General features: G+C 68.5%; 59 protein-coding genes and 5 pseudogenes (1 of these 64 running past the window's edge). 27 read left to right on the plus strand and 37 right to left on the minus strand.

Annotated features, from left to right (window positions below; genetic code table 11):
• From MCHUDSM44219_RS14480 to MCHUDSM44219_RS14495, 4 genes are all read left to right on the plus strand, one after another.
• On the plus strand, positions 1-469 hold a 469-nt coding region (locus MCHUDSM44219_RS14480; protein ID WP_048418961.1), incomplete at its 5' end, for a DAK2 domain-containing protein.
• A gap of 6 nt (positions 470-475) precedes the next feature.
• Positions 476-946 (plus strand): ribose-5-phosphate isomerase, encoded by a 471-nt coding sequence (locus tag MCHUDSM44219_RS14485; protein WP_048418962.1) that lies wholly within the window; start codon positions 476-478, stop codon positions 944-946.
• Between the two features lie 33 nt (positions 947-979).
• Positions 980-1,792: an enoyl-CoA hydratase/isomerase family protein gene (locus tag MCHUDSM44219_RS14490; protein WP_048418963.1), complete on the plus strand. Its 813-nt coding sequence runs from the start codon at positions 980-982 to the stop codon at positions 1,790-1,792.
• 202 nt (positions 1,793-1,994) lie between these two features.
• Complete coding sequence (locus tag MCHUDSM44219_RS14495) at positions 1,995-2,495, plus strand: FBP domain-containing protein (RefSeq protein WP_048418964.1); 501 nt, start codon at positions 1,995-1,997, stop codon at positions 2,493-2,495.
• On the opposite strand, the gene MCHUDSM44219_RS14500 is transcribed toward MCHUDSM44219_RS14495, so the two are convergent.
• Positions 2,488-3,327 carry a mycofactocin-coupled SDR family oxidoreductase gene (locus tag MCHUDSM44219_RS14500; protein WP_048418965.1) on the minus strand — a complete coding sequence of 280 codons (840 nt, stop codon included), beginning with the start codon at positions 3,325-3,327 and terminating at the stop codon, positions 2,488-2,490. The two genes, MCHUDSM44219_RS14495 and MCHUDSM44219_RS14500, sit on opposite strands and share 8 nt — an antisense overlap.
• A gap of 84 nt (positions 3,328-3,411) precedes the next feature.
• Positions 3,412-4,035 carry a TetR/AcrR family transcriptional regulator gene (locus tag MCHUDSM44219_RS14505; protein ID WP_048418966.1) on the minus strand — a complete coding sequence of 208 codons (624 nt, stop codon included), beginning with the start codon at positions 4,033-4,035 and terminating at the stop codon, positions 3,412-3,414.
• A 58-nt stretch (positions 4,036-4,093) separates the two neighbouring features.
• On the opposite strand from MCHUDSM44219_RS14505, the pseudogene MCHUDSM44219_RS14510 reads away from it, so the two are divergent.
• Both MCHUDSM44219_RS14510 and MCHUDSM44219_RS31025 read left to right on the plus strand, forming a co-directional pair.
• Positions 4,094-5,057, plus strand: a pseudogene (locus MCHUDSM44219_RS14510) (cytochrome P450); the annotation flags it as partial.
• 1 nt (position 5,058) lies between these two features.
• Positions 5,059-5,478 (plus strand): annotated as a pseudogene (locus MCHUDSM44219_RS31025) (cytochrome P450); the annotation flags it as partial.
• A gap of 1 nt (position 5,479) precedes the next feature.
• On the opposite strand, the gene MCHUDSM44219_RS14515 reads toward MCHUDSM44219_RS31025, so the two are convergent.
• The gene (locus tag MCHUDSM44219_RS14515; RefSeq protein WP_048418967.1) at positions 5,480-6,100 is read right to left on the minus strand and encodes a TetR/AcrR family transcriptional regulator; all 621 of its coding nucleotides are present in this window, start codon (positions 6,098-6,100) and stop codon (positions 5,480-5,482) included.
• A gap of 103 nt (positions 6,101-6,203) precedes the next feature.
• On the opposite strand from MCHUDSM44219_RS14515, the gene MCHUDSM44219_RS14520 reads away from it, so the two are divergent.
• From MCHUDSM44219_RS14520 to MCHUDSM44219_RS31040, 6 genes and pseudogenes are all read left to right on the plus strand, one after another.
• Positions 6,204-7,034 (plus strand): mycofactocin-coupled SDR family oxidoreductase, encoded by an 831-nt coding sequence (locus MCHUDSM44219_RS14520; RefSeq protein ID WP_048418968.1) that lies wholly within the window; start codon positions 6,204-6,206, stop codon positions 7,032-7,034.
• On the plus strand, positions 7,031-7,834 hold the full coding sequence (locus MCHUDSM44219_RS14525; protein WP_048418969.1) for a mycofactocin-coupled SDR family oxidoreductase: 804 nt from the start codon (positions 7,031-7,033) through the stop codon (positions 7,832-7,834). The genes MCHUDSM44219_RS14520 and MCHUDSM44219_RS14525 overlap by 4 nt, the downstream gene beginning before the upstream one ends.
• A 25-nt stretch (positions 7,835-7,859) precedes the next feature.
• The gene (locus tag MCHUDSM44219_RS14530) at positions 7,860-8,675 is read left to right on the plus strand and encodes a carboxymuconolactone decarboxylase family protein (RefSeq protein WP_048419097.1); all 816 of its coding nucleotides are present in this window, start codon (positions 7,860-7,862) and stop codon (positions 8,673-8,675) included.
• Complete coding sequence (locus tag MCHUDSM44219_RS14535) at positions 8,672-10,144, plus strand: aldehyde dehydrogenase family protein (RefSeq protein ID WP_236695460.1); 1,473 nt, start codon at positions 8,672-8,674, stop codon at positions 10,142-10,144. The genes MCHUDSM44219_RS14530 and MCHUDSM44219_RS14535 overlap by 4 nt, the downstream gene beginning before the upstream one ends.
• A gap of 181 nt (positions 10,145-10,325) precedes the next feature.
• A pseudogene (locus MCHUDSM44219_RS31830) lies at positions 10,326-10,604 on the plus strand (cytochrome P450); the annotation flags it as partial.
• Position 10,605: 1 nt separating this feature from the next.
• A pseudogene (locus MCHUDSM44219_RS31040) lies at positions 10,606-10,774 on the plus strand (cytochrome P450); the annotation flags it as partial.
• Between the two features lie 108 nt (positions 10,775-10,882).
• Here the strand turns inward: MCHUDSM44219_RS31040 and MCHUDSM44219_RS14545 are convergent.
• Both MCHUDSM44219_RS14545 and MCHUDSM44219_RS14550 read right to left on the minus strand, forming a co-directional pair.
• On the minus strand, positions 10,883-11,695 hold the full coding sequence (locus MCHUDSM44219_RS14545; protein WP_413783608.1) for a slipin family protein: 813 nt from the start codon (positions 11,693-11,695) through the stop codon (positions 10,883-10,885).
• A gap of 32 nt (positions 11,696-11,727) precedes the next feature.
• Positions 11,728-11,991, minus strand: coding sequence for a DUF1918 domain-containing protein (locus MCHUDSM44219_RS14550; protein ID WP_048418971.1), 264 nt, complete (start codon positions 11,989-11,991; stop codon positions 11,728-11,730).
• Positions 11,992-12,150: 159 nt separating this feature from the next.
• Here MCHUDSM44219_RS14550 and MCHUDSM44219_RS14555 point away from each other — a divergent pair, with 159 nt between their 5' ends.
• Positions 12,151-13,017 (plus strand): EamA family transporter, encoded by an 867-nt coding sequence (locus tag MCHUDSM44219_RS14555; protein WP_082162209.1) that lies wholly within the window; start codon positions 12,151-12,153, stop codon positions 13,015-13,017.
• Positions 13,018-13,045: 28 nt separating this feature from the next.
• A complete protein-coding gene (locus tag MCHUDSM44219_RS14560) occupies positions 13,046-13,414 on the plus strand; it encodes a hypothetical protein (protein WP_048418973.1) in 369 nt (122 codons plus the stop codon).
• A 3-nt stretch (positions 13,415-13,417) separates the two neighbouring features.
• On the opposite strand, the gene MCHUDSM44219_RS14565 is transcribed toward MCHUDSM44219_RS14560, so the two are convergent.
• From MCHUDSM44219_RS14565 to MCHUDSM44219_RS14585, 5 genes and pseudogenes are all read right to left on the minus strand, one after another.
• Positions 13,418-14,034: ABC transporter permease (locus tag MCHUDSM44219_RS14565; RefSeq protein ID WP_048419099.1), on the minus strand; the 617-nt coding region annotated here is incomplete at its 5' end.
• Position 14,035: 1 nt separating this feature from the next.
• Positions 14,036-14,400, minus strand: a pseudogene (locus tag MCHUDSM44219_RS14570) (ABC transporter permease); the annotation flags it as partial.
• On the minus strand, positions 14,397-15,272 hold the full coding sequence (locus MCHUDSM44219_RS14575; protein WP_048418974.1) for an ABC transporter permease: 876 nt from the start codon (positions 15,270-15,272) through the stop codon (positions 14,397-14,399). The gene MCHUDSM44219_RS14575 and the pseudogene MCHUDSM44219_RS14570, both read right to left, overlap by 4 nt.
• Before the next feature lie 3 nt (positions 15,273-15,275).
• Positions 15,276-16,460, minus strand: coding sequence for a polyamine ABC transporter substrate-binding protein (locus tag MCHUDSM44219_RS14580; protein ID WP_048418975.1), 1,185 nt, complete (start codon positions 16,458-16,460; stop codon positions 15,276-15,278).
• Positions 16,461-16,536: 76 nt separating this feature from the next.
• Positions 16,537-17,655: an ABC transporter ATP-binding protein gene (locus MCHUDSM44219_RS14585; protein ID WP_048419101.1), complete on the minus strand. Its 1,119-nt coding sequence runs from the start codon at positions 17,653-17,655 to the stop codon at positions 16,537-16,539.
• 373 nt (positions 17,656-18,028) lie between these two features.
• On the opposite strand from MCHUDSM44219_RS14585, the gene MCHUDSM44219_RS14590 reads away from it, so the two are divergent.
• Positions 18,029-18,463 (plus strand): type II toxin-antitoxin system Rv0910 family toxin, encoded by a 435-nt coding sequence (locus MCHUDSM44219_RS14590; RefSeq protein WP_048418976.1) that lies wholly within the window; start codon positions 18,029-18,031, stop codon positions 18,461-18,463.
• Between the two features lie 15 nt (positions 18,464-18,478).
• On the opposite strand, the gene MCHUDSM44219_RS14595 is transcribed toward MCHUDSM44219_RS14590, so the two are convergent.
• Positions 18,479-19,921: an MFS transporter gene (locus tag MCHUDSM44219_RS14595; RefSeq protein WP_082162210.1), complete on the minus strand. Its 1,443-nt coding sequence runs from the start codon at positions 19,919-19,921 to the stop codon at positions 18,479-18,481.
• Between the two features lie 41 nt (positions 19,922-19,962).
• Positions 19,963-21,132 (minus strand): DmpA family aminopeptidase, encoded by a 1,170-nt coding sequence (locus MCHUDSM44219_RS14600; protein ID WP_048418977.1) that lies wholly within the window; start codon positions 21,130-21,132, stop codon positions 19,963-19,965.
• A 128-nt stretch (positions 21,133-21,260) separates the two neighbouring features.
• Here MCHUDSM44219_RS14600 and MCHUDSM44219_RS14605 point away from each other — a divergent pair, with 128 nt between their 5' ends.
• The 3 genes from MCHUDSM44219_RS14605 to MCHUDSM44219_RS14615 are packed head-to-tail and all read left to right on the plus strand — an operon-like array spanning position 21,261 to position 23,112.
• Positions 21,261-21,743 (plus strand): TspO/MBR family protein, encoded by a 483-nt coding sequence (locus MCHUDSM44219_RS14605; RefSeq protein ID WP_048418978.1) that lies wholly within the window; start codon positions 21,261-21,263, stop codon positions 21,741-21,743.
• A gap of 11 nt (positions 21,744-21,754) precedes the next feature.
• Positions 21,755-22,276, plus strand: a complete 522-nt coding sequence (locus MCHUDSM44219_RS14610; protein ID WP_048418979.1) for a phosphate-starvation-inducible PsiE family protein — start codon at positions 21,755-21,757, stop codon at positions 22,274-22,276.
• A gap of 20 nt (positions 22,277-22,296) precedes the next feature.
• Positions 22,297-23,112, plus strand: coding sequence for an acyl-CoA thioesterase domain-containing protein (locus MCHUDSM44219_RS14615; protein WP_048418980.1), 816 nt, complete (start codon positions 22,297-22,299; stop codon positions 23,110-23,112).
• Here MCHUDSM44219_RS14615 and MCHUDSM44219_RS14620 read toward each other — a convergent pair.
• Positions 23,099-23,335: an MbtH family protein gene (locus tag MCHUDSM44219_RS14620; RefSeq protein ID WP_048418981.1), complete on the minus strand. Its 237-nt coding sequence runs from the start codon at positions 23,333-23,335 to the stop codon at positions 23,099-23,101. The two genes, MCHUDSM44219_RS14615 and MCHUDSM44219_RS14620, sit on opposite strands and share 14 nt — an antisense overlap.
• Before the next feature lie 137 nt (positions 23,336-23,472).
• A complete protein-coding gene (locus MCHUDSM44219_RS14625) occupies positions 23,473-24,285 on the minus strand; it encodes a siderophore-interacting protein (protein ID WP_048418982.1) in 813 nt (270 codons plus the stop codon).
• Positions 24,286-24,475: 190 nt separating this feature from the next.
• Between MCHUDSM44219_RS14625 and MCHUDSM44219_RS14630 the strand changes: the two genes are divergently transcribed.
• Positions 24,476-25,687, plus strand: coding sequence for an ankyrin repeat domain-containing protein (locus MCHUDSM44219_RS14630; protein WP_048418983.1), 1,212 nt, complete (start codon positions 24,476-24,478; stop codon positions 25,685-25,687).
• Here the strand turns inward: MCHUDSM44219_RS14630 and MCHUDSM44219_RS14635 are convergent.
• The 3 genes from MCHUDSM44219_RS14635 to MCHUDSM44219_RS14645 are packed head-to-tail and all read right to left on the minus strand — an operon-like array spanning position 25,665 to position 29,153.
• Complete coding sequence (locus MCHUDSM44219_RS14635; RefSeq protein WP_048418984.1) at positions 25,665-26,645, minus strand: SIS domain-containing protein; 981 nt, start codon at positions 26,643-26,645, stop codon at positions 25,665-25,667. The genes MCHUDSM44219_RS14630 and MCHUDSM44219_RS14635 overlap by 23 nt on opposite strands.
• On the minus strand, positions 26,642-27,841 hold the full coding sequence (locus tag MCHUDSM44219_RS14640) for a glucosamine kinase (RefSeq protein WP_172506267.1): 1,200 nt from the start codon (positions 27,839-27,841) through the stop codon (positions 26,642-26,644). The genes MCHUDSM44219_RS14635 and MCHUDSM44219_RS14640 overlap by 4 nt, the downstream gene beginning before the upstream one ends.
• Entirely contained in the window at positions 27,834-29,153 is a 1,320-nt protein-coding gene (locus tag MCHUDSM44219_RS14645; protein WP_236695461.1) for a glycosyltransferase, read from the minus strand. Before MCHUDSM44219_RS14645 ends, MCHUDSM44219_RS14640 begins: the two co-directional genes overlap by 8 nt.
• A gap of 61 nt (positions 29,154-29,214) precedes the next feature.
• Here MCHUDSM44219_RS14645 and MCHUDSM44219_RS14650 point away from each other — a divergent pair, with 61 nt between their 5' ends.
• Positions 29,215-30,039: an alpha/beta fold hydrolase gene (locus MCHUDSM44219_RS14650; protein WP_048418985.1), complete on the plus strand. Its 825-nt coding sequence runs from the start codon at positions 29,215-29,217 to the stop codon at positions 30,037-30,039.
• A gap of 1 nt (position 30,040) precedes the next feature.
• On the opposite strand, the gene MCHUDSM44219_RS14655 is transcribed toward MCHUDSM44219_RS14650, so the two are convergent.
• Complete coding sequence (locus tag MCHUDSM44219_RS14655) at positions 30,041-30,865, minus strand: PHP domain-containing protein (RefSeq protein ID WP_048418986.1); 825 nt, start codon at positions 30,863-30,865, stop codon at positions 30,041-30,043.
• 3 nt (positions 30,866-30,868) lie between these two features.
• Positions 30,869-31,276 (minus strand): nuclear transport factor 2 family protein, encoded by a 408-nt coding sequence (locus tag MCHUDSM44219_RS14660; protein WP_048418987.1) that lies wholly within the window; start codon positions 31,274-31,276, stop codon positions 30,869-30,871.
• A gap of 102 nt (positions 31,277-31,378) precedes the next feature.
• Between MCHUDSM44219_RS14660 and MCHUDSM44219_RS14665 the strand changes: the two genes are divergently transcribed.
• Complete coding sequence (locus MCHUDSM44219_RS14665) at positions 31,379-31,768, plus strand: hypothetical protein (RefSeq protein ID WP_048418988.1); 390 nt, start codon at positions 31,379-31,381, stop codon at positions 31,766-31,768.
• Positions 31,769-32,665: 897 nt separating this feature from the next.
• Here the strand turns inward: MCHUDSM44219_RS14665 and MCHUDSM44219_RS14675 are convergent.
• Entirely contained in the window at positions 32,666-34,273 is a 1,608-nt protein-coding gene (locus MCHUDSM44219_RS14675) for a phytoene desaturase family protein (RefSeq protein WP_236695463.1), read from the minus strand.
• Entirely contained in the window at positions 34,263-34,742 is a 480-nt protein-coding gene (locus MCHUDSM44219_RS14680; protein WP_048418990.1) for an SRPBCC family protein, read from the minus strand. Before MCHUDSM44219_RS14680 ends, MCHUDSM44219_RS14675 begins: the two co-directional genes overlap by 11 nt.
• 92 nt (positions 34,743-34,834) lie before the next feature.
• Between MCHUDSM44219_RS14680 and MCHUDSM44219_RS14685 the strand changes: the two genes are divergently transcribed.
• A complete protein-coding gene (locus MCHUDSM44219_RS14685) occupies positions 34,835-35,665 on the plus strand; it encodes a peptidoglycan recognition protein family protein (RefSeq protein WP_048418991.1) in 831 nt (276 codons plus the stop codon).
• Here the strand turns inward: MCHUDSM44219_RS14685 and MCHUDSM44219_RS14690 are convergent.
• Positions 35,649-37,895 carry a molybdopterin-dependent oxidoreductase gene (locus MCHUDSM44219_RS14690; protein ID WP_048418992.1) on the minus strand — a complete coding sequence of 749 codons (2,247 nt, stop codon included), beginning with the start codon at positions 37,893-37,895 and terminating at the stop codon, positions 35,649-35,651. The two genes, MCHUDSM44219_RS14685 and MCHUDSM44219_RS14690, sit on opposite strands and share 17 nt — an antisense overlap.
• A gap of 71 nt (positions 37,896-37,966) precedes the next feature.
• Here MCHUDSM44219_RS14690 and MCHUDSM44219_RS14695 point away from each other — a divergent pair, with 71 nt between their 5' ends.
• Positions 37,967-38,554: a TetR/AcrR family transcriptional regulator gene (locus tag MCHUDSM44219_RS14695; protein ID WP_048418993.1), complete on the plus strand. Its 588-nt coding sequence runs from the start codon at positions 37,967-37,969 to the stop codon at positions 38,552-38,554.
• Here the strand turns inward: MCHUDSM44219_RS14695 and MCHUDSM44219_RS14700 are convergent.
• Genes MCHUDSM44219_RS14700 through MCHUDSM44219_RS14715 form a run of 4 tightly spaced genes read right to left on the minus strand, consistent with a single transcriptional unit; the run spans position 38,551 to position 41,223 of the window.
• Complete coding sequence (locus tag MCHUDSM44219_RS14700; RefSeq protein ID WP_048418994.1) at positions 38,551-39,540, minus strand: SDR family NAD(P)-dependent oxidoreductase; 990 nt, start codon at positions 39,538-39,540, stop codon at positions 38,551-38,553. The two genes, MCHUDSM44219_RS14695 and MCHUDSM44219_RS14700, sit on opposite strands and share 4 nt — an antisense overlap.
• Positions 39,541-39,589: 49 nt before the next feature.
• Positions 39,590-39,979, minus strand: a complete 390-nt coding sequence (locus tag MCHUDSM44219_RS14705; protein ID WP_048418995.1) for a VOC family protein — start codon at positions 39,977-39,979, stop codon at positions 39,590-39,592.
• Complete coding sequence (locus MCHUDSM44219_RS14710) at positions 39,976-40,260, minus strand: ArsR/SmtB family transcription factor (RefSeq protein WP_048418996.1); 285 nt, start codon at positions 40,258-40,260, stop codon at positions 39,976-39,978. The genes MCHUDSM44219_RS14705 and MCHUDSM44219_RS14710 overlap by 4 nt, the downstream gene beginning before the upstream one ends.
• Before the next feature lie 48 nt (positions 40,261-40,308).
• Positions 40,309-41,223 carry a DUF5996 family protein gene (locus MCHUDSM44219_RS14715; protein WP_048418997.1) on the minus strand — a complete coding sequence of 305 codons (915 nt, stop codon included), beginning with the start codon at positions 41,221-41,223 and terminating at the stop codon, positions 40,309-40,311.
• A gap of 146 nt (positions 41,224-41,369) precedes the next feature.
• Here MCHUDSM44219_RS14715 and MCHUDSM44219_RS14720 point away from each other — a divergent pair, with 146 nt between their 5' ends.
• Entirely contained in the window at positions 41,370-43,355 is a 1,986-nt protein-coding gene (locus MCHUDSM44219_RS14720; RefSeq protein ID WP_048418998.1) for a DUF7064 domain-containing protein, read from the plus strand.
• A 4-nt stretch (positions 43,356-43,359) separates the two neighbouring features.
• Here MCHUDSM44219_RS14720 and MCHUDSM44219_RS14725 read toward each other — a convergent pair whose 3' ends face one another.
• Together MCHUDSM44219_RS14725 and MCHUDSM44219_RS14730 are read right to left on the minus strand one after the other, a co-directional pair.
• Positions 43,360-44,733: a wax ester/triacylglycerol synthase family O-acyltransferase gene (locus MCHUDSM44219_RS14725; RefSeq protein WP_048418999.1), complete on the minus strand. Its 1,374-nt coding sequence runs from the start codon at positions 44,731-44,733 to the stop codon at positions 43,360-43,362.
• Between the two features lie 102 nt (positions 44,734-44,835).
• The gene (locus MCHUDSM44219_RS14730) at positions 44,836-45,459 is read right to left on the minus strand and encodes a flavin reductase family protein (protein WP_048419000.1); all 624 of its coding nucleotides are present in this window, start codon (positions 45,457-45,459) and stop codon (positions 44,836-44,838) included.
• Between the two features lie 77 nt (positions 45,460-45,536).
• Here MCHUDSM44219_RS14730 and MCHUDSM44219_RS14735 point away from each other — a divergent pair, with 77 nt between their 5' ends.
• On the plus strand, positions 45,537-46,907 hold the full coding sequence (locus MCHUDSM44219_RS14735) for an aminotransferase class III-fold pyridoxal phosphate-dependent enzyme (RefSeq protein WP_048419001.1): 1,371 nt from the start codon (positions 45,537-45,539) through the stop codon (positions 46,905-46,907).
• 319 nt (positions 46,908-47,226) lie between these two features.
• Entirely contained in the window at positions 47,227-47,529 is a 303-nt protein-coding gene (locus MCHUDSM44219_RS14740; RefSeq protein WP_048419106.1) for a WhiB family transcriptional regulator, read from the plus strand.
• Positions 47,530-47,581: 52 nt separating this feature from the next.
• Here MCHUDSM44219_RS14740 and MCHUDSM44219_RS14745 read toward each other — a convergent pair whose 3' ends face one another.
• The 6 genes from MCHUDSM44219_RS14745 to MCHUDSM44219_RS14770 are packed head-to-tail and all read right to left on the minus strand — an operon-like array spanning position 47,582 to position 51,346.
• The gene (locus MCHUDSM44219_RS14745) at positions 47,582-48,283 is read right to left on the minus strand and encodes an Ntn hydrolase family protein (RefSeq protein ID WP_048419002.1); all 702 of its coding nucleotides are present in this window, start codon (positions 48,281-48,283) and stop codon (positions 47,582-47,584) included.
• Positions 48,280-48,726 (minus strand): arsenate-mycothiol transferase ArsC, encoded by a 447-nt coding sequence (locus MCHUDSM44219_RS14750; protein ID WP_048419003.1) that lies wholly within the window; start codon positions 48,724-48,726, stop codon positions 48,280-48,282. Before MCHUDSM44219_RS14750 ends, MCHUDSM44219_RS14745 begins: the two co-directional genes overlap by 4 nt.
• 11 nt (positions 48,727-48,737) lie before the next feature.
• Positions 48,738-49,415 carry an arsenate reductase ArsC gene (locus MCHUDSM44219_RS14755; RefSeq protein ID WP_048419004.1) on the minus strand — a complete coding sequence of 226 codons (678 nt, stop codon included), beginning with the start codon at positions 49,413-49,415 and terminating at the stop codon, positions 48,738-48,740.
• Between the two features lie 3 nt (positions 49,416-49,418).
• Positions 49,419-50,498, minus strand: a complete 1,080-nt coding sequence (arsB, locus tag MCHUDSM44219_RS14760; protein WP_048419005.1) for an ACR3 family arsenite efflux transporter — start codon at positions 50,496-50,498, stop codon at positions 49,419-49,421.
• A complete protein-coding gene (locus tag MCHUDSM44219_RS14765; protein WP_048419006.1) occupies positions 50,495-50,851 on the minus strand; it encodes an ArsR/SmtB family transcription factor in 357 nt (118 codons plus the stop codon). Before MCHUDSM44219_RS14765 ends, arsB begins: the two co-directional genes overlap by 4 nt.
• Before the next feature lie 57 nt (positions 50,852-50,908).
• A complete protein-coding gene (locus MCHUDSM44219_RS14770) occupies positions 50,909-51,346 on the minus strand; it encodes an ArsI/CadI family heavy metal resistance metalloenzyme (RefSeq protein WP_048419007.1) in 438 nt (145 codons plus the stop codon).
• A 105-nt stretch (positions 51,347-51,451) separates the two neighbouring features.
• Between MCHUDSM44219_RS14770 and MCHUDSM44219_RS14775 the strand changes: the two genes are divergently transcribed.
• Entirely contained in the window at positions 51,452-51,811 is a 360-nt protein-coding gene (locus MCHUDSM44219_RS14775; protein WP_048419008.1) for an Rv2640c family ArsR-like transcriptional regulator, read from the plus strand.
• Between the two features lie 3 nt (positions 51,812-51,814).
• On the opposite strand, the gene MCHUDSM44219_RS14780 is transcribed toward MCHUDSM44219_RS14775, so the two are convergent.
• The 3 genes in view from MCHUDSM44219_RS14780 to MCHUDSM44219_RS14790 are tightly spaced (at most 30 nt apart) and all read right to left on the minus strand, a layout consistent with a single transcriptional unit that may run on beyond the window.
• The gene (locus MCHUDSM44219_RS14780) at positions 51,815-52,612 is read right to left on the minus strand and encodes an SDR family NAD(P)-dependent oxidoreductase (protein ID WP_048419009.1); all 798 of its coding nucleotides are present in this window, start codon (positions 52,610-52,612) and stop codon (positions 51,815-51,817) included.
• Between the two features lie 30 nt (positions 52,613-52,642).
• Positions 52,643-53,668, minus strand: a complete 1,026-nt coding sequence (locus tag MCHUDSM44219_RS14785) for a cation diffusion facilitator family transporter (protein ID WP_048419010.1) — start codon at positions 53,666-53,668, stop codon at positions 52,643-52,645.
• A protein-coding gene (locus MCHUDSM44219_RS14790) for an ArsR/SmtB family transcription factor (RefSeq protein WP_048419011.1) crosses the window boundary here: on the minus strand, positions 53,665-53,705 show its final stretch. It continues 373 nt past the right edge of the window; 41 of the gene's 414 nt are visible here — the last part of the coding sequence; its start codon lies beyond the right edge, outside the window — the gene reads right to left on this strand; it ends in the stop codon at positions 53,665-53,667. The genes MCHUDSM44219_RS14785 and MCHUDSM44219_RS14790 overlap by 4 nt, the downstream gene beginning before the upstream one ends.

Genomic DNA, 53,705 nt, shown 5'->3' on the forward strand with positions numbered 1-53,705 from the left:
GGTGCTCGCCGAGGCGGGCAAGGACTGGGCGGCCAAGGCGGGCGGCACCTCCGGCGTGCTGTGGGGCGCGCTGCTGGCGGCGCTCGGTGCGCGCGTCGGTGACACCGGCCGCCCCGACGACCGGACCGTGGCGGCCGGAATGCGGGACGGCTACGACGCGTTGGTGTCTCTCGGCGGTGCAGCCCCGGGTGACAAGACCATGCTCGACGCGCTGTTGCCCTTCGTCGACGATCTCGAGCGCCGAGTGGCCGACGGCGCGTCGTGGCAGGACGCGTGGCGGGCGGCGGCCGATGTCGCCGCCGAGGCCGCGGCGGCCACTGCCGAGATGCGGCCCAAGGTGGGCCGGGCGCGTCCGCTCGCCGAGCGCAGCGTCGGGACCCCCGACGCCGGGGCCACCTCGCTGGCGATGTGCCTGCGCACGGTCGCCGACACGTTCACGTCCACCCCGACAACCACGAAAGGGGAGTGATCCGCCATGGCAGGTCTGCGCATCGTCGTCGGCTCCGACGACGCCGGGTTCGAGTACAAGGAAGCGCTCAAGAGTGATCTCCTCGGCGACGATCGGGTGGCCGAGGTCACGGACGTCGGCGTGACCGCCGACGAGAACACCGCCTATCCGCACGTCGCCGTCGCGGCGGCACGCATGATCGCCGAAGGCAAGGCCGACCGCGCACTGCTGGTCTGCGGCACCGGGCTCGGAGTGGCCATCAGCGCCAACAAGGTTCCCGGTATCCGCGCGGTCACCGCGCACGACAGCTTCTCCGTGGAGCGGTCGGTGCTGTCGAACAACGCTCAGGTGCTGTGCTTCGGACAGCGCGTCGTCGGGCTCGAATTGGCCCGCCGGCTCGCCCGCGAGTGGCTCGGCTACGATTTCGACCCGCAGAGCGCGTCCGCAGGCAAGGTCGACGCCATCTGCTCCTACGAGTCCACGCCGGCGAACGGCTGAGCTTCGAGGAACGCCGGCGGTAGATTCGCCGGCATGACCGACGTCGTCGTCTCCGTCAACGACGGGGTCGCACTGGTGACGCTGAACCGGCCGCACCGGCGCAACGCCTACACCCCGCCGATGGGTGCGCTGCTCAACGAGGCCTACCGGCGTTGCGACGACGACGACGCGGTGCGCGCGATCGTGCTGACCGGCGCGCGCGATGCGTTCTGTGCCGGTGCCGACGTCTCCGACGGTGAGCCGTTCGGCGCGCCCGGCGACACGTTCACCGCGTCCCCGATCGACCCGGCGGCCTTCGAGTTGCGCACCCCGGTGATCGCCGCCGTCAACGGCCACGCGATCGGGATCGGGTTGACGATCGCGTTGCAGACCGACATCCGGATCGTCGCCGCCGACGCGAAATACGCGGTGGCACAGGTCCGTCGCGGCGTGCTGCCGGACTGCATGGCGCACTGGACCCTGCCCCGGCTGGTGGGTGCCGCGGTCGCCGCCGACCTCCTGCTGACCGGCCGGACGTTCGACGGCCGGGAGGCGGTGACGATGGGCGTCGCGACGCGTGCGCTGCCCGCGGAAGAGGTGCTCGACGCCGCGATGGCGATCGCGCGAGACATCGCCGTCAACGTCGCCCCGATGTCGGCGGCGTTGACCAAGCGCCTGCTGTGGGACACGATGACCGAGGGCTACAGCGCGCGTCAGGTCGCGATGCTGGAGACGGAGTTGCACAAGCGGGTGATGGGCGGCGCCGACGCCCGCGAAGGTGTGGCCGCATTCCTCGAGCGGCGTGTACCGCACTGGAGCGCGTCGGTGTCGCGAGAATGGAAACCGTTGCCGGACAACGCTTTCTGAGGAGATAGGAAATGGCCTCGCCGAGCGCGGCCACGCTCGCTATGGTGGACGCTGTGAACATCCGAGTCGAGGAGGTCGTCGGCGCCCGCGCCGACATCAGATGACCGCGCCCCGTCGCCGACCCCCTGGGCCGGCGGCGCCGTCATACCCTCACTCACCCGGACGCACCGCGGTGCGTCCCTGTTCAGGATGGCTTCACCCCATGGACTCCCACACCCGTACGCAGATTCTCGGCGCCTTCCACGGCGCCACCCGCAGTGAGGTCAAGAAGGTCACCTTCGCCGCGGACTTCGACGACGTCGACTTCAGCAGATTGGAGTACTACGGCTGGGCCGATCCCAAGATCCCGCGCCGGGCCTACCTCGTGGTCGACCGGCCTGACGGACCGGTGGCGCTGCTGCTGAACCGCGCCGCGCGCACGCCGCGGGGACGAGCCATGTGCACGTGGTGCAACGATGTGAACCTCGCTGACGAGGCGGTGCTCTACGCGGTGCGCCGCGGCGGTGCGGCAGGCCGGAAGGGAGACACCGTCGGCACGTTGATCTGCGCGAATTTCGGATGCTCCCGCAATGTCCGGCAGCTGCCGCCCGCCTATCACCGCGGCACCGACCTGGAAGCGATACGGGCACAGCGGGTCGAGGAGTTGCAGCGCACGGTGCACGCCTTCGTGGACAAGGTGCTCGGCACGGAGAGCCCTATTTGAGCATGCTGCCGGCATCCACCGTCACCGGCAGGCCGGTGATGTAGCGGGCTTCGTCGGAGGCCAGGAACAGCACCGCGTTGCTGATGTCGACCGGTTCCACCCAGCCGACGGGCAGCACGTGCATGAATTGCGCGGCGACCTTCAGGTCGTCGGGGCCGGGGTTCTCCAGGTCGGGCCGGAACAGCTTCATCGTCCCGTCGTTCATGAACATCGGAGTGTTGACGTTGGTCGGGCACACCGCGTTCACCCGGATGAAGTGCTGGCCGAGTTCGACGGCGAAGGTGCGCATCAGACCGATGACCCCGTGCTTGGCGGCGATGTAGTGCCCGGTGTGCGGATAGGCCTTGAGCCCGCCGACCGAGCTGGTGAGAACGATCGAACCGCCTGTACCGCCGGAGATGAGATGGGGGACAGCGGCTTTCACCGACTTCCAGACCCCTGCCAGATTGACGTCGATCATGTCCGTCCAGTCTGCCTCGCTGGTCTTGTCCAGCGTCTGGCCGCCGTTGCCGATTCCGGCGTTGGCGACCACGATGTCGAGCCGGCCCAGCTGCTCCACGCCGTTGTCGACGGCCTCCGCCAACGCCTGGTAGTCGCGCACGTCGACCTCGGCCGTCACGATGCGCCGGTTGCGACCCTTGACCAGATCCGCGGTCTGGGCGAGGTCGTCCGGGGTAGCCGGTTCGATCTGACTGTTGTCGCTGACCGGGCCGCACACGTCGACGGCGATGATGTCGGCACCCTCCTCTGCGAGCCGGACCGCATGGCTGCGTCCCTGACCCCGGGCCGCGCCGGTGATGAATGCGACCTTGCCCTCGACCCGACCAGCCACGTGACACCCCGATCTCCCGACGCCGGCGCGCCGATGTAGAAATTTGTCGATCGATCAGCAGAGTGGCAGGAGGGGGTGTCCTTGTCAAGGGTTGGACGGTGCCGACGCGGCGGCCAATCGGTCGAGGTGGCGCTCGACCAGCGCCCGCATCTGTTCATGACCCGCGCTGACCCCGACCGCCTCTTCGTTGCAGATGCTGCGCGCGGTCTGGGCGATCAGCATCGAAATCGCCACGGGCGGATACTCATCGAGATCGATGCCGCGCGTGCGCAGTGCCACGGTCACCGCGGCCGCCTCGATGTCCCGCACCCGCTCGGCGTAGGTCTTGAGTTCCGTGCGAATGGCCTTGCGGTGGTTGGCCAGCGCCATGAACTCGGTGCTCAATGCGCTGAGCCGGGTGTCGCTGTTGATGATCCATAGCGTGCGCAGCGGATCGTCGTCGGTGAGCGCGGCGCGCATGCGCTCGAGTGAGACTTCGGCACCGGTGCGCAGTACTTCGACGAAAAGGTCGTCCATGGTGGGGAAGTAGTAATACACCAGAGCCTGCTTGACGCCGGCCTCGGCGGCGACCCGCCGCGATGTCGCCGCGGCGTACCCCTCGTCCCGCATGACCTTCGCGGTCGCCTCGATCAACCGGACGCGGGCGCCGCCGTCGGAGGAGGTCCGCGTCTGAGTGCTTGACCGGCGTGATGGCCGCGTGGTAGGCATGGCGCATCCTAACAGTTTGATCGATCGATCAGAACAATGGGAAAGGTCTGACCACCCCATGAGCGATCTCGCCGAGCGGGACTACTTCTCCGACGCCGCCGTGGCGCAGGACCCCTACGACTACTGGGATCAGGTGCGCAGCCGCGGGCCGGTGTTCCACGAGCCCCACTACGGTGTCGTCGCGGTCACCGGCTACGCCGAAGTCCAGGCGGCCTTCAAAGATGTCGAGAGCTTCTCGGCGGTCAATGCGATCGGCGGCCCCTTCCCGCCATTGCCGTTCACGCCGTCCGGGGACGACATCGGTGAGCAGATCGACGCACACCGCCACGAATTCCCGATCTTCGAGCACATGGTGGTGATGGATCCGCCGGAGCACGGCAGGGCACGCTCACTGCTCGGCCGGCTGCTGACCCCGCGCCGGCTGAAGGAGAACGAGGACTACATCTGGCGGCTTGCCGACCGGCAGCTCGACGAATTCATCGTCAACGGCCGCTGCGAGTTCCTCGCCGAGTACGCCAAACCGTTCGCCACGTTGGCCATCGCCGATCTCCTCGGCGTGCCCGAGCAGGATCGTCCGCAGATCCGCCGCAACCTCGGGGCGGGCAATGCGCCGGGGTCCCGGGTGGGCGCGTTGGATCACGAGCCGGTGGGCAGCAATCCGCTGCAGTACCTCGACGAACTGTTCAGCGGCTACATCGCCGACCGGCGGAGAACCCCCCGCGAGGACGTCCTGAGCGGCCTGGCCGAGGCCACCTATCCCGACGGATCGACACCCACGCTGCTCGAGGTCGTGCGGCCGGCCACCTTCCTGTTCGCCGCCGGCCAGGAGACGGTGACCAAGCTGCTGAGTGCGGCCGTCCGGATCCTGGGCGACCGGCCGGACCTGCAGGCGCTGCTGCGGTCCGACCGCGATCTGATCGCACCGTTCCTGGAGGAGACCCTGCGGATGGAGAGCCCCACCAAGGTCGACTTCCGGCTGGCTCGGCGGACCACCTCGCTGGGCGGGGTGCCGATCCGGGCCGNCCGTTCCTGGAGGAGACCCTGCGGATGGAGAGCCCCACCAAGGTCGACTTCCGGCTGGCTCGGCGGACCACCTCGCTGGGCGGGGTGCCGATCCGGGCCGGCACCGTGGTGATGCTGTGCCTCGGCGCGGCGAATCGGGACCCGCGCAAGTTCGAGCAGCCCCACGAGTTCCGCCTCGACCGCAGGAACGTGCGCGAGCACATAGCGTTCGGCCGCGGAATCCACACCTGCGCCGGTGCACCATTGGCGCGCGTCGAGGGGCGTGTCACCGTTGCACGCCTGCTCGACCGCACCACCGAGCTCGGCATCGATGCGACCGAGCACGGTGGGCCGGGGCATCGCCACTATGCCTACGAGTCCACGTTCCTGCTGCGCGGCCTCAAGGCGCTCCACATCGAATTCAACACGGGGCCATCCTGATTCAGGGTGTCGAGCCGCCATGCCTGCCGTTGTCGCGGGTGGCCTCAAAACCCTGGGTGAGCCAGTACACGGTGCGATCGAGAATGGGGAGGATGTCGGTGCTGGCGATCTCGCCAGCGACAAAGCGGCCCAACAGCCCGTAGACCACGCTGGAGATGATCGCGTCGAAATCGGCGATGAAGGTCTCGGACACCCCGGCCATCGACTCCAACCCGGCCGGCGCGACGATATCGAGGCCGCGGCGCAGCAACTGCTGCCCGCGGGGCGAGGATCGCGCCCTGAAGTAGGCGGTCAACATGCCAGGGTGTTGCTCCCATGGTTCGAAGATGATCCGGAAGAGATCCATCAGCGCCTCGTGCAGCGACTGTCCCTGTGCGCGGGCGCGAGGCTTGACGCCCGCATAACGGTTCTTGTCCAGCCACGACTGCAAGGCAGCGAGGATCAGGTCCTCGCGCGTCGGGTATCGCTTGTAGATCGTCGCCAGGGAGGTCCGCGCGCGGCGGGCCACCTCTCGCAGCGCAACAGCGTCGTAGCCCTCGTTCTCGAGGATGCCCACGACTACGCCGAGCACCCGGTCATCGACATCGCCGTGTTCGCTGCCATGTCCGGGAGTCTTGATCATTCTGCGCACCTTGCCCTTTGTGAGTAACGAGGTTACCGTACCCCTGTAACGCGGTTACTCGGTTCAGGCCCTGCTGTGGCTGACGCGACGAAAGCGAGGACGGATGGGTTCTCTGGAGGGCAGAGTCGCCTTCATCACCGGGGTGGCACGGGGACAGGGCCGCAGCCATGCGGTGAGGTTGGCGGCCGAGGGCGCCCACGTCATCGGGGTGGACATCTGTGCCGATATCCCGGCGAACGGGTACCCGATGGCCACCGAGGCGGACCTCGACGAGACGGTTGCCCTGGTGGAAGCGGCGGGCGGCACAATGGCCGGCTCGGTCGCCGATGTGCGTGACTTCGGCGCCGTGAAATCCGCTGTGGATGCAGGAGTCGAGACGTTCGGTCGTCTCGACATCGTCTGTGCCAATGCCGGTATCGCGCCCACGGCGTTCTGCGAAGTCAGCCTCGAAGAGGACCTCGCCATGTGGACCGCCGCCATCGATGTCAATCTCGTCGGGTCGTTTCACACCGCGAAGGCCGCGATTCCTCATCTGATTGCCGGAGGGCGCGGCGGCGCAATGGTGTTCACCAGCTCCACCGCCGGACTCCGCGGCTTCGGCGGCATGCGTGGCGGCGGCCTGGGGTACGCGGCATCCAAGCACGGCATCGTGGGGTTGATGCGCACATTGTCCAATGCCCTTGCGCCCTACAGTATCCGGGTCAACACTGTTCATCCGACCGCAGTCAACACGACGATGGCAGTGAACCCCGCGATGACGGCGTTCCTGGAACAATATCCAGAAGGCGGCCCGCATCTGCAGAACCCGATGCCGGTGGAACTGCTGGAGCCCGGGGACATCAGCGCCGCAATCGCCTACCTGGTTTCCGACGCCGCCAGATTCGTCACAGGGGTCGCATTCCCGGTCGACGCCGGATTCTGCAACAAGTTATGAGCGGCCGCGTCACCGGAAAACGCGTCCTGATCACCGGCGCCGCACGCGGAATGGGCCGCAGTCACGCCGAGCTCCTGGCGCGGCAGGGTGCCGATCTGATCCTGGTGGACATCTGCGCTTCACTGCCCGAAGTGGAGTACCCACTGGCCACCCCCGAGGATCTCTTCGACACTGCACGCCTCGTGGAGAAGCACGGACGCCGTGCCCTCACGTATGTCGTAGACGTCCGCGATGCCGCGGCGTTGTCGGCAGCCGTCGATTCGGGAGTCGCTGAGCTCGGCGGTTTGGACGCTTCGGTGGCAAATGCCGGAGTGCTGACGGCGGGGACCTGGGACACCACCACACCCGAGCAGTGGCGCACCGTGGTGGACGTCAATCTGATCGGTGCGTGGAACACGTGCGCCGCCGCGCTGCCGCACCTGGTCGACAACGGCGGCAGCCTCGTCAACATCAGTTCAGCGGCCGGCATCAAGGGCACCCCACTGCACACGCCGTACACCGCATCCAAGCACGGTGTCGTCGGGATGAGCAGAGCATTGGCGAATGAACTCGCGGCGGTCGGCATCCGGGTCAACACCGTACATCCGACGGGTGTGGAAACCGGGATGCGCCCGGACTCGCTGCACACATTGCTGGCCGAGCAACGGCCCGATCTGGCTCCGATCTTCCTCAACGCCATGCCGATTGTGATGGCTGAAGCCCTCGACATCAGCAATGCGGTGCTGTTTCTCGTCTCCGACGAATCGCGTTACGTGACCGGACTCGAATTCAAGGTCGACGCGGGTGTCACCCTCCGGTGAATCCGTGCCAACGAAGGAAGTGACCATGACGATCCTCGATTTCGACCGGCTCGAGCGTGGCCGCCGAGCCTTCGCCGAGGTGATGACCTTCCCGGCGCCTCGGGACGCCTCACCGGCTACGAGCAGCATGCTCGACTTCGTCTACGCCGAGGTGTGGCAGCGGCCGGTGCTGACCCGGCGGGATCGCCGATTCGTGACGCTGGCGTGCGTTGCCGCCGCCGATGCCGAAGTGCCGCTGCGCGACCACGTGTACGCCGCCCTCAACAGCGGCGACGTGTCGATCGTCGAGATGCAAGAAACCGTTCTGCATTTCGCAGTTTACGGCGGCTGGCCGAAGGCGTCGCGCTTCAACATGGTGGTCGACGAGCAGTGGGAGCGCATAAACGGTGAGAGGGGCCGTCCGGTCCCGCCGCCGGCCTCGCTCCTGCCGTTGTCCACCCCCAGCGATCCCGAGGCGCGACTGTCGGTGGGCGAGCAGTCGTTCAAAGACATCAACTGCCTGCCGTACGCGCCGGCCCGCGACAATCCCTATCAGGGCGCGGGCATCCTCAATTTCGTGTTCGGGGAGATGTGGCTGCGGCCGGGGCTGGGTATGAGACAACGGCGTCTGGTGACGGTCGCCTGTGTCGCCTTCCAGGACGCGCCCTATCCCATTCTCAGTCACGTCTATGCCGCATTGAAGAGTCGCGATCTCTCTTTCGACGAAATGGACGAGCTTGCACTGCATTTCGCGGCGTATTACGGCTGGCCGAAGGCGGCGCACCTCAACGACGTGATCGGCAGCCAGAAGCGGCGCGTGCTGGCAGAGTGGGATGCGGAGAAACGGGCGGACGGCGCGTGAAGACATCGTCGGGTTTGCCGTGGTCGGTCGGTGAACCGGTCGGTCCCCTGGTGGGCGGGGACCGGATCACCGCCGACTCAGGGACTGTCCATCGGCACATCTACCCGGCCACCGGTCAGGTCAACGCCACCGTGACCTTGGCCGGCGCCGCCGAGATGGACCGCGCCGTCGGCTGTGCGCGGGAGGCCCAGCGGCAGTGGATGGCACTCACCGTCGATGTCCGGCGGGATCGGCTCATCGATCTGGCGGACGTTATCGGCGAGCACCGCGATGAACTGGCCGCACTCAACGTCGCCGACTATGCCGTCCCGATATCGTTCGCCGGCACTGCGCTGCTGCTGGAACGCTTTCTTCGGCACTTCGCCGGATACGTTGACAAGCCCCACGGCGCCAGCACGCCCGTCAACGGGTCGTTCGACATGAACCTCGTGGAACGCGAACCCTACGGCGTGGTCGGCGTCATCGCTCCGTGGAACGGCTCGCTGGCCGTGGCGGGATCTTGTGTGGCTCCTGCCCTGGCCGCAGGGAATGCGGTGGTGTTCAAGCCATCCGAGCTGGCACCGCTTGCCGCGCTCCGGTTCGGGGAGTTGTGTCTGCTCGCCGGGTTACCGCCGGGATTGGTGAACGTCGTTCCGTCCGCTGCCGAAGGCGGTGACGCGCTGGTGCGCCACCCCGGGGTCGGCAAGATCCACTTCACCGGCGGTGGTGCCACAGCGCGCACGGTGATCAAGGCAGCCGCCGACAATCTCACCCCGGTCGTCGCCGAACTCGGCGGGAAGTCCGCGAGCATCGTCTTCGCCGACGCAGACCTGGACCGTGCCGCGTCACTCTCGGCGCACCAGGGTCCACTGATGCAGGCAGGTCAGAGTTGCGCATGCGCGAGTCGGATCCTGGTCCACGCGTCGGTCTATGACGACTTCGTCGAGGAGTTTCTCGCAGTCGTGAACTCGGCCAGGATCGGTGATCCGACGGATCCGGCCGTCACCCTCGGTCCGGTGATCAGCCAGCCCGCAGTCGAGCGCATCCTCGGTGTCATCGACGAGGCGGTGCGCACGAGCGCCGGTGAGCTGCTCACCGGTGGCCGACGCCTCGGAGGTGAGCTCGCACAGGGCTACTACCTGGAACCAACGGTGTTCGGTAACACCGACAACTCGTCGTCGCTGGCTCAGCTGGAGACGTTCGGGCCGGTCGTCTCGGTGATCAGGTTCGGCGACGACAGCGAGGCGGTCCGCATCGCCAACGACTCCGTCTACGGGTTGAACGCCTTCATCCAGACGCGTGACCTGCACCGTGCGCACAGAGTGGCTCAGTCGCTCGAGGCGGGATCGGTGTGGATCAACACGTTCAGTGACATCGCCCCCCAAGGACCCTATGGAGGCTACAAGCAGAGCGGCTTCGGCCGGACCGGCGGAGTCGACGGCATGTATGAATTCATGCGGATCAAGAACGTCCGGATCGGTCTGGGCTGACGGCAGACGCACAACGGCCAGCGAGCGGGATCGGTCTGACGATCGCGCTGCGGACCCCCCTCCGAATACTCGCCGTGGACGCGAAATCCGCAGTGGCACAGGTACGTCGCGGGTGCTGCCCGACTGTATAAGGTACTTGGCCCTGCCCCGTCTGTTGGGCGGCGTCGCGACGCTTACCGCGCCCGCGGACGACGTGCTGAGTGGCCTGGGCGAGGCCACCTATCTCGACGGATCGACGCCCGCACTGCTCGAGGTCGTGCGGCCGGACCTGCAGGCGCTGCTGCGCTCCGACCGCGATCTGATCGCGCCGTTCCTGGAGGAGACCCTGCGGATGGAGAGCCCCACCAAGGTCGACTTCCGGCTGGCTCGGCGGACCACCTCGCTGGGCGGGGTGCCGATCCGGGCCGGCACCGTGGTGATGCTGTGCCTCGGCGCGGCGAATCGGGACCTGCGCAAGTTCNGCTGGCTCGGCGGACCACCTCGCTGGGCGGGGTGCCGATCCGGGCCGGCACCGTGGTGATGCTGTGCCTCGGCGCGGCGAATCGGGACCTGCGCAAGTTCGAGCAGCCCCGCGAGTTTCATCTGGACCGCAGGAACGTGCGCGAGCACATAGCGTTCGGCCGCGGAATCGCCGCTATGCATCCGGATCGACGTTCCTGCTGCGCGGCCTTAAGAACCTGTGCACCGAATTCACGCCGCGTCGTCCTGATTGGGTCCACTCACGGTGTCGCCCGCATGCTACGAGACGGAAAGCTTTGCGGGGATGGTGCTTTCCACGAACTGAGCGGACGCGGTGGCCGCAGATTCGCGTGCCAGGAAGGCGGCTACTTCGTTGATCGCGGTCATCAGCGGTGCGGGGAAGATCACCGTGGTGTTCTTCTCCACGCCGAGTTCGAGGAGGGTCTGCAGGTTGCGCAGCTGAAGCGCCAAGGGGTGGGCCATCATCGTGTCGGAGGCATCGCCGAGGGCGGCGGCTGCCCGTGCTTCGCCCTCTGCGGCAATGATCTTCGCCCGCTTCTCGCGTTCAGCCTCGGCTTCGCGGGCCATCGCGCGCTTCATCGTGTCGGGAAGTCGGATGTCCTTGAGTTCCACCAGGGTGACTTCGACACCCCATTCCAGGGTGGTGGTGTCGAGGATCCGGCGGATGCTGGCGTTGATGACCGAGGTCTCCGAGAGCGTCTCGTCGAGAGAATGTTGGCCCACGACGTTGCGCAGTGTCGTCTGAGCGATCTGATCGATCGCGGCGGCCACGTTTTCGATGACGACGACCGATTTTCGCGCGTCGACCACCCGGAAGTAGGCCACTGCCGCGATGTCGACGCTGACGTTGTCGCGCGTGATGATCCCCTGCGACTGAACCGGCAAAGTGACGATGCGTAGGGAGACCCGCAGAAGTCGGTCGATCACGGGGATGATCAGCCGGAGTCCGGGTTCGCGTACGCCGATGACCCTGCCCAGCCGAAAGTGCACACCCCGCTCGTATTGCTTCACCACCCGGACGGCCGCGGCCAGTAGCAACAGTGCCGCGGCGAGGACCACGACGACGATCACGGTCGTGACGTTGGCGGCCATGTCCGGCGCGCTCAGTCTGTCCGCGCGTGGTGCGGGACCGGGGTGCGGGCGAATCTCGACCGCGCTTTCTCGTCGGCGGCTTCCTGCTCGGCGGCCGTGACGACGACTGCGTCGGGGCCGGGGATCACCGTGGCGACGTGGTCGGTGGCGAGCCACCGCACCACGTAGGGCGGCGCACCGTCGGCGCCGTGCACCTCCGTGATCAGTCCACGCTGATCGGCCTGATCGACGTGGGTCCCCTTGAGCACCAACCAGTCACCTGTGTGAGCCTTCATCGCCCGGCTCCTTTCGGTCCCGCAGGCTGTGATCGTGCGCGCCCCGGGCGCCCCGGCGTCAGAGTCGAAAGTCACTTCATCGACCGTTCGCGATCACCGAACGGTATGTCCGCCGAAATCACGTGGACCGCAACGGTCGCTGTCCCGTTGAATGCAGGAGTGACATCAGATCGGGCACGCACCGGCGCCTTGATGGCGGTCGGATCCATGGTGTGCGTGCAACTCGGGCTGGCGATCGCGGTCACGCTGATCGACGACATCGGCGTCGAGGGAGTGGCGTGGCTGCGCCTCGCGTGGGCCGGGGTGCTGCTGCTCCTGCTGGTCCGGCCGAGACGAACGGCGTTCACCCGCCGGTCTTTTCTGATGTGCGTGCTGCTCGGTGTGGTCACCGCGGCGATCACTTTGCTGTTCATGGCCGCGCTGAGCCGCATCCCGCTCGGCACGGCCAGCGCGCTGGAGTTCCTCGGACCGCTGTCGGTCGCCGTCGCCCGCGGGCACGGCCGCGGCCGTTGGCTCTGGCCCGGCCTGGCGGGCGTCGGGGTGCTGCTGCTGACCCAGCCGTGGAGCGGCAATGTCGATCTCGTCGGCGTGGGCTATGCGCTCGGCGCGGCGGTGTGCTGGGGCGGCTACATCCTGCTCACCCAGAAGGTGGGGGACCAGGTCTCCGGCATCGCCGGACTCGCGGTCTCCATGCCGGTGGCCGGTCTCGTCGCCACCGCGGTCGTCGGCCCGGTCGTCATCGACCGGATGACCCCGCAGATCCTGCTCATCGGCGTCGGCTTGGCGATCCTGCTGCCCGTGGTGCCGTTCGCGTTGGAACTTCTGGCGCTGCGCCGGCTCACCGCCGCCGCCTTCGGCACCCTGATGAGTCTCGAGCCGGCGCTGGCGATGCTTCTCGGGCTGCTGATCCTGCACCAGGTGCCCGGGCCGCTCGGCGTGTTCGGCATCGCGTTCGTGGTCGCGGCCGGGGTCGGAGCGGCCCGCACCGGCGCCCGCGCCAAACCCATCCCGCTGGAAGTGGGCTGAGCCGATCGCCGGCACTAACCTGACACCCATGGGCAGAGGAATCTTCGGCTCACCCGTGGTGGGCTACGTCAATGCCGGAGCGGCGCGTCTGATCCACGCCCCGGTGCTCGGTCCGCTGGTGCGGCGCAGCATGGTGGTGATCCGGTACACGGGCAGGCGCTCGCAGCAGACGTTCGAGACGCCGGTGAACTATCAGCGTTCCGGCAACGACGTCGTGATCCGGGTGATGGCGCCGGACCAGAAGACGTGGTGGCGCAATTTCACCGGCGCCGGAGGACCGCTGACGCTGACCGACTTCGGCGGTGCGGACCGCACCGGCCACGCGGTGGCCGAGCGAGACGACCGTGGCCGCGTGACGGTGCGTGTGCGCCTCGACACCGGTTCCGGCGCCGACTGAGTCTCAGGCCTCGATCCGCTTGCGGCGGTACAGGGTTCCGACCGCCAGCAGTGCCAGGCTGATCAACAGGATCGCGGTCGCCAGCACGTTGATCTGTGGTGGCACCGCGGCCTTGACCGCCGCGTTCACGTACAGCGGGTACGTGACGGTCGATCCGCTGACGAAGTAGGTGATGATGAAGTCGTCGAGCGACAGCGCGAACGACAGCATCGCCGCGGCGATGATCCCGGGTACGATCAGCGGCAGGGTCACCTTGAAGAAGGTGCGGGCCGGGCCCGCACCCAGGTCCAGCGAGGCGTCCTCCAGTGTCCAGTCGAACCCACGCACCCTGGCACGAACGGTCATCGCGATGAAGCTGACCTCGAAAGCGATGTGCGACAGCAGGATCGTGGTATAGCCGGCCGCCCATCCGAGGTCGAGGAACAGGGTCAGCAGCGCGGCGCCCATCACCACCTCGGGTGCCGTCAGCGGCAGCACCAGGAAGGTGTCGACCGCGCCCTGACCGCGCCAGCGCTGCCGCACCAGTGCGATCGCGACCAGCGTGCCGAGAACCAGCGCCACGGCCGTCGACACCGCGGCCACGTTCAGGCTGAGCTTGAGCGCCTCGGTCAGCGGCGGGTNGAGCCACTCAGCGCGAAATGTCGCACCAGTGCGATCGCGACCAGCGTGCCGAGAACCAGCGCCACGGCCGTCGACACCGCGGCCACGTTCAGGCTGAGCTTGAGCGCCTCGGTCAGCGGCGGGTATTTGAACGGGTGGGCCCAGTTGTTGAGCGTGAAGCCCTGCCAGCTGTAGTTGAACTTGCCCGACGGATTGTTGAACGAGAACAGGATGATCACGAAGATCGGCAGGAACAGGTAGAGAAGCACCAGCCCGGCCACGACGCGCAGCAGCACGTCGCCCCAATTGCGGCGCGCCTTTACCGTTTTCGGGGTGGGGGGCTGCTGTGCCGCGGTGGCTACCGCCGCGCCTGCCTGGGTCGTCATACCAGATCCTCCGTCCCCAGGGCGCGCGTATACAGCAGCACCCCGCCGAGGATTAGCACCATCAGCCCGAGGCTCAACGCCGCCGCTGCCGGGTAGTCCTTGACGACGAGGAACTGTTTCTGGATCACGTTGCCGATCATGGTCGTCTGCGTGCTGCCGAGGTAGTCGGCGTTGATGAAGTCGCCGACCGACGGGATGAACACCAGCATGCTGCCCGCCAGCACGCCGGGCATGGACAGCGGCAGGATCACCTTGCGGAAGCTGCGCCCGGCGGTGGAGTAGAGGTCCTTGGACGCTTCGAGCAGCCGCGGGTCGATCTTCTCGAGGCTGACGTACAGCGGCAGGATCATGAAGATGATCCAGTTGTAGGTCAGGCCGCCGATCACGGCCCAACTCGTCGACAGCAACCGGCCCTCACTGGGCAGCAGCCCCACCGACCCCAGTGCGCTGACCACCCAGCCCTCGTCGGCGAGGATGGTCTTCCACGCAATGGTGCGGATCAGGAACGTCACGAAGAACGGCAGGATCACCAGCCCGAGGATCAGGTTCTTGTACCTGCCCGCCTTGAAGGCGATCACGTAGGCCAGCGGGAACGCCAGCAGCAGGCACAGGATCGTGGCGGCGAAGGCGTAGCCGAACGACCGGAAGATCTGGTCCTTGTAGAGCACGAAGGCGTCGGTGAAATTGCCGAAGTTCCAACCGAACTGCAGGGTCGGCATGAACACCGACCCGCCCATGCTCGACAGCGATGTCCGCGCCAGCGAGAAGAACGGGACCACGAAGAACACCGCGAGGTACACGAGCGCGGGCAGCACCATGAGGTACGGAGCGATCTTGCTCCGCTGCCTGCTGCTACTGGCTACACCTGCCATCGGTCAGCCACCGGTGACGGCGGCGTACGCGGTGTTGTACTCCTGCGTCTGCTCGTCGGTGAGTGCCGCCCAGCCCTTGGAATTGGCCAACGTTTCCTTGGACGGGTTGATCAACGGGTTCTTGGCCGCGGCCGGGTCCACCTTCTCCAATTCCTCGGTCATGTCCGAGAGCACCGGCACGTACTGCACGAACGCCACCAGCTTCGCGTAGTTCGCGCGGTCGTAGACGTAGTTGATCCACGCCTCGGCGGCCTTCTGGTTCTGCGTGGTGTAGGGGATCACCATGGTGTCCACGAACGTCGTCGCGCCCGAATCCGGGACGACGAACTGCAGATCGGGGTTGTCGGCCTGCAGCTGCACCACGTCACCCGAATACGCCTGTGCCACAGCGATGTTGCCGGCGGCGAGATCGTCGGCGTAGTCGTTGCCGGTGAAGCGGCGGATCTGGCCCTTGTCGTTCTGCTCGCGCACCAGGTCGACGGCCTTCTGCACGCTCTCTGTGGTCGGGTTCTCCGGCGAGTTGCCCTGCGAGAGCATGATCATGCCCAGGCCGTCCTGCGCGTCGGAGAACAGGCTGACCCGGCCCTTGAACGCCGGATCCCACAGGTCGTTGATGCTCTTGATGTCGCGGCCGGTGGCCGCCCGGTTGTAGGCTAGGCCGACGAGTCCGGACATGTACGGGGCGGTGAACTTGCGGCCCGGATCGACGCTGGCCTCGAGCAGGTCGGGACGGATGTTCTTCTTGTTCGGCACACCCTCGTCGCTGATGTCGTTGAGCCAGCCCAGCTGATGTAGCCGCACCGCCATGAACGACGTCGGCACCGCCAGATCGGCGCCGATGTCCTGCTTACGCGACAGCGGCTCCTTGACCTTGGCGAACCACTGCTCGTTGTCGTTGAGGTCTTCCTTGTAGTCGACGGTGATACCCGAGGCCGTCTGGAACGCGGCCACGAAACCGTCGGCCATGTACAGCGGCCAGTTCGAGATCCGCAGCGTGCCGCTCGCGGGACCGCTCTCCTGGCTGCTCGAGCTGGCGGTGTTGCTGTCGGAGCCGCCGCAGGCGGCCAGGAACGACGAGCCCAGGCCGAGCGCGGCGGCGGCCGCGGCGCTGCCCCCGATGAAGCGGCGCCGCGAGGTGCGGTTGGCGGTCAGTCGGGCCAGCAGGTGGGGATCGATCTCACGGGACATGGCGGGGCGTGCCTTTCGTCGGCTCCAAAGAGGGGGAATGGGGTCGCGCGGGCGTCGTCGGCCCGAAGGGGACGATCTACGAATCGTCGAGCATCTCCTCGAGATCCTCGGTGGTGGGAATGTCGTCGCCGGGCAGCACCAGCGACGCATCGGGCGCCCAGCCGACGTAGACCTGATCGCCGGGGCGCAGCATCGGAAGGTCCTGCTCCGGTCCGACGTGCGCGATCACCGTCGACTCGTCGGGAGCGGCCAGCGAGACGCGCAGCACCGGACCCTGGAAGGTCAGGTCCTTGACGGTGGCGCGCACCGCGGCGACATCGCCGGCGGGGGCGTCCATCGACACCCGCACCCGCTCGGGCCGGACCATCAGCGTCGCGTGCCCACCGGATTCGATCGTGGTCTCACCGGGGCGCGCCTTGAGGGTCGAGCCCAGCACGTCGATCTCGACGTAGTCGCGGTTGACGCGACCGGTCTGCCGCCCCGCCCACAGGTTCGCCTGCCCGATGAAGCTGGCGACGAACACCGTCGCCGGGCGGTCGTAGATCTCGGTCGGACTGCCGATCTGGTCGACATTACCGGCGTTCATGACCGCGATGCGGTCACTCATCGTCAGCGCTTCCTCCTGGTCGTGGGTCACGTAGATGAACGTGATCCCCACCTCGCGCTGGATGCGCTTGAGCTCGAACTGCATCGCGTGGCGCAGCTTGAGGTCCAGCGCACCGAGCGGCTCGTCGAGAAGCAGCGCGCTGGGGTAGTTCACCAGCGCCCGGGCCAGCGCGACGCGCTGCTGCTGTCCGCCGGACAGCTGGGCGGGCTTGCGCTCGGCGAAGTCGGTCAGCCGCACGATCTCCAGCAACTCGTCGACGCGCTTGCGCACCTCGGCCTTGTCCTTCTTGGCGCTGCGCGGTCCGTACGCGACGTTGTCCCACACGGTCATGTGCGGGAAGAGCGCGTAGTGCTGGAACACCGTGTTGACGTTGCGCTTGTTCGGCGGGGTCTTCGACACGTCGCGGCCTTCGAGGCGGATCGCGCCCTCGGTCGGGGTCTCGAAACCCGCGATCATCCGCAGCGTGGTCGTCTTGCCGCACCCCGAGGGACCCAGCATGGAGAAGAACTCTCCCTGGGCGATGGTGAAGTCGGCGTCGGCGACGGCGACGTAGTCCCCGAAGCGTTTCGTGACATGGTCGATCTCGATGACGGGGCCGCCCTTGGCTTTGGCGGTCTCGTGTCCCTGCGACCCAGAAGTCTGGTCTGCAGCGGTGGTGTGTGTGCCGGTCAGGGCGGATCCTCCTCGAACGTCAGCCGTCGTGGCCGTGGGTAAACCTTCGCGGATTGCGCGGCCCTGCGCAAGCGATTCCGCAACGAATTTACATTTCGACAATGGAATCCTTTGCCGAACGGGTCATCGATGGCGTGAATCCGCGAGAATTGGGCCTGTTGGACGCGGGTCACCCCGGCCTGGCCGGAGCCCGGTCGGCTGGTGGATTTCGCATTCTGTACAAGTCTGCAGCCGATCTGTGGGCTTCGTCGTCGTTTACCGATCCGAGTCGGTGGGGTAGTGGAAGGCCATGGCGGCAGTCGACGTGTCAGTGACCTCGAAGTTGACCCCCGAGCGCGCATGGTCGCTGGCTTCGGATCTGGGCCGGTTCGACGAATGGCTGACGATCTTCGGGGGCTGGAAGAGCCCGGTGCCCGATGAGATCGACGTCGACACCCAGGTGTCGTCGTTGATCAAGGTCAAGGGGTTCCGCAACGTCATCCACTGGCGCGTCACCCGCTACGACGAACCCAAAGAGATCGAACTGCTGGGCAACGGGCGCGGAGGGGTGTGCATTTCGCTGACCCTGCAGGTCGAACCCGAGGGTCACGAGGGTGGATCGTCGTTCCGTGTCGTCGCGGACCTGTCCGGTGGCCTGCTGAGCACGCCGGTGGGCAGCGTGGTGGCCCGGGTCATCAAGGGCGACGTGCGCCGGTCGGTGTGCAACCTGGCCGAACTGCACTGAGGTCTCCGTCGGGGCTTACCCCCACTCGTGGTTCATCGCGCGCGATTCGTAGCGCGCCTCGGCGGATTCCGCGCTGTCGCGGCGCGGCCGGGACAGTGCGATCAGCACCATCGCGAGCAGCGCGGTCACCGCACCGGCGAGGAAGATCGTGACGAAGCTGCTCTCCATCGGCACGCCGGCCGCTGTGGTGCGGCCCAGCAGCACCGCGACCACGGCCGCCGCGGTCGAGCTGCCCACGGTGCGGGCGATGGCGTTCATGCCGGTGGCCACCCCGGTTTCGCCGGCGTCACTGTCACCGACGACCAGCGCGGGCAGCGCGCCGTAACCAAGGCTGATGTACGCGTTGGCCAGCACGCTGGCGGTGATCACCTGCCATGGCGCGGAGTGGACGAACGCCGCCATCGTGAAGCCGACGATCCCGGCCATGGCCGCGACCACCAGAACGGGTCGGGCGCCGAACCGGTCGATGAAGCGGCCACTGACGAGCGCGATGACGAAGCCGGTGACGGCGCCGGGCAGCAGGTAGACCACCGAAGCCTGCAGCACGGTCGCGCCGAAGCCGTACCCGTGGGGATCGGCGGGGTCGCGCGGCATCTGCACGAACTGGGTCAGACCGAGGAACGCGAAGTACAGGCCCATACCGACGAAGATCGTCGCGATGTTGGTCAGCAGCATCGATCGGCGCGCGAGCATCGCGGTCGACACCAGCGGCTGGGCGGCGCGGCGCTCCCAGATCCACCAGCCGGCCAGGATCAGGACGCCGCCGGCGAGGCAGGCCAGCGTCCGGGGCGAGGCCCAGCCCCACGAGTGTCCCTGCGTGATCGACAGCAGAAGCGCGGACAGTCCCGCGGCCAGGCCCAGTGCGCCCCACCAGTCGATCGATCCCTCGGCCGAGCGGGGCCGGTTCGGGACCACGGCCATCACGATGGCGATGACCAGCACGGTGAAGCCGGTGGTCAGCCAGAACACGCGGTGGTATCCGGCGTCGCCGCTCATCAGCAGCCCGACCACGACCAGACCGGTGCCGCCCCCGAAACCCAACGTCCCGGACAGCACCGCCATCGCCGAGCTCATCCGGTCCTCGGGAAGTTCTTCGCGCAGGATCGCGATGCTGATGGGGTACAGCGCGAACGACGCGGCCTGCAGCACCCGCGCGACGATCAACAGGGGCAGTGACGCCGTCGTCGCCGCCAGCAGCGACCCGGCCAGGACCACGGCGAGAACCGTCAGCAGCACCCGCTTCTTGCGGTGCAGGTCGGCGAGCCGGCCGATCAGCGGCGTGGCGGCTGCGGCGGCCAGCAGGTTGGCGGTGACCGCCCAGCTGACCGCGACCGTCGAGGCGCCGAGTTGGTCGGCGATCACGCCGAGCACCGGGACCACCGCGGTCTGCAGGACCGCAACGGTCAGCACCACCACGCTGAGGCCGACGACCAGCAGGCGGGGCTGCTTCACTGCCACGCCCGCTCCGATCGTTAGCCCGTCTTGATGAATCCGTTCGATTATGGCGTCTCGCCCAGCAGCGCCGACAACCGGTCGAGGGGCAGCCGCGGCGACCGGTGACCGTCGCGGCCCGTCATCTCGTCGTTGACGATCAGCGCGTTGAGGACGGCCTCCTCCACGCTCTGCACGACCGCGGCATACAGCGGATCCATCCGCCCCCACGGCACGAAACTGATGGAGCCAAGCTCGTCGTCGCCGACGGGGCCCAGCGGGAACGCGCTCGCCAGCGCCGGAACGTCGGCGGTGGAGAACGCCAGGAAGATGTCGCCGGAGAAGTGGCTGCCGGTGGTGCCGGTGCGGGCCAGACCGAGCGGCACGCGGCGGGCCAGCGCCGTGCACTGCCCGGGCAACAGCGGCGCGTCGGTGGCGACGACGGCGATCACCGAGCCCGCTCCCGGTGGTGCGCCGGCGAGGTCACGGGCGAACCAATCGCCGTCGAGCGGGTTGTCGTCGAGCAGTCGAGCGCCCACGCGGTGGCCGGCGACGGTCAGTTCGGCCCGCGATCCGAAGTTGGCCTGGACGAACGCCGCGACCGTGAAGGTCCGCGAGCCGTAGGGGACCCGGCGCGATGCGGTGCCGTTGCCGCCCTTGAAGTCGTAACAGTTCATCCCGGTGCCGCCGCCGACGGAACCTTCGGTGACGGGCCCGCCGGTCGCCGCGTCGAGTGCCGCCTCGACGTGCTCGGGGCGGACGTGATCGCCGTTGATGTCGTTGAGGTAGCCGTCCCAGGTCTCGGCGCACACCGGCAGCAGCCACTGCCGGGCCAGCCGGGGCGCCACGGTGTTCACCCACCGGACCATGCCGGTGTGGCAGGCCCCGACAGCGTGCGTGTTGGACAGCACCACGGGGGTGTTGAAGGACCCGACCTCGTCGATCCAGGTGGTGCCGGTCATCTCGCCGTTGCCGTTGAGCGAGTACCAGCCCGCGGCGCACGGCGCGCCGACCCCGGACCGGCCGCGCGGCAGGATCGCGGTCACCCCGGTGCGGACCGGTCCCTGCCCGACGACGAGTGGACCGTCGCCCTCGATCAGCGTCGTCACCCCGACTTCGACCCCGGCGACGTCGGTCAGCGCGTTGAGCGGCCCGGGCGTGCCGGTCAGCTCGATGCCGAGTCCCCGCGCTCGGGGCCTGCCGTCGGGGGTGTGCGTCGCGTAGTCGATGTCGGTCACCCCAGGATCATCGCGAACCGAGATGGTCCGGTCGAGTCGGCGGCCACCCAACCGGTACCCGCCCGCGGCTCGGCGTAGCAGACTGAACAGGTCCGGCGGCCCTGACCCGTCGGCGGAAGGGATCACCGATGCGCCTGCTGACTGTCGCCAAGACCGCCGGGGCCGCGTTCACCGCTGCCGCGCTCGGCGGGCTGGCGACCGCGCCCGCTGTCCAGTCGGCCTGGTACCGACGGTTGAACAAGCCGGGCTTCCAACCGCCGAAGCAGGCCTTCCCGATCGCGTGGAACATCCTCTACACCGACATCGCCGTCGTGTCGGCGTCGACGATCGACACCCTCAACGACCGCGGCGAGACCGCTGCGGCGCAGGCCTACACCCGGGCGCTGGCCGTGAACCTGGCGCTCAACGCCGGCTGGAGCTGGATCTTCTTCAACCGCCGTCAATTGGGCCCCGCGTCGGTGGTGGCCGGGGCGCTGGCGATCAGCAGTGCCGACCTGGCGCGACGCGCCGCCGCGGTGAATCCTGTTGCTGGAACGGCACTGTCCGCCTACCCGCTGTGGTGCACCTTCGCGACGGCGCTGTCGACGCGCATCTGGCAGCTCAACCGCTGACGGGCGACGCCATGGGATCGCAGACCGGCGGCGAGGGTCAGGAGGAGCGCCAGCGTCTCGCCGACCGCATCCTCAGTGTGCTCGAGGACATCATCTACTGGGCGATCGCGGTGATGCTCGTCGTGGGTTCCGCGGCGCTGCTGGTCAGTCAGTTCAACACGATGCTGCGGCTACGCAACACGCCCACGAACACGATCATGCTCGAGATCCTCGACGGTCTGTTGCTGATCTTCATCTTCGTCGAGTTGCTCTACGCCGTGCGGACGTCGCTGCGGTCGCACGAGATCGTCGTCGAACCGTTCCTCATCGTCGGCATGCTCGCCGGCATCAAGGAGATCGTGGTGCTGTCCGTGGAGGCGGCGACGTTGCTCCCGAAGGGCCCGGAGTTCTCCCGTGCCGTCGTGGAGATCGGCGTGCTGGGCGGGGTGGTGCTCGTGCTCGCGGTGGCGGCGTTCATCCTCCGCGATCGCAGTAGCCGGCGCGAGGATCCGGGCGAGCGGGTCATCGAAGAGGAAGCGGCACAAGCCGACTGATGTCGTAGGAGGGACAACCGGTGGCACACGCCGCGCACTTCACCATCGACGACGGCGGTTTCAGCCCGACGCGGTTCGCCCGGAGCCACTGGGGTGAGGACCACCTCAACGGCCCCGCGATCGTCGGGCTCGTCGCGCGGCAGCTTCAGATCAGCTGCGGCTCGGCGGACTTCCATCCGGCCCGGCTGACCGTTGACCTGTTCCGCGCAGCGCGCAAGCTGCACACCACTCTCGTGGTCAGGGTGATCCGCGACGGCCGGCGGGTGCACAGCGCGGAATGCGATGTGGTGCAAGAGGGCCGGTCGGTGGCGCGGGCGACGCTGGTGCAGTATCGCCGCTCCGCGCCGCCCCCGGGCCGATTGTGGCGGTCGGACACCATCTTTGCCGAGCCGCCCGCGCCCGACGACTCGGTGCTGCCGTTCGTCGGCAGCGATGCCGTCGGCTGGACCCGATCGCCGGCCGAGCATCAGAACGCTTCCCGGAAGCGGTTCTTCAACGACGGGATCCGCGTCGTCGCCGACGAACCCAACTCGCCGTTCGTCCGGGCGGCGATGGTGGCGGAGGCGACCAGTCTGGTCACCAACCTCGGCACCGGGGGCGTCGGCTACATCAACGGCGACCTGACTGTGGCGCTGTCCCGCCTGCCGGTCGACGAGTGGGTCGGCATCCAGGCCGACTCCCACCACGCCGCCGACGGCATCGCGGTCGGCACCGCGACGCTGTTCGACCGCCTGGGCGCCTTCGGTTCGGGAATGACGACGGCGATCGCCAACCCGGCCGCACAGATCGATTTCTCCACTCGCGCATTCGGTGTGGACGATCTCAACTACGAGTGAGCGGGCGCTCCATCTGCTCGCGAAGCGAGCGGGGACGCATGTCGGTCCAGTGCTCCTCGGCATAGCCCAGGGCGCTGTCCCGGTCGGTGCCGTCGGGCCCGCCGAACACGGTCCGCCAGCCTGCAGGCACGTCGGCGAAGGCCGGCCACAGAGAGTACTGCTCTTCGCCGTTGACCAGCACCAAAAAGCGGCCATCATGGTCGTCAAAAGGATTGGTGGACATGACGTTTCCTCCCACATATCACGCGTGGCCACGGCTTCGCCCTCTGAGGAGATGTCGAGATCCTCGGGGATCGGAAGGCACGCTATCAAGGTTGGGCTGACCACAGTGGGCTACCGCAGGGCATGGGTGACCACCGTCTACAGGCCGATCCGTTCGCAGGCCGCGTCGAACTCCTCGAAGGCGACCTTGTCGCCTTTGCCGTCGCTCAGGGCGCGTTCGTAGACGGCGAGTGCGTCGTCGCCCACCTCGGCGAACCGGGCATCCCAGGCCTCCGAGTCCTCGCGCCAGTATCCGGTGATGTCGTACTGATCGATGGCCCAGCCGATGCTGCGCAGGTAGGCGCGGACCGCGCGGGACTGGGCCGCCTCCCCGGCGAACCAGCAGTAGCCGCGGCCGGGAGGGAGCCGGAACTCCCGCACCGCGGCCGCCAGTGTGCTTGGTGCCGAGCCGTTTCCGGTGCCAACACGGGGAATCACGGTGACGCCGGGGTGCCGGGGCAGGTAGTCGAGATCGTCTGTGGTGAGCACCTCGACGATCAGCGTCACCGGCACGCCGGCCGGCAGTTCGTCGATGATGCGGGCGGCGGCGGGCAGGCCCGACATGTCGCTGGCCAGCAATTGCCACTGCGCGCCGGCCGGGGGCCGGTACCAGGACCGCGCGTGATCGAGTCCGACCCGCGCTCCGGGTGTCACCGACGCGGCCCAGTCGGTTCCCGGGCCCCGGGAGTGCACCACGACGTCGAGGGTGATCAGGGCGCCGTCGTGATAGCGCACCGAGTAGTTGCGGCCTTCACCGTCGGGATGGTCGGCCGGCGTGAAGTAGACGCCGACGGCGGAATCACCGGCAGCCCGGACGCCCAGCGCACGCGGATCGTCGACGCGCAGCACGATCCGCCGCAGTCGACGGCTCAAGTCTGCGGTCTCGACGACCGACGCGTGGGAGAACGGCACCTAAGTGAGGCTAACCTACGCTGCTCTGCTGCGGGTGCCTGCCTCCCGGGGATATACTCCGTCGCGGGCGCGCAGGACCGCCCGATGTCCGCTCGAAGAGGCTCAGCCTCCCTGCACGCGACCGACGCAGCACTGTCGACCTCTTCTCGGCCCGATCTCGCGGACACCGGGCCCGCGAGAGGAGGCCGTGATGGCCAGTGCACTACCCGACAATCCGTCGTTGCCCCGCCTGCGTGACGACGCCCGATCACTGCAGCGCCTCGTGCGCGCCGGTGATGCCGACGCCGTGGCGTCCGTCCGCCGCCACCACCCTCGTCCAGAGCGGGCGTTGGACGGATTCGCCCTCCACGACGCCCAGCTGACCGTCGCACGCCGCTATGGATTCTCGGGTTGGCCGGCCCTCGTGCGGTACCTCGACACCGCGGCGACACTCAGCGTCGATCCCAGCCGCGTCGACGAGGACGCGCTCGACGTCGCCGACCGGTTCTGCGCATCGGCAGTCCTGCGCTACACCGACGCCGACGCCCCGCCACGCTGGGCGCACGCCGACGAGATGCTCCGGTGCGCACCAGATCTCACCAGGGATCACCTCTGGGCGGCGGCCGCGGCGGCCGATGCCGGAGCGCTGCGCCGCGCGCTGGACGTCGATCCCGCGCGGGCGACAGCGACCGGTGGACCGTTGCGGTGGGCGCCGCTGATGTACCTCTGCTACTCGCGGGCCACGGCGTCGCGTGCCGAGACCCTCGATGCCGCGGCGCTCCTCCTCGACGCCGGCGCCGACCCGAACGCCGGTTACCTGTGGCGTGGCATGGCGACTCCGTTCACCGCGCTGACCGGAGTGTTCGGGGAGGGCGAGCAGGGGCCGCGGCGCCAGCCCCGTCACGCGTTCTGCACCGAGCTCGCCACGCTGCTACTCGACCGCGGTGCGCATCCGGTCGATCACCAGGCGCTTTACAACCGGATGTTCCGGGCCGACGACTCCCACCTCGAGCTGCTGTTCGCCCGCGGCCTGGCAAGTGCGCCGCCCAGCCCCTGGGAGCGCCGCCTCGGCGAGGCGATGGAGACACGCGAGCAGATGTGGCGACGACAGGTTGATTGGGCTGCGGAGCATGGCTTTTCGGACCGGCTGGAGCTGCTGGCACGGCACGGGATCGACGTCGGCGGCGCGACGGCCGTCGCACCGGTCTTTCCGGCCGACCCGAACGCTCGCGACGAGAACGGCGCCACTCCACTGCACCACGCCGCCTGGGACGGGGACCTCGAGATGATCGGGAGGCTGCTCGCCGCGGGAGCCGATCCCGCGGCGGTCGACGACCGGTTCGGATCGACGCCGCAGCAGTGGGCGGAGCACGCTTACCAGAACGAGGCCGCGGCCCTGCTCAGGGAGCGCTCGCCTCGGTGAGCCGCTGCCACTGCCGCGCGGCGATCAACTCGGGCACCAGCACCTCGGTCAGCAGCGCGATGTCGTCGTCGGTGTCGCCCGGATAGCGCTGCACGCGGCCGGCCCCCGGCACGTCACCGCCCACGCCGACGACGGTGCTGCCCCGCGCCGTGGTCCACTCGGCCAGTTGCGGTTCCCACGCCGACCCCGAGAACACCAGCAGGCGGTAGTCCGTCGTCTTGGTCAGATAGACGTCGACATGGCTCCAGTCGCCGGTCTCGCACGCGGCGGCGGGTCGCCGAGGACCCTCCCGCAGCATCAGCGCACCCTGCTGCGCCGAGCACAACCGGTGCGCCGGGGCCGCCAGGTAGGTCCCCGATGGACCGAGCAGAAGCTCCGAAAGCTCTGGTAGCCAGTCGGATTCATGTTCCAGCAGATGGGCGCTCGCGGCAGCGGCGCCGTCCACGGACGCCGCGACCGCCGACGTGTCGACGCCGACGAGGTGGCTCTCCAAGGCGAGCAGCAATGCCAATGTGTGCTGAAAGCTCCGGCACGCCACGCCGCCGGCCTCAACCCCCGCCTCCAGGGTGACCACCCTGTCGCACCGCTCGGTGAGCGCGGAGCCCGCCGTGTTGGTCAGCGCGACGGTGGTGACACCTGCGGGCAGCCGGGTCAGCGCGTCGAGGGTCTCGATCGATCCGCCGCTGGCCGAGGTCGCCACCACCAGTGTCCCCGGCCCCCACGCCGGCAGCAGCGATGACGAGGCGAGTTCGGCGGTCGCCACCACACCGCGGGACCGCAGCCGGGCGGCGGCCACCGCGCCCCCGTAGGCCGAGGACCCCATGCCGAGCAGGACCACGCGGGTGGTGTCGGCGGGTACCACGTCGGCCCACGGATTGCGTTCGGAGAGCATGAGTGCCAGTCGCGCGAGCGCGTCTGGCTTCTGCGTCAGATCGGCGGCGAACGCATCGGGCTTCACGGTGTTCTCTCCTCGTCGAGCAGGGCGGGCAGGGCGGCATCGGGCACGTACATCCAGCGGGGGAGATGTTCTGCGGCATAGATCATCTCGCGCATCACCTGGACCAGACGCAGCGCGCGCAGCGGACGCGGATCGAACAGCGCGATGTGCCCGAGTCCGCGCAGGCGGGTGGTATAGGTGTCGAGGAACGTCCGCCGGGCCGTGCCCTCCACCGCATGCAGCACGGCCGGATCGAGATCGGTGTAGCGGCGGGCGACGATCGCGACGTGGGACAGCGATTGCGCCATGCCCGCGACGTCGACGACGGCGGGAATGGGCTTGACCCGCTCAGCGGCCGTCAGCACGGGGTTGCCGTCGAAGTCGGTCACCGTGAACCGGTCGCCGCTGCGCAACACCTGTCCGACGTGCAGGTCGCCGTGTCCGTCGAGCACCGTCGCGCCGGCCAGGGTCCGTAGCACCCCGAACTCCGAGGCCACCTGGGGGCGGCGGGCGCGCAGGACCGCGCCGCATGCGGAGTCGCCGGTGGCGCAGGCGGTGTCGAGGGTGTCGAGAGCGGCGCGATGCCAGCGGTCCGCGTCTGTCTCGGCGGCGGTGGACGCCGTGGCGGACAGCGCGGCATGGAGGTCGGCGATCAGCGTCCCGAGCGCCTGCGCCGTGGGGATGATCGCCTCGGGATCGTGGTCGAGGGCGGTCGCGGTCATCGCCTCGACCGCCCACGTCCAGCCGTCGACGGCGCCGGGTAGGTACTCGTCGACGTACGCCACCACCGTCTCGTCGCCCCGTGCCGGCTGCCAGGTGACCAGGCCCCACGGCGCGGGCATCCCCGTGAAGCCGGCCTCCCGTAGGACGGTGATGCGCCGCGGCGCCGGATGGGGGCCCTCCTGCAGGTGGGTGGCCCACTTGACGACGGCGGTGTCGCCGACGATCACCGATTCGTTGGTCTGGTCCACGCCGATGGCCCGCTCGGTCCTCGCGGGTCGCGACGTCCAGGACCGCACCGTGAATCGGCCGAATCTGTGCGAACCCTGTTGTGCGCCAAGCATCGCGAGCAGCGCCTCGGCGGCGCCGTCGCCGGGCAGGGCGCGTCGCCATCCGTCGCGGTGCACCATGGGGGTCGCGGCCGGGCCCGCGCCGCCGTCGACGACGGCCAGCCGGTACCCGCCCGGCAGGTCCAGCCAGTCCAGCGGGTCAGTCACCCGGCGACCGGTGAGCACGGCCGGCCCGTTCGATGACGTCGGCGCCCACCCGCAGGCCGTCGCGTTCGCGGATCGCCGCGCCGAGCTCGGCCAGACGGTCGCGCAGCGCGGTGTCGGCGAGGAGACGATCCACCGCGTCCGTCAGCTCGTCGTCGGTGAACCGGTAGGTGTCCAGCCAGATCCCGAATCCGAGTTCGTCGACGCGCTGGGCGTTCTCGTACTGGTCCCAGAACAGCGGCAGCACGATCAGCGGCTTGCCGAAGTGCAGCGTCTCGGTGACGGTGTTGTTGCCGCCGTGCGAGATCACCAGGTCGACCTGAGGGATCACCTTGGTCTGCGGCAGCATCTGCTCGCCGACCATGTTGTCGGCCAATGTGATCCGGTCGGCCTGCGGTCCCTTGCTGACGATGTAGCGGTGTCGGGTGGTGCCCAGCACGTCGACCAACCGCTGCATGAGCTCGACGTCGGCACCACCCAGGGAACCGAGCGACAGGTAGACCAGCGCACTGCCGGCGGGCCGGTCGGCCACGGCGGCAGGCAGCGGATAGGCGTCGTCGGTCTCCCGCACGCTGGAGTCCATCCGTGTCCACGTGGAGTCCAGTGGGCGCAGGTCTACATAGTCGGCCTCGGCGGGATAGACGTAGAGGTTTGCCGCGTTGTCGCGCGGCATGAACTCCAGGTCCGGAAGCGGTGCGGCGCCCTGCGCCTGCACCCAGGCGTCGAAGTCGGTCCACATCGCGCGGTGGGTGCGATCGAACTCCGCCCGGTAGGCGTCCCACTCGGCCGGGTCGGCGCTGGGAAGTCCTGAGAACGGCGGTGGCACATCGGGTCCCGGGATCTCCAGCGGACTGCACGACACGATGCGCACGAAGGGCACGCCGGCGGTCACCAGGGCCGGGAACAGCACGACGTTGTCCTCGACGATGACGTCGGGCCGGTGCTCGGCGATGATGTCGCGCAGCCGAGGCTCGCAGTAGCGGGCACCGTCGATGAGCGCCTGATAGGTCGGCTGGATGAACGTCGCGAGCTGCTCGATCGTCGGCTTGCGGAACTCCGGGGCGGTCTCGGCGATGAACTGCGTCCAGAAGGCACCCGCGTCCTCGTCGGCGGCCCCCTCGGCCGGCGCGGCGAGATCGACGAGTTCCTCGACGAACCCGAACGGTGCGATCCGGCCCGCCCAGGAGCTCTCGGCGGCGAAGACGATCCGGTGACCGCGGTCGCGCAGGATCGACGCCAGCCCGATGCACTGATTCGTCGGCCCGTAAGCCGACTCCGGCCAGAACATGATCGTCAACGGTGTCTGCTCGGTCACGCAAGAAACCTACCGCGCGGACAGGTGGTCGGCCCCGCGGATGCGGAGTAGCTTTCCTCCCATGCCGACAATCACCACCAGCGATGGCGTCGAGATCTATTACAAGGACTGGGGTTCAGGACAGCCCATCGTGTTCAGCCACGGCTGGCCGCTGTCGGCGGACGACTGGGACGCCCAGCTGATGTTCTTCCTCGGGCAGGGCTATCGGGTGGTCGCGCACGACCGGCGGGGGCACGGCCGGTCGGAGCAGGTCGCCGACGGCCACGACATGGACCACTACGCCGACGACCTCGCCGCCGTCGTCGAACACCTCGACCTGCGTGACGCCGTGCATGTGGGGCACTCCACCGGTGGCGGCGAGGTGGTGCGCTACCTGGCACGCCACGGCGAGGAGCGTGCCGCGAAGGCCGCGCTGATCGCAGCGGTGCCACCGCTGATGGTGCAGACCGAGGCCAATCCGGGCGGGCTGCCCAAATCGGTGTTCGACCACTTCCAGACACAGGTCGCGACCAACCGGTCGGCGTTCTACCGCGCCGTCCCCGAGGGGCCGTTCTACGGCTTCAACCGCGAGGGCGTCGAACCGGTCGAGGGCGTCATCGCGAACTGGTGGCGGCAGGGCATGATGGGCGGAGCCAAGGCGCACTACGACGGTGTGGTGGCGTTCTCCCAGACCGATTTCACCGAGGACCTCGAGAAGATCTCGCTCCCCGTCCTGGTGATGCACGGCGACGACGATCAGATCGTGCCCTATGCCGATGCCGGTCCGCTGTCGGCCGAGTTGCTGCCGAAGGGAATCCTGAAGACGTACAAGGGCTTTCCGCACGGCATGCCGACCACGCACGCCGATGTCATCAACGCCGACCTGCTGGAGTTCATCCGATCCTGAGTCAGCGGCGCCAGAAGTCGAACCGGTCGCGCCCGGGCCGGAAACCGGCGGCTTCGACGATGTCGACCGCGACGTCGAAGCGGCGTCCGACGTTCCCGGGCTCGTGCGCGTCGCTGCCGAAGGAAACCGCCGCACCGCCTTCCTGCCGCCACCACCGCACCAGATCGACCGATGCCAGAGGCGATTTGGTGTTGATCTCGAGTGCCCGCCCGGACGCGGCGAGCGCACGGAACACCGTGCGGTACTGCTCCTCGAAATCGGCTTCCCGGTAGGCGCCTGCGCGGCCGGCGGGCCAGTAGCGGCGCGGATAGTCACAGTGGGCGAGCACGGTGAACACGGACGACTGCTCGATCAGCGCCACCATGTCGGTGAAGTAGCGGTGCACCAACTCATGGGGATCGTGGCGGGCGAACTGGCGCCTGTCGATCCCTTCGAGGGTCCCCGCCACCTGAATGCTGTGCAGGCTGCCCAGCACCCGGTCGAACTCGCCGGCCGCCAGCACCGCGGCCACGCTCTCGCTGAACCAGTGCGGTTCGCCCGCCTCGATGCCCGACAGGATGCGCAGGGTCGGGAACATGTCCCGGCAGCGTGCGATGTCAGCGAGATAACCCTCGACGTCGAGGGCTGACACACGGGGTCGCGCCCCGACCTTGGTCGCCGCCGGAGGAGTGTCGTGTGCGCCCCAGTCGGTGAAGTCGACGTGTTCGGTGAACGCCACCGCCGGGAGGCCGATCTCGACCGCGCGCCGGCACTCCGCCTCCATCGTCGACGCGCTCGCCGTGTCCCATGACCACCTCGAGTGGACGTGGTTGTCCGCGGGCAGCACCGCTCAGGCCGGTGCGGAGCCGGCCTGCAGGGCCTCCTGCTGGATGCGGTCGAACTGCGCGCCCATGGCGTCAGCCAGGGCGGTGGCGCCCGACAGGGGTCGCACCATCACCATGAAGTCGTCGATCAGGCCCTCGTCGTCGACGTGGAGGAAGTCGCAGCCGGTGACCCGCTTGCCCGCGACCGTCGCCTCGAAGACGAGCGCGTGGTCACGGCTGTCGGCGTCGCCGATCTCGCGGATGTAGCGGAAGTCCTCGAACACCCGCATCACGGCGCGCAGGATGGCCGCGGTGATCGGCTTGCCCGCATAGGGCTTGAACGCGACAGGACTGGTGAACACGACGTCGTCGGCGAGCAGCGCCTCGATGGCGGCTTCGTCGCGGGCTTCGACGGCTTGGCGGAACGGATGCATTCTCTGACGGTAGCGAAGCCGCCGATCGTCTGCGTTTCGGCACCGTGCATCAGGGCTATGGCTCCGTGAACGGCATTGCGTCGATTCGAGAGGAGCACACCGGTGAGCACCGATGACGCCGCGGGAACCACCGCCAATGACGTGGGCGGGGCCGAGGAGATGCTCAGCCCTATGGAGGGCACCGACTCCGACGACCTGCTCAACGACGACGGCGACGAGGTCGTCGATCCGCCGGAGCACTGGAGTGGGGTCGACAAGTTCGGCATGTCGGCCGAGGAGCAGCGCCAGGGTGAAAGCCTCGACGAGCGCCTCGCCGAAGAAGTGCCCGACGTCGGCGAGAACGACATCGACGTTCGCGACGCGGTCGAGGTCGCCGGTGTGGACGTGGCGCTTCCCGGCACGGACGCCGCGGCCGACGAACCCGGTCTGCGCGAAGGGCAGATCGACGGTGCTCCCGAAGACGGCGAGTCGCTGTTCCCTGTCGTCGAGTAGCAGGTGCCTGATCGTTCACGCGTAGCTACGACCTGCGGTAATCGTGCTCTGAGCTGCGGTGTCACAGTGTCAGAACACGACACGCAGGCTCACGCGAGGACTTGCTAGGACGCCTCGTATGACACGCAGATGGCACAGGAGACCACCAAGGCGGGACGGAAAGGGCGGCGCGGCTGGGGCCGAATCCGGCAGCTGCCCAACAGACCGACGCGGTACCAGACCCCACCTACTTGATTTTGAGGGCATTGCTCAGGTCCAACTCTGGTACCCCGTGCAGATGCAGTGATGGTCATCGAAAGACATGTCACTGCAGGCGCTTTGGCCCGGCTTGGCGCGTTCCTCGCGGGCCATCTTGGGGTCGAACTCAGCATCCAGATCGTGGTGTTCTTTCGGGTGACCGCAATTCTTGCAGTACTCCGTAAACTCAGTCATTCGCTACCATCCCCTTCCGACGGATGCAGTTTCCCGACCGTTCTCTCCAGCGTGCGCTTCGGGCAGCACCGGCGACAGGGACTTTGGCCCTGGGGCGGGGCGGACTAAGTCATTCCGTGCTGGCGCCCTGACCAGGGTGGATCACGCCTTCTGCGCGCCGTGGCGGGGTATCGGCGCTGGTCAGAGGCTTGCAGAAGCGAAATCACCAGTGCGCTGGTATTTGCCTCCCTATCCCGCAGCGTGCTGCGGATTGAGATTTGGCGACGCGGCGGCGGTATCGGGGAAGGTCAGAAGCGTGCAGGCGGGCATAAGCGTCAGGCTGGCTACGCCTCAGGGCGCGATCTCGCCATGACACCGGGTCATCTTGCGGCCCGCGTCGGAATCTCGGGCCAGCGACGATGGTGCAATATGTTGTGCCACAGACGAAAAGCCTCTGAACTTCGGCATTCAGGGAAAGCGGCGTAGTCAGCCGACGAGCAGGCGCGACACCGCGCGGTTGAGTCGGCGGCGCGGCCAGCCCAACGGACCGTCGGCCGACAGTGCCGCCCGGGCGGCGTTGCGGCCGCAGATGCCGTGCACACCGCCGCCGGGCGGTGCTCCGGCGCTGCCCAGGAACACGTTGTCCAGCGGCGTCCGCGGACCACCCTGACCCGGCATCGGTCGAAACACCAACTGCTGGAACAACTGTGACGTCCCGCCGTTGACGGCGCCGGCGTGCAGGTTGGCGTCGCTGTGTTCGAGGTCGGACGGCCGTTGAATCACCTTGCCGACGAGATGGCCGGTGAATCCCGGGGCGTGCTGCTCGAGCACGGCGTCGACCGCCTCGGCCAGTTGATCGGCCGAGCAATCGTCGCTGCGGCCGCGCGGCAGATGCGTGTACGCCCAGGCGCTCTCCGTGCCGGCGGGGGAGCGGCTGGGATCGGCCGTGGTCATCTGGCCCAAGAGCAGGAACGGTGCCGCCGGCACGGTGCCGGTGTTGAGGTCGGCCATCCAGCGGATCAGCCCGTCGTGGTCGGCGCCCAGATGCACGGTGCCGGCGCCGGCGAGGCTGGGCGACCGCCAGGGGATGGGTGCGTCCAGGGCGTAGTTGATCTTCAGCACCGGGGTGTCCCATACGAAGCGGTCCAGGTCCCGGCGCGGTCCCGACGGCAGCACCTCGGGCGGCAGCAACCGCTGGTACAGCTGGGGGGCGGACGTGTCGGCGATGACGGCGCGCCGGCACCGTACGACGGAGCCGTCGGTCAGGTTCACCGCGGTGGCCCGGTGCCCGCGCACGTCGATGCTGTCGATCTCGCGGCCGCACTGCACGCAGGCGCCGGCCGCCTCGGCCCGGCGCACCAGCGCTGCGGTCAGCGCGCCCGCCCCGCCGACGGGGACGGGGAAGCCTCCATCCTGACCGAGCATCACCAGCAGGTAGCCCATGACGCCGCTGCCGGGAGCGTCGACGGGTACATCGGCGTGCATGGCGTTGCCCAGCAGCAGCAGTTGCGCCGCCTCGCCCTCGAAGAGCTGTCGTGCCAGTTCCCCGGCCGGCAGCAGCAGCAACTGCGCCAGACGCAGCGCGTCGGCCGCGCCCAGCCGGCGCAACAGCCCCGCCGGGCCGCGCACCGGCGGGAACGGGGCGAACAACGTCTCCAGCAGCGGCTTCTTGATGCGCCGGTACTGCTCGAACGCGGAGATCCAGCGATCCCCGTCACCCGGGTGGTGGCGATCGAATTCGGCTGCGGTGCGCTCGATGTCGCGATAGAGCACCGGGGCGTCGTCATCGTCGGCGCTGCGAGCGTGCCCCACCACCGCCGGAGCGTGGCTCCAGCGCAAGCCGTGGTCCTCGAGCTGCAGGTGCTGCAGCGCCGGCGAGGCGACCGACAGGGGATAGAACGCGCTGTAGAGATCGCTGACGTAGCCCGGGACCAGTTCGGCGCTCTTGACCGCGCCGCCGGGCGCGCTCTGCGCCTCGAGCACCACGACGTCCCACCCGGCGTCGGCGAGCACCGCCGCGGCGACCAGGCCGTTGTGACCGGCACCGATGACCACCGCGTCGGCGGTCTCCGACCGGGACAGCTCAGCTGTCATCGCGGGTGCGTCGCTCCGCCATCGCCGCCAACCGCCACGTCGTCTCCCGATTGCGGGGGAACGCCGCCGCCAGCGCCACCTGTTTGGGCAGCCAGTTCAGCGGGGGCGACACCGGGACCTCGGCCATCTCGATCCGGCATCCGCCCCCGTCGAGGTCCTGCAGACGCAGCGTGATCCTTGCCTTGCCGAAAGGGCGGCCGTTGGCGATGAGGACGAGTTCGCTTTCGGGCGTGCAAGATTCGACCACGGTGCTGTCGTTGAGCACGAGCGGCCAGATGCCGATGGAGTGGTGGATGGTGCTACCCGGCGCAGGCCAGTCGGCGTCGACGGCCCGCATCCGGCTGTTGCCCACCACCCACTGCGAGTACGTCCACCCGTCGGCGATCACCGCCCAGACGTCGTGCCGGGACGCAGGCGTGTCGCGCGCGACGACCGGCGTGCTGTCGATGTCCTCGGGTTCTGTCGTCACCGAATCGCGTTACCCGCCGCGGCGGGGGATAAACGTCGGCTCGCCGTGATTGCATGGGGACCGACCGCAACGAGGATCGGAGGTGTTGCCGCATGCCGGGTGTGGGGCGCGGTGACCCGATCTGGCTCGCCGACGTGCTGCGGGCCGAGGGGCTCGAGGTCGTCGAGCTGCCGGGCTGGCGTCAGCGCGGCCACGGCGCGTTCTCCGACATCCGCGGGGTGGTGGTCCATCACACCGGGTCCGACTCGGCCACCGCGAAGTCGATCGCGCTGGGCCGTCCTGATCTGCCCGGACCGCTCTCGCAGCTGCACATCGCCCGCGACGGCACCGTCACGGTGGTGGCCGCGGGGGTGGCGTGGCATGCCGGCGCCGGGAGTTTCCCGTGGCTGCCGGCCAACACGGGCAACTGGCACAGCCTCGGGATCGAGTGCGCGAACAGCGGGACCAGTCCGTGGGCGCCGCACCGCCGGAACTGGCCCGACGCGCAGTACACCGCGCTGGTCGGCAGCTGCGCGGCACTGTGCCGGCGGCTCGGCCGGCCCGCGAGCCGCACCATCGGGCACAAGGAGTACGCCGGCCGGGCCCAGGGTAAGTGGGATCCCGGCGCGATCGACATGGGGATTCTGCGGCGCGACATCGCGGTGCGCATCGCCACGCCCCGCCCGGCCCCCGGCGACGACTACGTCGGTGTGCTGCTGCAGCGGGGTTCGACGGGCCCGCAGGTCGCCGAACTGCAGCGCCGCCTCAGGTACGCCTACGCGGCCTACGCCGGCGATCTCGCCATCGACGGCGTCTTCGGACCCGACACCGAGGCCGCGGTCCGCGAATTCCAGCGCAGAACAACGGGTCTGGAGGTGGACGGGATCGTCGGGCCGGCGACGGCCGCGGCGTTGCGGCTGCGGCTGGTCAGCTCGCCGGCCTGACCTCGACCGGGATTCCGTTGAGGGCGCCGTTGCCCGAGGGTTCGTCGAGAAAATCCGGCGGGGAGAGCACGTTGGTGTTGACGCCGGGGGAGCCGTTGGCGATGCCCAACCGGGTGCCGGCCATGCCGTGGCCCCAGCCGTGCGGCATCGACACCACGCCCGGTTTGATCGCCTCGGTCACCTCGACGGCGACCTCGATGCGGCCGCCCGACGACGTGACCGTCACCCGATCACCGTCGGCGATGCCGCGGCGGGCGGCGTCCTCGCGGTGCATCAGCAGTGTGCAGCGATCGCGCCCCTTCATCAACGGAGCGGCGTTGTGCAGCCAGGAGTTGTTGGAGCGCAGGTGACGTCGGCTCACCAGGACGAGGTCCTCAGGTGCCCGGGTGAGACGCCGCGCCAGCCGCGGCAGATCCTCGAGCAGATACGGCGGAGCCAGTCGGATCTTGCGGTCACTGGTTCCGAGCACCTCGGGAACGCGCGGCACCATCGGGCCGAAATTGATGCCGTCGGGATGGCGCCGCAGCTTGTCCAGCGTCAGGCCGCCGGGATCATCGCCGTATCGGTCGCCGAACGGACCGGTGCGCAGTGTGAGGTCCAGCGTGCGTTCCGGGCCGCCGTGGTCGTAATGGGCACGCACCGCGGCGCCGTCGAGGCCCTGCGTGAAGCACAGGTAGTCGAAGAAGCCGTCGTCGATCGCGGCGACGTCGACGTCCTCTGCCGGTGTCCCGGTGCACAGCCCGGTCAACCGGATCAGGATCTCCCACTCGTCCGGCGCGTCCGGGTCGGGCTTGGCGAACACCGGCGGCGAGTAGTTGGCGACGCTGTTGACCGCGAAGTGGAGGATCAGGTCGTCGTGGTGGGGCTGCTCGAGGGGGGAGGGGCCCGGCAGGATCACATCGGCGTGGCGCGTTGTCTCGTTGAGCCACAGGTCGATCGAGATCATCGCCTCGAGTTCGTCGAGCGCCTCGTCGAGCCGGTGGCCCGCCGGAGTGGACAGCACCGGATTGCCGGCGACGGTGATCAGCGCCTTGATCTGCCCCTCGCCCGGCGTGGCGATCTCCTCGGCCAGGCAAGACACCGGAACCTGGCCGAGCACTTCTTTGGCGCCGCGTACCCGGGTGCGGTACCGGCCGAAGTCGGCGACGCCGTCCTCGAGGCCCGGGATGGGCTGCACGGTCACCGACCACGCGGCGGCGGTGGGGAACATCGCGCCGCCGGGCACGTCGAAGTGACCGGTGAGGATGTTCACCACATCGACGAGCCAGCTCGCGAGACTGCCGAATTCCTGGTTGCAGGTGCCGATCCGGCCGTAGACGACAGCGCGAGGCGTCGCCGCGAGCTCGCGCGCGAGTTCCCGAATGCGTTCGGCGCCGATCCCCGTCACCTCGGCCACCCGCTCGGGCGGCCAGTCGGCGACGACCTCACCGACGGTGTCGACACCATCGAGGTGCGGCGCCACCGTCCCGAGGTCGACCAGCTTCTCATCGAACAGGGTGTGGGCGACGGCGAGCAGCAGCGCGGCGTCGGTGCCCGGCGTGATGGGCAGCCACTCGTCGGCCCGCTCCGCGGTGGTCGTGCGGACCGGATCGACCACGATCACCCGGCCACGCTGCCGAACGGCGCCGATCAGGCCCATCACATCCGGGGCGGCCAGCAGCGATCCCTGGGATGCGGCGGGGTTGGCGCCCATGATGACCAGCAGGTCGGTGCGTTCGATGTCGGGCACCGGGAAGCTCCACCAGCCTCCGTACATCAGGTGCGAGGACAGGTTCTTCGGCCACTGGTCGACGGTGCCCGGCGAGTAGGTCATCGGCATGCCGGAGAGTCCGAGCAGGATGCCGGCGTAGCGTGCCAGCGAGAACGAGTGGGCCAGCGGGTTTCCGGTGTAGGCGGTGACGGCGCCGATTCCGTACTTCTCGATGACCGGCGCCAGCAGCTCCGTGCAGCGCCGGAAGGCGGTGTCCCAGTCGACCTCCCGCCACTGGCCGTCGACCTTGATCATCGGTCGCCGGATCCGGTCGGGGTCCTCGTGCACGGCGCCCAGCGATGCTCCCTTGGGGCAGATGTGGCCGCGACTCCACACGTCCTGCCGGTTCGGCCGGACACCCGCGACGTGCCCCTGCTCGACACGAATCTCCAACCCGCACATGGCCTCACAGAGTGGGCAGGTGTACAGGTGTAGACCGTCCTCGCCGATCCCGGCCAGCTCCCTCTGCGTTCCCGTCATCGACCGCGACCCCGCTCCACTGGTTGTTGTGACACACTGTATCGACAATCAGTTCGGAAGGGGCCGCATTCGTGGACAGAGCATCGCCGCCCCGGCGCCCGCACCGCGGCTCACGCCGTGATCCGGCGATCAACGACGCGGTCCTCGACGCCGCCCGCACCCTGTTGGTCACCCGCGGCTACGCGGCCACGTCGATCGACCTGATCGCCGCGACGGCCAAGGTCAGCCGTCCGGCGATCTATCGGCGGTGGCGCACCAAGGCCCATCTCATCCACGAGGCGGCCTTCCCTGACCTGGGCCCCGATCGATGTGAGGACGACCTGACCACGGAGATCACCCGGCTGTGCCGCGGGGCGCTGGCGATGTACACAGATCCCGTTGTGCGCGAGGCGGTTCCGGGCCTCCTCCACGACCTACGGATGGAGCCGGCGATGCGCAGGCTGCTCAACGACCGGTTGGAGGCCGCAGCGCGCCGACAGCTGGCGGCGCAATTGGCCGACGCCGCCGACGCGCGTTCGGGGGTGGACGCCGACACCGTGATGGACGCGATCGCCGGTGCGGCCTGGTACGCGGTGTGCGTCCGCAAGGTGACCGACGTCGATGGTGCGGCCGCGCACCTGGCCGACATCGTGTGTCACGGCGTGTTGCGCCGCGACTAGAGCCGGCCCACCTCGCGCAGTCCCTCGACGGTGTCGGCGATCGTCTCGGCCGGGTCGCGCCAGTGCAGCCCGAAGTCACGGGCGCTCGGCGCGTCGTCGGAGGACGGCATCTGCGTGTAGTACTGCATCGCAGCGGAGTTGATGGGCGTCTCGAAGGGCAGAAACGGCCCCACGACGTCGAAGACGCGACCGACACTGCGCAGTGCCACGTCGGGCACCGGGACCACCGCGAGTGTGTGGTTCGCCGCGGTGCCGATCATCTGGGCCAGCTGCTCCACCGAAACACGTTGTCCACCGGCCATGTAGCGGCGGGGGCCGCGGCCGGGCTCGAGAAGGGCGACGTGCAGGGCGGCCAGGTCGCGGACGTCGATGACGATCCAGCCGGCGCCGCGGCCGGGCACGCTGCGCATCTTCACCGATGCCTCCACGCCCTCGGCGGCCTCGCCGAACTGGTCACCGGCCGGCGGACCGAGCACCATGCCGGGATAGGTGATGTTCACCGGGGCGCCGGCGTCCTGCAGTCCGCGTGCGTACGCCTCGACCGCCGCCTTGGACCGCCCGTAGCCGTCGCTGCCGCCGACCACCGGGAGGTCTGCGTGCAGCACCTCGAGGTCCGGGCGGAACAGGGCGGTGAAGCTGGAAACGTGCACGATCGGGTCGATGCCGGCGGCGACCGCCGCGCCGAGGACGTTGCGGGCGCCTTCGAGATTGGTGTGCAGCATCTCGTCGGCGCGGCTGGGGTCGGTGGACACCATTGCCGCGCAGTGGATCACGGCATCACAGCCGTCCAGCGCAGCCGAGGTGCTCTCCGCGTCGGCGATGTCGCCGAGCACATGGTCGCCGATGTCGACGCCGATCTTCTCGGCGCTGGTACTCAGTCGTCCCGCGTTGCGCACCAGGAAGCGCACGTCGTGCCCGGCGTCCTGCACGGCCTTGGCGGTCCACGCGCCGACGAAGCCGGTGCCGCCGGTGATCAGTACCTTCATCTACCCTCCGGTCTCACGACGCGCCCTATACCCGTTCGGCCCGCGCGTCTCACCCGCTGACGTGCTGGATCTGGATCAGATTGCCACACGTGTCGTCGAGCACCGCCGTGGTGACCGGGCCCATGTCGGTGGGCTGCTGGGTGAAGCGCACGCCGAGTGCGCGAAGTCGGTCGTATTCAGCCGCGACGTCGTCGACGTCGAAGGCGGTGAACGGAATGCCGTCGGCAACCAGCGCCTCCTTGAACGGCCGGGCAGCGGGATGCTCGTCGGGTTCCAGCACGAGTTCGACGCCGTCGGGACTGTCCGCGGAGACGACGGTGATCCACCGGTGCGATCCCATCGGCACGTCGTGCCTGGGGCGGAAGCCGAGCACGTCGGTGTAGAAGCGCAGCGCCTTGTCCTGGTCGTCGACGAGCACACTCGTCAGGGTGATTCTCATCGCGATTCTCTCCGATCAGTGAGCCACCGCGTCGTGATCTGTTGCAGCGGTGCGGTGTTGAGGTAGTGGAACTTGTACTTGCCGTCGCGCCGGGTCTCGACGAGCCCCGCAGCTTCGAGCACGTCCAGGTGCTGTGAGATCGCCTGACGGGACGACCCCAGCCCGTGCCGCGTCGTCAGGCGGGCGCGGATCTCGAAGAGCGTCTGACCGTCGCGCTCGGCCAGTTCGTCGAGGATGGTGCGCCGCGTGGGGTCGGCCAAGGCCTTGAAGACGTCGCCCACCCCACGAACATAGGCAAGTGGTTACTTGCCTGTCAACGACGGCGGCAGTCAGGTCGGGTCGGGGACCGGATCGGGCCACTGCGCCAACGTGCGGGCAGCCTCGGCCGTCGAGCGCAGGAAGGTCAGGAGCGTGGCGTCGGGGTCGGCGGCCGTCCGCACGGCGCGATAAGGCAGCACGTACTCGCCCAGATCGGTGTCGAAGTACGCCGCGTCCGGCGCCACGTCCCACTGCTCGAACCCGGCAGGCTGCGGGTAGGCGTAGGAGTAGAAGACGCCCTCGTCGGCGCCACCCGGCCAGTACCCCGCGCTGGACACCTCGTCGCTGTAGGCGTCGACCATCACCGAGTCGGGGCAGTTCGGCACGCCGCCGGGATGCACAGGTGCGCCCCGGCCGGAGAACCGTGTGACGGCCAGGTCGAAGGCGCCCCAGAAGAAGTGCACCGGACTGACCTTGCCGCGGAAGTCGGCGCGGAAGGCGGTGAACACCCGATGCGCGCTGACCAGCGAGCGCCAGAAGGCGTTCATCGCCTGCGGGTCGTAGCTCGCATGGGCGGTGTCCTGCGCGAACGGGATCACATCGGGCAGCTCGACCGGCGTGCCGACGATCGGGATGTCGAGATCGAGGTCGGCGAGCAGATGCCGGAATTCGGCATAGAAGTCGGCGACCGAACGCGGTTCGAGGGCCATCGACCTGTGCGTGCCGTCGGTGACGCGGATGTGCAGGCGATGCTCGATGAAGTCGAACGTCACCTCGAACGCGCGCGGCGCGTACGGGATGAGTGAGGTGGTGAGGCCACTGGCATTGACGTAGAGCGGCACCTCCCACCAGTGGTTGAGGTGGACGCTCGCCGCCATGCGCACTTTGCCGACGATCTGGGTCCACAGGTGCACGGTGTCGCGGGTGTCCTGCCAGTCGGCCAGCGGGAGCTTCGGCCACGCGAGTGAAGTCTGAGCGTCGGTCATCGGTCCATCTTGGTCTGTGGCGGCGCGGCGTGCGGCGGGAGCGACGAATCGGCGGTGGCGGGGCAACCGCGCCGAACAGTTGACGGCTGTCAATTTTGTTCACGGATGTGCCCGTCCGGTCGGGCCCGCTGCTCTAGATTGGCCGAATGTCCTCGCCGCGTCCGCCGCTCATCGAACGTCCCGCCGATCTGACCGCCGAATGGCTCACCGCCGCGCTGGGTCAGGGCACGGTCGACGAGTTCAGCGTGACCCGCATCGGGACCGGCCAGATGAGCGAGTGCTACCGCGTCACCCTCACCTACGCCGACGGTGCACCGGGCCCGGCGTCGGTGGTGCTGAAGGTGGCGGCCGCCGACCCGAGCAGCCGGCAGACCGGCCTGGCGATGGGGCTCTACGAGCGCGAGGTCCGCTTCTACACCGACATCGCGCCGGGGCTCGCGGGCCCCGTCGCGCCCTGCCACCACGCGGCCTACGATCCCGCGACCGGCGTCTTCGATCTGCTGCTCGACGACGCGGCGCCGGCGACCGTCGGTGACGAGATCCGCGGTGCCACTACCGAACAGGCGGTACTGGCGCTCCGTCAGCTCGGGCTCGTACACGGCCCGCTGCTCGGCGACGAGGCGCTGGCGCACGCCGCGTGGATCAACCGGGAGTCGCCGGTCAACCAGGGGTTGATGAGCGCCCTGTATGCCGGCTTCATCGACCGCTACCACGACCAGGTGGCGCCGGAACACCGCGAGGTGTGCGAGCGGTTCGTCGCCGCCTTCGATGCCTACGCCGCCCAGGACGCTGCCGGCGGCCGCCGCGGACTGGTGCACGGCGACTACCGGCTGGACAACATGCTCTTCGGGCAGGACGGCGCCGATCGGCCACTCACCGTGGTGGACTGGCAGACCGTCACCTGGGGGCCGGCGTTCACCGACGTCGCCTACTTCCTGGGGTGCGCGCTGCCGACCCAGGAACGTCGCGCCCGCTATGACGAATTGCTCGCCGCCTATCACGAAGCGCTGGGTCCCGGTTCCGGCGTCACCCTCGACGAGGTCCGCGAGGGCGTGCGGCGGCAGAGCTTCTTCGGTGTGCTGATGGCGATCGTGTCGCCGATGCTCGTCGAACGAACCGCGCGCGGTGACGAGATGTTCATGGCGATGATTGCCCGGCACTGCCAGCATGTTCTCGACACCGACGCGTTGTCGCTGCTGCCGCCGCCGTCGACACCCGAGCCGTTGCAGCCCGAGCCGTCCGACGAGGGCCGTCACGCTCCGACCGACGAGCCGCTGTGGAGCGAGAGCTGGTACTTCGACTTCGCCGACCCCGCGCAGCGTGTCGGTGGCTGGATCCGCCTCGGGGTCATCCCGAATCAGGGGCACGCCTGGATCAACGGGCTGCTGTGCGGGCCGGACATGCCGACGATCGCGGTGCTCGACTTCGAGGCTCCGCTGCCCGAGGACCACACGCTGGTGCGGTCCGACGTCGGCGAGCTCGCCATGGATGTCGTCGAACCCCTTGCGGTGTACCATGTTTCGCTGCGAGGACGCGGGGAAGCCCACGACGATCCGGCCGCCTTGCTGCGCGGTGAGGCCGGACGGCCGGTGGAACTCACGATGGATCTGACGTGGACGACCGTCGGCTTCCCGTTCCAGTACCGGGTGTCGCCGCGCTACGAGATCCCGTGCCGGGTCTCGGGCACGGTGACCGCGAACGGACAGTCGTATGCCTTCACCGATGTGGCCGGACAGCGCGACCATTCGTGGGCCTCGCGCGACTGGTGGAGCATGGACTGGGTGTGGAGTGCACTGCACCTCGACGACGGGACGCACCTGCACGGGGTCGACATCCGGATCCCGGGAGCGCCGCCGCTATCGGTCGGCTACGAGCAGCGGGCCGGCGAGCCGCTGCTCGAACTGTCGAGGGTTGACGCGCGGGAAACTCTGTGGGACAACGAGTTACCCATCTCCGCCGAGGTGTTCTACGGCGATCTCGGCGCGACGATCACCGTCGCCGGGCACGCACCCGTGCTGCTGAGGTCGCCCGACGGGAGACTGAGCCGGTTCCCGCGCGCCTGGGGGACCGTGGTGACCGCCGACGGGCGGACGGGGATCGGCTGGATCGAGTGGAACCGCAGCCAGGGCTGATCCCTCAGACTCGGTCTGCGACCTTCAGCTGCGCGTACGCCTGTCGTGTGTGCTCGGCGAGCGCGTGCACATCGCTGATCGCGGCGCTGTTCGCCACGAAACCGAAGTCCATGTGACCGCGATACGAGCTCAGCGTCACGTTCAGGCCGATGGCGGCGGCCAGCGCCGAGACCGGGAAGATGCCGATGAGTGTCGCACCGTTGAGGTACCGGACGTCGTTGCTGCCCGGCACATTCGAGATGACCAGATTGCACGCCGGGTGGCCCACGCGGTCCAGGTGGGTCGACGCGCCGGCACCGGCGAGTGCGACCAACGCGACGGCATAGGTCATCGCCGCGTCGGGCGACAGTGCGCCCAGTTCCTTCTTGGCGGTGGCGACCGAGTGGGCCACCTGACGCAGACGGTCTTCCATCGTGGCCTCCGGGTGCCCGAGGCGGACGAACATCGCCGACACCTTGGTGCCCACGGTGGTGTCGCCGTCCCCGCGCAGCGATACCGGACACATGGCGATCAACTCGTGCGCGTAGGCCTGATCCGTGTCGCGCAGGTAGGCGTGCAGACCGTGGTCGATCACGGCCGCCGCGACATCGTTGAGCGTGGCGCCGTGGTGGTGGGCGATCTGGTGCATCTCCTCGAGCGGAAGCGACAGGGTGGCGAAACCACGCGCCTGCCGCAGCGGTGCGTTGGTCGGGGCGCGGCCGGCGACGAACGGCAGACTGCCTTCGACGTGGGTGCCGAGCGCCGCACTGAGTGCCTTGCGCGCTGCGCCCCAGGAGATCTGGTTCACCGCACCGACCTGAGTGAGCACGCCGTGGACGGCATCGGCGAGCCTGCGCAACGCCGGTGGCGCTGCCGAGGAGGTCGGCGCCGGGCCGGGCAGTGCGAACGCCGGGGCAGGGATCGTGTCGCCGGGGGACAGGCTCAGGCCGTCATAGAGTCGCTTCAGACCGGATACGCCGTCGATGATGCTGTGGTGGGTCTTGGTGTAGATCGCGAAGCGGCCGCCGGGGACCCCGTCGATGATCCAGCACCGCCACAGTGGCCGGTTGCGGTCCAGCATCGGCTCGTGCAGGTCGGCGACGAGGCGCAGCAGGTCGTCGTAAGAACTGCCGGCCGGCAGCGACAGATGCTGCACGTGGTAATGCGGATCCCAGGTGGGCGCTTCGCGAAAATGCGGCATGCCCGTGCCGAGGATCTCGGGCACGTAGGTGAACGGGGGCAGCGGTTGGCGGCTGCGGTAGTCCGCCACCACCTGGGCGACGAGACCGCGCCGGGCGGGCGGCTTCTGGAACAGCAGCATCGCTCCGACGTGCGTCGTGCCGCCGGGCGTCTCCATCAGCAGCCAGGCGAGATCGAGCGGGGGAATGGCGGTGCTCATCGTGGTCTACCTCCACTTCGGGCCACACCCCGCAGCCGAGAGTGTGCCGCAACCTCACGGCCCGCGCAGGCGATCGGCGCGACAACCGACCGCGTGCGGCCGTCAGTCGGGCCGCGACATCTCGAAGCCCGCGTCGGGGGCGATCTCGAAGTAACCCGCGGGCCCGCCTGCACGCAGGATCGGCCGGGGGCCGGCGGTGTCGTAGACACCATCGACCAGCCAATGGCGATCGATGTGGACAGCGACGACCTCGCCGAGCACCAGCCAGGTGTCGATCTCCGCACCGGCCGCATCGCGAAGCTGAATCAGCTGAGACAGCCGGCACTCGAAATTGACCGGACTCTCCAGTACGCGCGGCGGCGCGACCGCGACCGAATCGACGGGGGTCAGGCTGCCCAGGTCGTACTCGTCGACGTCGGTGTCGACCATCGCCGCGGTCTCGTTCATCGCGGCGGCCAGGTGCCGGGTCGCGAGGTTCCACACGAACTCGCCCGTGGCATCGATGTTGGCGACGCTGTCCTTCCAGCCGATGGAGGAGAACCCGATCACCGGTGGGCGGTAGTTGAACCCGTTGAAGAAGCTGTAGGGCGCGAGATTGCGCACGCCCTCGGCGCTCAGCGTCGAGATCCAGCCGATCGGCCGAGGCCCGATGATGGCGTTGAACGGGTCGTGCGGCAGCCCGGTGCCGTCGGCGGTCCGGTAGAAGTGGGCGTCGGGGAGGGCCAACAGTGTCTCCGATCGTGATGGCGGTATGGCTATTCTGAGGCACGCCAAAGCGCTTCTCTCTGCAGGACGGCTCCTTCATGACACCGCCACCCCACGCGCTCACCGAAGACCAGCGGCAGAAGCTGCAGGCGCTCTACGCACAGGAGAGCGCCACCTTCGTGAAGCGGATATCCCGGAGCGGTGCGCTGAGCGAACGTGCCGGGCGACAGATGCCGCGAGCTGTGCCCATGGGCTGGATGGCCGGGCTCTACCGGCACCCTCCGGTGTGGGTCGCCGAAGCGGCAGGGCACGAGTTCGTCGACGTGGACTCCAACCGCTACCTCGATTTCAACCTCGGCGACATGTCGGCTGTCGCCGGCTTCACCCACCCCGTGCTCAGCGCGACGATTGCCCGGCAGGCCGCGATCGGGGTGCAGTATCTGCTCCCCACAGCAGATGCGGTCACGGTGTGCGACGAGTTACGGCGACGATTCCACCTGCCGTACTGGCAGTTCACGCTGTCGGCGTCCACCGCGAACCAGGAGGTGATCCGGCTGGCCCGGTTGACCACCGGCCGCAGCGGACTCTTGATGTTCGACGGGAAGTACCACGGACACCTCGTCGAGACGCTCTGGTCCGATGAGGACGGAACGCTCGTCCCCGAGCTCCTGACCGGTACGCCGGTACCCCAGGAGACCCGTGTCGTCGCGTTCAACGACGCGGAAGCAGTCGAAAGGGCCTTGGCAACAGAGAAATTCGCTCTGGTGCTCGGCGAGCCGGCCCTGACCAACTGTGGCACCGTGCTGCCCGAGCCGGGATTCTGGGCCGCTGTCCGACGCGCCTGTGACGCATCCGGCACGCTGCTGGCCCTCGACGAAACCCACACGCAGTTCGATGCTTTCGGCGGTCTGACCCACGACCTCGAGATCCGACCTGACATCGTGAGCGGCGGCAAGGGGATCGCCGGCGGCATCCCCATCGGTGCATACGGTATGTCAGAAGCCCTGGCCGAGGTGATGACTGAGCACCCCGAGGACGATGTCAGCGAAGTGCCTGGGCTGGCGACCGGGGGCACGTTGTTCGCCAACGCCCTGAGCATGGCCTGCGCGGCAGAGATGCTGACCGACGTCTTCGATGAGGCCGGCTACCAGCGCGGTGCTGATCTGGGCACCCGGCTCAGCGACGGTTTGGACGCCCTGTTCGCCCATCACCGCTTGCCGTGGCGAGCGACCCGGCTCGGTCTGCGCAGCGGGTACTGCCTGGGACCCGCGTGGCCGCGCAACGCCGCCGAGGCGTATCAGCGCAGCGACCACCTCTTCGCCGACACGCGCAAGGTGTTCTTCGCCAACCGGGGCATCTGGGATTCGATCGCGTCGGCCGGCCCGCATGTCGGGTTCCAGCACACCGCGGCCGACATCGACCGCTATCTCGAGGTGGCCGAGGACTTTCTCCGCCACGTGGCGCCGTAGCCGACCAGCGCGTCATCGCTCGACGCGAGCAGCAGTAGTCTGTCGGGCTCGTCGAGCAAGTCAGGCATGCTCTCGACGTGTGGCGATGATGCACCGCCATGCCGCCGGTGATGTCGTCACAACAGACCCGCCGGCGGGCCGGGCCGGGCCGGTTCCGCGTGACGAAGGTCCTTGCGAATGAAGTACTTGGGTACTGACGACACCTCGGCACGCCTCACTAACGTCAAGTGCGGTGAGTCGTGCGGCGCGGTGCCCCATCGAGGGGGAATGGGGCCTCGCGCGGCGGCGCGCCACGACGCCGGGACAGGGGGATGAGCAGATGACCGTACTCGACGAAGCCCGTCAGCAGTGGGTGTCGCAGGCGCGATGCCGCGACACGGACCCCGACGAGCTCTTCGTCAGGGGTGCCGCCCAGCGACAGGCCGTTCTGATCTGCCGCCGCTGTCCCGTCATCACGGAGTGTGCCGCGGAAGCCCTGGACAATCAGCTCGAGTTCGGCGTGTGGGGTGGGATGACGGAGAGGCAGCGCCGTGCGCTGCTGAAGGCCAACCCGAACGTCACGTCGTGGGCCGAGTACTTCGCCGGGCGGGCCGCGCGACACCTCAGCCGGTACGGCAACTGATCTCCATGCTGTCGCCGCTGCGCACGGCGAAGCAGACGCTCGAAGCGGCGCTTCACGTGTCGAAGAGCCGGTCGAGCGTGTCCCGCTCGAGGTCACACCAGCGGCGCACCTGGGCGCCTGCTTCGTCGATGTCGTCGGGGGAGAGGTGATCGGCGCCGTCGGGGGTGATGCGGCAGATGTCCATCGGGGGGCCGACCGTCGGTGATGTCTCGTCGAGAGCCTGCAATACGCGAAGAGCCGCGACCACTCCGTACTCCACCGGGCGCTCGCTCATGCGGAAGTTCGACAGCAGGGCACGCGCCTGCTGGGCCATCGGTGCCCCGCTGCCGATGGCCTGGAAACCGATGTCCTCGTAATGGCCGATCAGCCCGTGCGGGTCCAGGTCGACGATGAACGGTTTGTCGTCCGAGTACCCGGCGGCGAGCACGTAGGTGGCGGGCGTGGAGCCGCTGGTCTTCTGCCCGGGCACGACCTCGATGAAGTTCTCGTAGTGATGCTGCAACACCGGCACCACCCGCGCCTGCAACGCCCGTCCGACATCGCTCGCCTCGACGATCGTCTCGGGCTGGGCGTCGAACATCTGCTCGAGGTCGTAGAGCACCGCGCGCGACCCGCTTCCGGCCCAGGCGGCGTGCTTGCCCAGGCCATGCAGTTTCTGGGCCGGGTAGGTCAGGCCTCGATCGGGTTCGGTGATCTGCGAGTCGGCGGCCAGCACGAGGCCGTCGGCGCATCGGAGGGCCAGGACAACGGTCACCTGCGCGATCGTCTCATGCCGGGGTCGGCGACTCCCAGGCGGCGGGCCAACTCCTCGACGCGCACCGCGATGTCGTCTCGGATGAGACGCATGCGTTCCACACCCTCGATACCGCGCTCGGAGGGCTCGTCGGTCTGCCATCGTTCGATGCTGACTCCGGTGACCGGCTCGACCGCGGCGTCGCGGCCCAGAACGACGACGACATCGACCTGTTGCAGCAGCGCCGGGTCAATGGGTTTGGGGTGTTCGCCGCCGATGTCGATTCCGAGTTCGGCGAGGCTCTGGACCGACTGACTGTTGAGTTCGACGCCGGGACGGGTTCCCGCAGAATGGATGTCGACGGTGCCACCGGTCACGGTGCGCATGAGCCCGGCCGCCATCTGAGATTTGCCGCTGTTCTTCACGCACACGAACAGCACGGAGGGCTTCGTCGGCTCGCCCATGGTGCGCCCGTTCAACGGTGCGTGACGTCGACGTTGAGGTCGGCCAGAAGTCGCCGCACCCGTTCCTCGATGTCGTCGCGGATCGGCCGGACCGCGTCGACGGACTGGCCTGCCGAATCGGGGAGATCCCAGTTCTCGTAACGCTTGCCCGGAAAGATCGGACAGGCGTCTCCACACCCCATTGTGACCACGACGTCGGCGGCTTGCACGATCTCGTCTGTCCACGGCTTGGGGAACTCGCCGGTGATGTCGATTCCGACTTCGGACATGGCCTGAATCGCCGAGGGGTTGATCGCATCACCCGGCTCCGAGCCGCCCGACCATGCCACCGCATTGTCGCCGGCCAGATGCGTGAAAAAACCCAGGGCCATCTGGGATCTTCCGGCATTGTGCGTGCACAGGAAGAGCACGGTGGGGCGCGTGTCGGTGATCTTGCCCTCTACGCGGGCCAGCGCGTGCAGGCGCTGCCGGGCGAAACGTTCGGCGAGCAACGGCAGGAAGTTGGAAACGGTTGCGTGGCCGGCGAATTGGTCATACGACGTGTGCAGAAACCGTTCGACGGTTTCCACGCTGAGGGTCTCCTCGAAGTCGCGATGGAGACGCGTGGCGGCGGTGAGCAGTGCGTGCTGCTGATCGATGGACAGATCGGGGCGTATGTGCCGCTTGAACGAAACCGGGCTGTCGGTCATGGTCTACTCCTGTGTTGCGGGCGTGGGGAGGCTGAACCGGTGCCTGAGCGCCAGGGAGACGTATACGAGCCCGACGAGGACCGGTACTTCGATGAGCGGTCCGACAACGCCGGCCAGGGCCTGTCCGGAGGTGGCGCCGTAGGTCGCGATGGCGACCGCGATGGCCAGTTCGAAGTTGTTGCCCGCGGCGGTGAACGCCAGCGTGGTGGTGCGCTCGTAGCCCAGACCCATGGCTGCCCCGAGGAGGTAGCCACCACCCCACATGAGGGCGAAGTAGGCGAGCAGGGGGAGCGCGATGCGCGCCACGTCCCAGGGCCTGCTGGTGATTTGTTCTCCCTGCAGCGCAAAGAGAATCACGATGGTGAACAACAGCCCGTACAGCGCCCACGGGCCGATCCTGGGCAGGAAGGTCGTCTCGTACCAGTGACGTCCCTTGGTCCGCTCGCCCAGCCGGCGTGACAGGTATCCCGCGAGGAGCGGGATGCCGAGGAAGATCAGGACGGACTTGGCGATCTGCCACGGTGAGGTGGAGATCGTGGTCTGTTCCAGGCCCAGCCACCCGGGTAGCACCGACAGATAGAACCAGCCGAGGACGGCGAACATCAGCACCTGGAAGATCGAGTTCAGGGCTACCAGCACCGCGGCCGCCTCGCGGTCACCGCAGGCCAGGTCGTTCCAGATGATCACCATCGCGATGCACCGCGCCAGACCCACGATGATCAGGCCGGTGCGGTACTCGGGGAGATCAGGCAGCAGCAGCCACGCCAGGGCGAACATCAACGCCGGGCCGACCACCCAGTTCAGCAGCAGCGAGCTGACCAGGAGTCTGCGGTCGCCGGTGACGCTGTCCAGGCGGTCGTAGCGCACCTTGGCCAGCACCGGGTACATCATGATCAGCAGACCGAGGGCGATGGGCAGTGAGATTCCGTCGATCTCGATCGCGTCGAGCGCGGTGTTCAGCCCCGGGACCAGGCGGCCCAGCAGCAGGCCGACAGCCATCGCCAGGCCGATCCACACCGGCAGGAACCGGTCAAGCCGCGAAAGCCTCTCGACCACAGCCGAATTCGTCGGAGCGTTGCTCATGTCAGTGCTCCGTCGTCGGCCACGTCGAGGACGGCCGCAAGCGACCTCAGCGTGTGGGGGACCACCGAGTAGTACACCCACGAGGCGCGCCGCTCGGCCGCCAGCAGACCGGCCTCTTTGAGGACCTTCAGGTGATGGGAGATCGTCGGTTGGCTGACATCGAGGTTGGCCGAGATGTCGCAGACACAGGCTTCGCCGCCGGCATGGCTGGCGACGAGGCTGAACAGTCGTAACCTAACGGGGTCGGAGAGTGCCTTGAGCTTGCCGGCGACGTCCGCCGCTGCCTCGGCCGACAGGGGTTCACGCACGACCGGGGCGTAGGCGCACTCGGCCTCCGAAGGTGACTTCGACACGCGTCGATATTGATGGATATCGAATCAGGCGTCAAGCGAACGCGAGGTGAACGTCGCTCAGCAGCAGCCGGCGGCGGTGTGTGAGTCCCGTTCGGCAGGCTCGCGATGTTCGGGGCTGCTGCCGAATGTGTCGGAATCGGCGAGCACGGTGTACACCTCCCACTTCTCGCCTCCGGGTCCGGTCACCCAGACCTTGTCCTGGGTGGCGAAGCAGCACGTGGTCCCGATCTCCTCCTCGGTGAACATGCCTTCGCCGGTGAGTCGGGCGATCTCTGCGTGCACCGTCTCGCTGGACTCGACCTCGACGCCGAGATGGTTGAGCGTGCCGCCCTTGCCGGGATTCTCCAGCAGCACCAGTTTCAGTGGCGGTTCGGAGACCGCGAAGTTCGCGTACCCCTCCTTCACCTTGGCCGGCGGCGTGTTGAACAGCGTCGAGTAGAACGCGATGGCCTGGTCGAGGTCATCGACGTTGAGGGCGAGCTGAATGCGGGACATGGGTACTCCTTCCGGGAAGCTCTGCGACTTATGTCGAACTCGAGTCCTGCGGTGAGCTTGCCAACCTTTTTGACTTAAGTCAAGATCCTCGGCCATACTGGTCGGGTGCCGAAAGCTCTGCCGATGATCGACATGTCAGCCCCGGTGTGCTGCGCACCGGTGGCGTCCGGGCCGATGAGCGATGCCGATGCGCTGCAGATTGCGTTGCGCCTCAAGGCGCTTGCTGATCCGGTCCGGGTCAAGCTGATGTCGCTGCTGTTCAGTTCGACGGAGGGGGAGCAGAACAGCGGCGATCTCGCCCGGGCGCTGGAGGTCACCGAGTCGACGGTGAGTCACCACCTGAGTCAGCTCCGTAGGGCCGGCCTGGTGGAATCCGAACGCCGTGGCATGAGCGTGTTTCACCGACCGCACGTCGACGCGGTCGCGGCGCTGTGCGTGGTGCTGGATCCGGACTGCTGCCGGTAGTTTTCAGGAGTTACCCCACGTTTCGGGCAAGTTGTGTCCGCCGTCGACCACGAGCACGGAACCGGTGACGAAGGATGCGGACTCGTGGGCGAGAAAGGTGACGCACGAGGCGATCTCGTCCGCTGTCGCGCTGCGGCCGATCGGTCCGGCTTGCGCTGCTGCGGCTTCGAACGGCAGTTGTGAACCCGTCGCCACATAGCCGGGTGCGACGACGTTCACCGTGATCCCGCGTCCGATGACCTCGAGCGCGAGTGATCTGCTGAGCCCGACCAGCCCCGCTTTCGCGGTCGTGTAGGTCGATTGACCGGGCATGGCATTCACCGTGCCGGTGGTGGAACCGACGGACACGATGCGCCCGTACCCGCGCCGCGCCATCTCCGGGACGGCCGCTCTGCACATGAGGAACGCGGTGGTGAGGTTGCGTCCGATCGCTTGGTTCCATTCGTCAAGCGACAGGTCGGCGACGTGAGCGTCGGCATCCCAGCCGCCTGACACCGACGTCATACCAGCGTTGTTGACCAGGACGTCCAGACGGCCCCACCGGCTTGTCGCGGCCCGCACGATCTCTTCCGCCGAACCGTCCTGGGTGAGGTCGCCGACGACACCGATCGCCGAATCGCCCAACTCCGAGGCACGGTCGTGGACTCGCGCCGATGTCGCGCCGAGAACCACTCGTGCGCCCTCGTCGACCAGTTGTCGGGCGACTGCTGCGCCGATTCCGTCCTCGGCACCCGCGCCGGTGACGATGGCGACCCGATCGGCGAAACGCAGGGAGCTGGGCGGTGGTGACTGCGTGGGCACGAGTTCACGGTAGGCGCTGATCGCTCGCGGTCAGAGAACGGGGCGTTCCGTGTCTGGTCTGCCGTGAACGTTCAACGGATACGCGTGGACGAGGGCGGTGGCGAGGTTGGGCACCGCATGGGTGAGGGCATGTTCGGCGTCGTGGGCGATCCGATGAGCGTCGGCGAGGCTCGTGGCCGGGTCGATGTCGAGTTCGGCGTCGGCATGGATGCGGTGGCCGATCCAGCGCATCTTCACGCTGCGCACCGCGGTCACGCCGGGTTCGGCGGCCAGGGCTGATTCGGCGGCGTCCACCAGCTCAGGGTCGACGGCGTCGAGCAGTCGCCGGAACACGTCGCGCACGGCTGTGCGCAGCACCGTCAGGATGGCCGCAGTGATGAGCAGGCCCACGATGGGGTCGGCCAGCGGATAGCCCAGCGCGACACCGCCGGCGCCGAGCAGAACGGCCAGTGACGTGAAGCCGTCGGTGCGAGCGTGCAGTCCGTCGGCGACCAGTGCGGCCGATCCGATCCGGCGCCCGACGCGGATGCGGTAGACCGCGACGAGCTCGTTGCCGATGAAGCCGACCAACCCGGCCGCGGCGACCCACCCGATGTTGTCGATCGGAACCGGGTTGATCAGGCGGCGAACGGACTCCACGCCGGCGATGATCGCCGACAGGGCGATCATCGCGATGACGAACAGCCCGGCCAGGTCCTCGGCGCGACCGTATCCGTAGGTGTAGCGGCGGGTGGCGGACTTGGTGCCGAGCGCGAACGCGATCCACAGCGGGATCGACGTCAGCGCGTCGGAGAAGTTGTGGATGGTGTCGGCCATCAGCGCCACCGATCCCGAGATGGCGACGATGGCCACCTGCACCACGGCTGTCGCGGCCAGCGCGACGAGACTGATCTTGACCGCACGGATGCCGGCGGCGCTCGACTCGAGGGCCCCGTCGATGTTGTCGGAGTGGTCGTGGCTGTGCGGAGCGAAGATCTCCTTGACTGCCGCGCGCACACCGGTGGGGTGATCGTGGCTGTGGGCGTGCTCGTGGTGATCAGCGTGTTCGTGCGTCATGGGCGGCGTCCCTGAGATCGCTTGGGATCGACCGTGA

The organism is Mycolicibacterium chubuense (genome assembly GCF_001044255.1).
Lineage (GTDB): Bacteria > Actinomycetota > Actinomycetes > Mycobacteriales > Mycobacteriaceae > Mycobacterium > Mycobacterium chubuense.

Bases quoted from the DNA above. Each gene is read 5' to 3' on its own strand.
- MCHUDSM44219_RS14700 (WP_048418994.1), bottom strand. From the start codon at position 39,540: ATGAAGGTACTGATCACCGGCGGCACCGGCTTCGTCGGCGCGTGGACC.
- MCHUDSM44219_RS14785 (WP_048419010.1), bottom strand. From the start codon at position 53,668: ATGACGCACGAACACGCTGATCACCACGAGCACGCCCACAGCCACGAT.
- MCHUDSM44219_RS14505 (WP_048418966.1), bottom strand. From the start codon at position 4,035: ATGCCTACCACGCGGCCATCACGCCGGTCAAGCACTCAGACGCGGACC.
- MCHUDSM44219_RS14770 (WP_048419007.1), bottom strand. From the start codon at position 51,346: ATGTCCCGCATTCAGCTCGCCCTCAACGTCGATGACCTCGACCAGGCC.
- MCHUDSM44219_RS14560 (WP_048418973.1), top strand. From the start codon at position 13,046: ATGGGCAGAGGAATCTTCGGCTCACCCGTGGTGGGCTACGTCAATGCC.
- MCHUDSM44219_RS14630 (WP_048418983.1), top strand. From the start codon at position 24,476: ATGGCCAGTGCACTACCCGACAATCCGTCGTTGCCCCGCCTGCGTGAC.
- MCHUDSM44219_RS14610 (WP_048418979.1), top strand. From the start codon at position 21,755: ATGGGATCGCAGACCGGCGGCGAGGGTCAGGAGGAGCGCCAGCGTCTC.
- MCHUDSM44219_RS14740 (WP_048419106.1), top strand. From the start codon at position 47,227: ATGACCGTACTCGACGAAGCCCGTCAGCAGTGGGTGTCGCAGGCGCGA.
- MCHUDSM44219_RS14590 (WP_048418976.1), top strand. From the start codon at position 18,029: ATGGCGGCAGTCGACGTGTCAGTGACCTCGAAGTTGACCCCCGAGCGC.
- MCHUDSM44219_RS14705 (WP_048418995.1), bottom strand. From the start codon at position 39,979: ATGAGAATCACCCTGACGAGTGTGCTCGTCGACGACCAGGACAAGGCG.
- MCHUDSM44219_RS14720 (WP_048418998.1), top strand. From the start codon at position 41,370: ATGTCCTCGCCGCGTCCGCCGCTCATCGAACGTCCCGCCGATCTGACC.
- MCHUDSM44219_RS14690 (WP_048418992.1), bottom strand. From the start codon at position 37,895: ATGACGGGAACGCAGAGGGAGCTGGCCGGGATCGGCGAGGACGGTCTA.
- MCHUDSM44219_RS14495 (WP_048418964.1), top strand. From the start codon at position 1,995: ATGGACTCCCACACCCGTACGCAGATTCTCGGCGCCTTCCACGGCGCC.
- MCHUDSM44219_RS14750 (WP_048419003.1), bottom strand. From the start codon at position 48,726: ATGGGCGAGCCGACGAAGCCCTCCGTGCTGTTCGTGTGCGTGAAGAAC.
- MCHUDSM44219_RS14525 (WP_048418969.1), top strand. From the start codon at position 7,031: ATGAGCGGCCGCGTCACCGGAAAACGCGTCCTGATCACCGGCGCCGCA.
- MCHUDSM44219_RS14735 (WP_048419001.1), top strand. From the start codon at position 45,537: ATGACACCGCCACCCCACGCGCTCACCGAAGACCAGCGGCAGAAGCTG.
- MCHUDSM44219_RS14715 (WP_048418997.1), bottom strand. From the start codon at position 41,223: ATGACCGACGCTCAGACTTCACTCGCGTGGCCGAAGCTCCCGCTGGCC.
- MCHUDSM44219_RS14725 (WP_048418999.1), bottom strand. From the start codon at position 44,733: ATGAGCACCGCCATTCCCCCGCTCGATCTCGCCTGGCTGCTGATGGAG.
- MCHUDSM44219_RS14685 (WP_048418991.1), top strand. From the start codon at position 34,835: ATGCCGGGTGTGGGGCGCGGTGACCCGATCTGGCTCGCCGACGTGCTG.
- MCHUDSM44219_RS14550 (WP_048418971.1), bottom strand. From the start codon at position 11,991: ATGAAGGCTCACACAGGTGACTGGTTGGTGCTCAAGGGGACCCACGTC.
- MCHUDSM44219_RS14675 (WP_236695463.1), bottom strand. From the start codon at position 34,273: ATGACAGCTGAGCTGTCCCGGTCGGAGACCGCCGACGCGGTGGTCATC.
- MCHUDSM44219_RS14520 (WP_048418968.1), top strand. From the start codon at position 6,204: ATGGGTTCTCTGGAGGGCAGAGTCGCCTTCATCACCGGGGTGGCACGG.
- MCHUDSM44219_RS14605 (WP_048418978.1), top strand. From the start codon at position 21,261: ATGCGCCTGCTGACTGTCGCCAAGACCGCCGGGGCCGCGTTCACCGCT.
- MCHUDSM44219_RS14660 (WP_048418987.1), bottom strand. From the start codon at position 31,276: ATGCATCCGTTCCGCCAAGCCGTCGAAGCCCGCGACGAAGCCGCCATC.
- MCHUDSM44219_RS14755 (WP_048419004.1), bottom strand. From the start codon at position 49,415: ATGACCGACAGCCCGGTTTCGTTCAAGCGGCACATACGCCCCGATCTG.
- MCHUDSM44219_RS14530 (WP_048419097.1), top strand. From the start codon at position 7,860: ATGACGATCCTCGATTTCGACCGGCTCGAGCGTGGCCGCCGAGCCTTC.
- MCHUDSM44219_RS14490 (WP_048418963.1), top strand. From the start codon at position 980: ATGACCGACGTCGTCGTCTCCGTCAACGACGGGGTCGCACTGGTGACG.
- MCHUDSM44219_RS14580 (WP_048418975.1), bottom strand. From the start codon at position 16,460: ATGTCCCGTGAGATCGATCCCCACCTGCTGGCCCGACTGACCGCCAAC.
- MCHUDSM44219_RS14620 (WP_048418981.1), bottom strand. From the start codon at position 23,335: ATGTCCACCAATCCTTTTGACGACCATGATGGCCGCTTTTTGGTGCTG.
- MCHUDSM44219_RS14485 (WP_048418962.1), top strand. From the start codon at position 476: ATGGCAGGTCTGCGCATCGTCGTCGGCTCCGACGACGCCGGGTTCGAG.
- arsB (WP_048419005.1), bottom strand. From the start codon at position 50,498: ATGAGCAACGCTCCGACGAATTCGGCTGTGGTCGAGAGGCTTTCGCGG.
- MCHUDSM44219_RS14575 (WP_048418974.1), bottom strand. From the start codon at position 15,272: ATGGCAGGTGTAGCCAGTAGCAGCAGGCAGCGGAGCAAGATCGCTCCG.
- MCHUDSM44219_RS14650 (WP_048418985.1), top strand. From the start codon at position 29,215: ATGCCGACAATCACCACCAGCGATGGCGTCGAGATCTATTACAAGGAC.
- MCHUDSM44219_RS14515 (WP_048418967.1), bottom strand. From the start codon at position 6,100: ATGATCAAGACTCCCGGACATGGCAGCGAACACGGCGATGTCGATGAC.